Source organism: Blautia sp. aa_0143, from assembly GCF_004167315.1.
GTDB classification, from domain to species: Bacteria; Bacillota; Clostridia; order Lachnospirales; family Lachnospiraceae; genus Blautia_A; species Blautia_A fusiformis.
Genome location: NZ_RCXU01000018.1, coordinates 1 through 57,671 on the forward strand (window position 1 = coordinate 1; position 57,671 = coordinate 57,671).

At 42.4% G+C, this 57,671-nt stretch carries 43 protein-coding genes, 1 tRNA gene, 1 other RNA gene and 2 other annotated features (1 of these 47 running past the window's edge); of the genes, 5 read left to right on the plus strand and 40 right to left on the minus strand.

The features are described from left to right. Window positions 1-297: 297 nt before the first annotated feature. The 17 genes from EAI83_RS10305 to EAI83_RS10380 all read right to left on the minus strand — a co-directional run bounded on the left by EAI83_RS10305 (window position 298) and on the right by EAI83_RS10380 (window position 24,242). Window positions 298-5,307 carry a leucine-rich repeat protein gene (locus EAI83_RS10305; protein WP_129975311.1) on the minus strand — a complete coding sequence of 1,670 codons (5,010 nt, stop codon included), beginning with the start codon at window positions 5,305-5,307 and terminating at the stop codon, window positions 298-300. A gap of 41 nt (window positions 5,308-5,348) precedes the next feature. Beyond that, the gene (locus tag EAI83_RS10310; RefSeq protein WP_129975313.1) at window positions 5,349-6,422 is read right to left on the minus strand and encodes an OmpA family protein; all 1,074 of its coding nucleotides are present in this window, start codon (window positions 6,420-6,422) and stop codon (window positions 5,349-5,351) included. Window positions 6,423-6,436: 14 nt separating this feature from the next. Next, entirely contained in the window at window positions 6,437-8,098 is a 1,662-nt protein-coding gene (locus EAI83_RS10315; protein ID WP_015526755.1) for a MotA/TolQ/ExbB proton channel family protein, read from the minus strand. Between the two features lie 145 nt (window positions 8,099-8,243). Then, window positions 8,244-8,456, minus strand: a complete 213-nt coding sequence (locus EAI83_RS10320; protein WP_044962386.1) for a ferrous iron transport protein A — start codon at window positions 8,454-8,456, stop codon at window positions 8,244-8,246. A gap of 296 nt (window positions 8,457-8,752) precedes the next feature. Then, entirely contained in the window at window positions 8,753-9,361 is a 609-nt protein-coding gene (locus tag EAI83_RS10325) for a histidine phosphatase family protein (protein ID WP_022427216.1), read from the minus strand. Next, window positions 9,361-11,778 (minus strand): phenylalanine--tRNA ligase subunit beta, encoded by a 2,418-nt coding sequence (gene pheT, locus EAI83_RS10330; RefSeq protein ID WP_015526758.1) that lies wholly within the window; start codon window positions 11,776-11,778, stop codon window positions 9,361-9,363. The genes EAI83_RS10325 and pheT overlap by 1 nt, the downstream gene beginning before the upstream one ends. A 66-nt stretch (window positions 11,779-11,844) precedes the next feature. Beyond that, window positions 11,845-12,864, minus strand: coding sequence for a phenylalanine--tRNA ligase subunit alpha (gene pheS, locus EAI83_RS10335; protein WP_129975361.1), 1,020 nt, complete (start codon window positions 12,862-12,864; stop codon window positions 11,845-11,847). A 95-nt stretch (window positions 12,865-12,959) separates the two neighbouring features. Continuing rightward, window positions 12,960-13,181 (minus strand) — a binding site (T-box leader). A 47-nt stretch (window positions 13,182-13,228) separates the two neighbouring features. After that, window positions 13,229-13,705: a YihY/virulence factor BrkB family protein gene (locus tag EAI83_RS17575; protein ID WP_243113476.1), complete on the minus strand. Its 477-nt coding sequence runs from the start codon at window positions 13,703-13,705 to the stop codon at window positions 13,229-13,231. Next, a complete protein-coding gene (locus EAI83_RS17580) occupies window positions 13,648-14,121 on the minus strand; it encodes a YihY/virulence factor BrkB family protein (protein ID WP_243113477.1) in 474 nt (157 codons plus the stop codon). The genes EAI83_RS17575 and EAI83_RS17580 overlap by 58 nt, the downstream gene beginning before the upstream one ends. A gap of 25 nt (window positions 14,122-14,146) precedes the next feature. Further along, window positions 14,147-14,734 (minus strand): GNAT family N-acetyltransferase, encoded by a 588-nt coding sequence (locus EAI83_RS10345; protein WP_129975315.1) that lies wholly within the window; start codon window positions 14,732-14,734, stop codon window positions 14,147-14,149. Window positions 14,735-14,769: 35 nt separating this feature from the next. Next, window positions 14,770-15,828, minus strand: a complete 1,059-nt coding sequence (locus EAI83_RS10350; RefSeq protein ID WP_129975317.1) for an aldose epimerase family protein — start codon at window positions 15,826-15,828, stop codon at window positions 14,770-14,772. 59 nt (window positions 15,829-15,887) lie between these two features. Then, window positions 15,888-16,065: non-coding RNA, 6S RNA (ssrS, locus tag EAI83_RS10355), on the minus strand. 82 nt (window positions 16,066-16,147) lie between these two features. Next, complete coding sequence (gene thrC, locus EAI83_RS10360; protein ID WP_021652923.1) at window positions 16,148-17,638, minus strand: threonine synthase; 1,491 nt, start codon at window positions 17,636-17,638, stop codon at window positions 16,148-16,150. Window positions 17,639-17,854: 216 nt separating this feature from the next. Next, window positions 17,855-18,688, minus strand: a complete 834-nt coding sequence (locus EAI83_RS10365; RefSeq protein ID WP_021652924.1) for a cell wall hydrolase — start codon at window positions 18,686-18,688, stop codon at window positions 17,855-17,857. A gap of 475 nt (window positions 18,689-19,163) precedes the next feature. Continuing rightward, window positions 19,164-21,110 (minus strand): DUF2142 domain-containing protein, encoded by a 1,947-nt coding sequence (locus EAI83_RS10370; protein ID WP_129975319.1) that lies wholly within the window; start codon window positions 21,108-21,110, stop codon window positions 19,164-19,166. Window positions 21,111-21,233: 123 nt separating this feature from the next. Beyond that, window positions 21,234-22,889 carry a 2-isopropylmalate synthase gene (locus tag EAI83_RS10375; RefSeq protein WP_173740882.1) on the minus strand — a complete coding sequence of 552 codons (1,656 nt, stop codon included), beginning with the start codon at window positions 22,887-22,889 and terminating at the stop codon, window positions 21,234-21,236. Window positions 22,890-22,986: 97 nt separating this feature from the next. After that, window positions 22,987-23,260, minus strand: a binding site (T-box leader). A gap of 301 nt (window positions 23,261-23,561) precedes the next feature. After that, entirely contained in the window at window positions 23,562-24,242 is a 681-nt protein-coding gene (locus EAI83_RS10380) for a VanZ family protein (protein WP_237972496.1), read from the minus strand. A gap of 256 nt (window positions 24,243-24,498) precedes the next feature. Here EAI83_RS10380 and EAI83_RS10385 point away from each other — a divergent pair, with 256 nt between their 5' ends. After that, the gene (locus EAI83_RS10385; protein WP_129975321.1) at window positions 24,499-26,769 is read left to right on the plus strand and encodes a glycoside hydrolase family 3 C-terminal domain-containing protein; all 2,271 of its coding nucleotides are present in this window, start codon (window positions 24,499-24,501) and stop codon (window positions 26,767-26,769) included. Between the two features lie 207 nt (window positions 26,770-26,976). Here the strand turns inward: EAI83_RS10385 and EAI83_RS10390 are convergent, their stop codons facing one another. The 11 genes from EAI83_RS10390 to EAI83_RS10440 all read right to left on the minus strand — a co-directional run bounded on the left by EAI83_RS10390 (window position 26,977) and on the right by EAI83_RS10440 (window position 40,830). Continuing rightward, window positions 26,977-28,431: a flippase gene (locus EAI83_RS10390; RefSeq protein WP_129975323.1), complete on the minus strand. Its 1,455-nt coding sequence runs from the start codon at window positions 28,429-28,431 to the stop codon at window positions 26,977-26,979. Window positions 28,432-28,446: 15 nt separating this feature from the next. Continuing rightward, complete coding sequence (locus tag EAI83_RS10395) at window positions 28,447-29,622, minus strand: hypothetical protein (protein ID WP_129975325.1); 1,176 nt, start codon at window positions 29,620-29,622, stop codon at window positions 28,447-28,449. A 17-nt stretch (window positions 29,623-29,639) separates the two neighbouring features. Further along, window positions 29,640-30,860 carry a glycosyltransferase family 4 protein gene (locus EAI83_RS10400; RefSeq protein WP_129975327.1) on the minus strand — a complete coding sequence of 407 codons (1,221 nt, stop codon included), beginning with the start codon at window positions 30,858-30,860 and terminating at the stop codon, window positions 29,640-29,642. A gap of 169 nt (window positions 30,861-31,029) precedes the next feature. Further along, window positions 31,030-31,635, minus strand: a complete 606-nt coding sequence (locus EAI83_RS10405) for an acyltransferase (protein ID WP_129975329.1) — start codon at window positions 31,633-31,635, stop codon at window positions 31,030-31,032. Continuing rightward, entirely contained in the window at window positions 31,632-32,351 is a 720-nt protein-coding gene (locus tag EAI83_RS10410; protein ID WP_129975331.1) for a glycosyltransferase family 2 protein, read from the minus strand. The genes EAI83_RS10405 and EAI83_RS10410 overlap by 4 nt, the downstream gene beginning before the upstream one ends. A 1-nt stretch (window position 32,352) precedes the next feature. Beyond that, entirely contained in the window at window positions 32,353-33,084 is a 732-nt protein-coding gene (locus tag EAI83_RS10415; RefSeq protein ID WP_129975333.1) for a glycosyltransferase, read from the minus strand. Window positions 33,085-33,104: 20 nt separating this feature from the next. Further along, the gene (locus tag EAI83_RS10420; protein ID WP_022427088.1) at window positions 33,105-34,085 is read right to left on the minus strand and encodes a hypothetical protein; all 981 of its coding nucleotides are present in this window, start codon (window positions 34,083-34,085) and stop codon (window positions 33,105-33,107) included. Window positions 34,086-34,115: 30 nt separating this feature from the next. Next, window positions 34,116-34,973 (minus strand): glycosyltransferase family 2 protein, encoded by an 858-nt coding sequence (locus tag EAI83_RS10425; RefSeq protein ID WP_129975335.1) that lies wholly within the window; start codon window positions 34,971-34,973, stop codon window positions 34,116-34,118. Between the two features lie 18 nt (window positions 34,974-34,991). Further along, window positions 34,992-36,272: a glycosyltransferase family 4 protein gene (locus EAI83_RS10430; RefSeq protein ID WP_129975337.1), complete on the minus strand. Its 1,281-nt coding sequence runs from the start codon at window positions 36,270-36,272 to the stop codon at window positions 34,992-34,994. Between the two features lie 64 nt (window positions 36,273-36,336). Continuing rightward, entirely contained in the window at window positions 36,337-39,414 is a 3,078-nt protein-coding gene (locus EAI83_RS10435) for a fucose pyrophosphorylase domain-containing protein (RefSeq protein ID WP_243113478.1), read from the minus strand. A 210-nt stretch (window positions 39,415-39,624) separates the two neighbouring features. Then, the gene (locus tag EAI83_RS10440; protein WP_092070730.1) at window positions 39,625-40,830 is read right to left on the minus strand and encodes a zinc ribbon domain-containing protein; all 1,206 of its coding nucleotides are present in this window, start codon (window positions 40,828-40,830) and stop codon (window positions 39,625-39,627) included. 796 nt (window positions 40,831-41,626) lie between these two features. On the opposite strand from EAI83_RS10440, the gene EAI83_RS10445 reads away from it, so the two are divergent. The 3 genes from EAI83_RS10445 (at window position 41,627) to EAI83_RS10455 (ending at window position 43,300) form a co-directional block, all read left to right on the plus strand. Beyond that, on the plus strand, window positions 41,627-42,109 hold the full coding sequence (locus EAI83_RS10445; RefSeq protein WP_092070733.1) for a hypothetical protein: 483 nt from the start codon (window positions 41,627-41,629) through the stop codon (window positions 42,107-42,109). Between the two features lie 134 nt (window positions 42,110-42,243). Beyond that, window positions 42,244-42,317 (plus strand) — tRNA-Pro (locus EAI83_RS10450). 86 nt (window positions 42,318-42,403) lie between these two features. Beyond that, on the plus strand, window positions 42,404-43,300 hold the full coding sequence (locus tag EAI83_RS10455) for a LysR family transcriptional regulator (RefSeq protein ID WP_021652931.1): 897 nt from the start codon (window positions 42,404-42,406) through the stop codon (window positions 43,298-43,300). A 164-nt stretch (window positions 43,301-43,464) separates the two neighbouring features. Here the strand turns inward: EAI83_RS10455 and ilvC are convergent, their stop codons facing one another. The 3 genes from ilvC to EAI83_RS10470 all read right to left on the minus strand — a co-directional run bounded on the left by ilvC (window position 43,465) and on the right by EAI83_RS10470 (window position 46,290). Then, entirely contained in the window at window positions 43,465-44,484 is a 1,020-nt protein-coding gene (gene ilvC, locus EAI83_RS10460) for a ketol-acid reductoisomerase (protein ID WP_059086364.1), read from the minus strand. Between the two features lie 103 nt (window positions 44,485-44,587). Then, complete coding sequence (gene ilvN / locus EAI83_RS10465; RefSeq protein ID WP_021652933.1) at window positions 44,588-45,085, minus strand: acetolactate synthase small subunit; 498 nt, start codon at window positions 45,083-45,085, stop codon at window positions 44,588-44,590. 164 nt (window positions 45,086-45,249) lie between these two features. Then, the gene (locus EAI83_RS10470) at window positions 45,250-46,290 is read right to left on the minus strand and encodes a tyrosine-protein phosphatase (RefSeq protein WP_118609078.1); all 1,041 of its coding nucleotides are present in this window, start codon (window positions 46,288-46,290) and stop codon (window positions 45,250-45,252) included. Between the two features lie 153 nt (window positions 46,291-46,443). Here EAI83_RS10470 and EAI83_RS10475 point away from each other — a divergent pair, with 153 nt between their 5' ends. Further along, window positions 46,444-47,388, plus strand: a complete 945-nt coding sequence (locus EAI83_RS10475; RefSeq protein WP_022426519.1) for an AEC family transporter — start codon at window positions 46,444-46,446, stop codon at window positions 47,386-47,388. Window positions 47,389-47,570: 182 nt separating this feature from the next. On the opposite strand, the gene EAI83_RS10480 is transcribed toward EAI83_RS10475, so the two are convergent. The 9 genes from EAI83_RS10480 to EAI83_RS10520 form a co-directional block, all read right to left on the minus strand. Next, window positions 47,571-48,380 (minus strand): Cof-type HAD-IIB family hydrolase, encoded by an 810-nt coding sequence (locus tag EAI83_RS10480; protein ID WP_015526778.1) that lies wholly within the window; start codon window positions 48,378-48,380, stop codon window positions 47,571-47,573. A gap of 17 nt (window positions 48,381-48,397) precedes the next feature. Further along, window positions 48,398-49,666 (minus strand): M18 family aminopeptidase, encoded by a 1,269-nt coding sequence (locus EAI83_RS10485; RefSeq protein ID WP_129975339.1) that lies wholly within the window; start codon window positions 49,664-49,666, stop codon window positions 48,398-48,400. Between the two features lie 84 nt (window positions 49,667-49,750). Further along, complete coding sequence (locus EAI83_RS10490; RefSeq protein ID WP_129975341.1) at window positions 49,751-50,809, minus strand: FUSC family protein; 1,059 nt, start codon at window positions 50,807-50,809, stop codon at window positions 49,751-49,753. 222 nt (window positions 50,810-51,031) lie between these two features. Further along, the gene (locus tag EAI83_RS10495) at window positions 51,032-52,306 is read right to left on the minus strand and encodes a peptidoglycan-binding protein (protein ID WP_129975343.1); all 1,275 of its coding nucleotides are present in this window, start codon (window positions 52,304-52,306) and stop codon (window positions 51,032-51,034) included. Window positions 52,307-52,444: 138 nt separating this feature from the next. Further along, on the minus strand, window positions 52,445-53,356 hold the full coding sequence (locus EAI83_RS10500) for a carbohydrate kinase family protein (protein ID WP_021652941.1): 912 nt from the start codon (window positions 53,354-53,356) through the stop codon (window positions 52,445-52,447). 1 nt (window position 53,357) lies between these two features. Beyond that, on the minus strand, window positions 53,358-54,725 hold the full coding sequence (locus EAI83_RS10505) for a family 4 glycosyl hydrolase (protein ID WP_021652942.1): 1,368 nt from the start codon (window positions 54,723-54,725) through the stop codon (window positions 53,358-53,360). 26 nt (window positions 54,726-54,751) lie between these two features. After that, the gene (locus tag EAI83_RS10510) at window positions 54,752-55,624 is read right to left on the minus strand and encodes a carbohydrate ABC transporter permease (protein WP_110103627.1); all 873 of its coding nucleotides are present in this window, start codon (window positions 55,622-55,624) and stop codon (window positions 54,752-54,754) included. 90 nt (window positions 55,625-55,714) lie between these two features. Beyond that, entirely contained in the window at window positions 55,715-56,977 is a 1,263-nt protein-coding gene (locus EAI83_RS10515; protein ID WP_021652944.1) for an ABC transporter substrate-binding protein, read from the minus strand. A gap of 40 nt (window positions 56,978-57,017) precedes the next feature. Beyond that, on the minus strand, window positions 57,018-57,671 hold the 3' portion of the coding sequence (locus EAI83_RS10520) for a carbohydrate ABC transporter permease (RefSeq protein ID WP_021652945.1). The gene runs 186 nt beyond the window's last position; the window shows 654 of its 840 coding nt (coding positions 187-840); its start codon lies off the right edge, out of view; its stop codon occupies window positions 57,018-57,020.

The following is a 57,671-nucleotide window of genomic DNA, read 5'->3' on the forward strand; positions in this document are numbered from 1 at the left end:
GGCGAGTTCTGGCCCTGCCGCAATGCTTTTAGCCGTCTCACGGAGCCCTAGTAGTATCCCCCGACGGAGTCCCTGCCCGGACCGATGCCTCCTTCCTCTGGCGTCCCTCTATACCTCCAACAAAAAAGCCCCGGTGCCCAGCAAATACAACACTGCCAGACACCAGAGCAAAAAGAACAAATGTCAAGCGGATATTCACAATCCACTTCGCTACTTGCTCATAACCGAATAACTGCTCCACAGCTTATCGCTTTTCGCAGCCCCGCAAAGGACTTAATTGATCCAGTTAAACCTCAATCACTTCCCATACACTGCATTAGACTTACATCCCGAAATATAAGCTTCATAATTCAACGCACTATCATAACGAGCCAAATGCCCCTGCATAACATACGGATTCCTCACAACTGACGCCACATATCCCCCGGACTTCTTCAGGCAAGTCAGATAAGTCCTCATCAGCAGCTGATAATCCCCAATCTGTTGATTCGAAGCTCCACCATTATTCTTCGCCTGAATGATCTCATTCCGAAGCTGCATAGCAGAATTCCTCAAAGTCATCATATTTGACACCGAAACCCACGCCTGCTTATAGCCCTCGATCGTCGGCCCCGGGATCATTGTACCCGTAACTTTAAAGATCATCTCCGCAATCTCAACATAACAGCTACCAGTATATCCCTTATGAGTCCATACTGTATCCAGAATCTTCGTCAATGACTTCGTCAACATCTTCTTCACATTCTTCATACACCTGTCTGACGCATAATCCACCATCAATGTCTTAAGCGGCTGGTCATAATACTGTTTCAAAAGATCGATTCCCCTCTTCAAAGAAGAATCCGCCTGCAGCCGATAACTCAGTCTGTCAAGACAATCCCGTCCAACCGTAACCAACGTCAGAAAATTCATCAGATAATCCCCTGCACTCATAATAGCATCTGCACTGTTAAAAGTTTTATCAATGGTATCCCACCTGGAAACCCCTTTATCGTTTTTCTTGTAAAACCAATCAAGCATATCATTAAGCTCAGTTCTGCTATACTGCGTCACACCCTCCAGCTTCATAGCCAGCTGATATTTCGTGTCACCATTTTCAAAGAAGTGATCCGAAAGATCTTTTGTATTATGAATGATATCATAAGCCTCTGCCAGAGTATCGTTACCATATGTCAGCATAGAACTCTCCGCAGTTTCCACAATAAGCTCCATAGCCAGACTCTGTTTCAGTTTATCATCTGAAAAATCCGTCCCATACGCCTTATTAAACAGATTACACATCGAATCCGCAAATCCGTTCAGCATATTGGATTTAACCGTAGCCCAATATGTTGAAGTGCCAAAGCCCGAAGTAGCACTGGTATCCGCACTTAACGCATCAAACATCTCACCCTGAAGATCACCTGTAACCTTATCAAAACCGGCATTGTTCAGAAACTCCGGATACTTTCTGAAAAGATCATCCGTTGAAAGCTTCGTATCCACGCTGGAATCAACACCACCACCTGCATTAAAGACCACATTCGCTGTCAGCTTCTCGTTGCCACCTGCGATTTTAATCTGAGTCCATTTATATTTCGGCCCCGCATAATAAACCTTATTAATATTATTGCAGCCTCTGAATGCATTTGCCTCAACACTGGTCACATTGGAATACACCATTACCGTACGGATCTTAGCACAGCCATCAAATGCACTGCTACCGATCTTCTTGGCATTTTTCGAAATATAGACAGAACCTGAAAGCGAGCTACACCCCTTCATCAGACTTGCGGAAATCTCTTTCAGACCATCCGGCAGATCAATAGAAGTCAACGATTTACAGCCGGAAAAAGCCTCCGCACCAATAGATACGGTCTTACGGTTAAGAGAAACCGATTTCAGTGCAGTACAATTCTTAAACGCCTTTTTACCAATAGTAAGAACACCCTCTTCTGCGATTACAACCTTCTGTATCTTCTGTCCTTCAAAAACACTGTCCCCAAGTCCTTTTACCCGAACCATTTTCATTCCGATCGTGATCGTCGTAGGAACTGTAACATTCACAGCCTTTCCGGTATATTTCATCAGGATCACTTTTCCATCACTATCCTGTTTAAATACCCAATCACTATTCTGGACTTTTCCCGTCAGATTGATCGTAAATACTCTCTTGGAAGCCAGGTATACCTGATCTGCACTTGTCTTCGTAGTAACCGTCACAACAACTTTGCCCTGGCCTCTCACCATCAGACCTTTGCCGCTTTCATACCATGCCGCTGTTTTTCCGGAATTTGATACTGCGCAGGAATATTTTGCTCCTCCAAGGACAGAAATCCTGATCGGCTGATTAAAATTATCACTGGATATCGTATAGCGGTTCAGGCCACTACTCTTCAAGGCTTTGGAAACCAGTCTGATATTCTGCCGCCCCTGGAAAATAACCTTCATTTTTCCGGATGCAGCTTTATAATGCTTTGTCTCAGCCGCATGGACCGTGATCGTGGCAGCTCCCGGTTTTTTCAGTGTAACCTGCTTTTTCCCCTTCACCACAGCAATACCGGAAAAATTACTGGACAGGCTGATCCTGGCATTCTCTTTCGCTGAAACACTTAAATTCTTTGTTTTTCCATTCTCTGTTGCTGCATAGATCTCATTCACTGCCTTGATCGTCTGCTTTGCCTTCGCAATGGTAAAGCTTCCGTTTTTGCTCTTAGATTTCGCAAAAACCCCTTTACCTTTAATCGTGACAGTAACTTTACCCGGCTCAATATTTTTCCCGGAAGGATAAGAAACCGTATAGTGTGTTTTTTCTTTTAAGGTCTGTCCGTAAAACTTCACGGTAACCTTTGGTTTCTGTGGCTTTCCATTCCAAGTACAGTTTTTCACTGTGATCTTTGCCTTCCTCAGATCTGTTTTTGCCCAGTGGGCATACAGCTTCTGATTCCGTTTCAGATTAAATTTTGTTTTTGCGGTAACCTTCTTACCCCCATCCTTAGGAGTCGTATACCAGCCAAGAAAATAGTAATTCTTCCTGGTCGGAGTCGGAAGTTTACCATAGACACTTCCATTTTTTACAGTTTTTGTTTTATCTTTTGACGCAAGCTTCGCATCCTTCGCATTTTTATCAAATGTGATCTTAAAGGTTGTTTTCTCTGTGACTCCCACTGAAACGAACGGTATGGAGAATTTTTTTGCGTAAGCTTCCGCAAAAGAACCTGTAGAACCTTTTATTGCAAAGTCGGATGAAACATTAACAAAAATCGTATCTTCATTCAAATATGTAATATCATTATACCACGCCATTGTTTTTACACTTGGCGGAATCATAACCCATTTCAGTGATTTACAATCCTCAAAAACATACTCATTGATTTTCTCCACAGAGGAAGGTAATGCAAGGTTTTCCAGCTTCTCACACTTGTAAAACGCCTGTTTCCACAAAACTTTAAGTCCGCTGTTGATCACAACTTTCTGCAGATTTATACATCTTCCGAATGCAATATAATCAACATCTGTAACCGTTGAAGGAATCTCTATGGATTCGATTCCCGTACATCGGTAAAACAGTCCCTGTGCAATTTTCTTGATTCCTTTTCCAAAGGTTACCTTTTTCAGATTCACGCAATCTGCAAAAGGGCCGCCCATATCATAGTAATTTCCTGTAGCTCCATTTGTCTCCACACCAGCCGGAATATTTACTTCTGTCAGACTCTGGCAGTTATAGAACACACTTATCCCAAGATACTCCAGGGAATCTGGAAGTACAACATTTTCCAGGCTTGTACAGTTAGCAAAAACATTATCACGGATCGTTTTCAGCGTTTTCGGAAGGTCGCGTTCTGATAATTTCATATTTTTGCAGTTCTGAAAAGCTTCTGAATCAATACCCTCCAGCTTTTTGGAAAGAGTCACCTTTTTGAGATTTTTACAGCCAAAAAACGCACTGTACCCGATCCATTTCACACTATCCGGAATCACAATTTCCTCCAGCCCTATATCACCGGAGGGTGCATAAAAAATCCCTCTTGGAACTTCCTCCATTCCGTTGTCCAAAGTCACATTTTTCAGATTTTTACAGCCATAAAAGGGACCTGGCCACTGCCGGTTCGCCGCTGTGGTATCATGGGTCTTCATTTTTGGTGGGATGTTGATCGTCGTAAGACCTGTACAATCTCCGAAAGCTCCTACATCCAGAAATTTCAGCGTAGATGGAAGCTTCACGGAAGTCAACCTCTCACTGTAGGAAAACGCTCCATTATAAATATTTTCCAGGCCTTCCGGAAGAATCACTTCCGTAAGTGCAGAACAACTCCGAAACGCATATGCCTCGATATTTTTTACAGTATCCGGAACAACGATCTTTCTCACACCAGGACACTGCAAAAATAATCCCTTGGCGATCTTTGTGATCCCTTTCCCAAAAGTGACCGTCGTCAGACCTGCATCTCCCGCAAAAATTCCCGGATACGCCGGACTCTCACCCACATAACCATGTGTGACCATCGATGCAGGGATATGGATACGGGTAAGACTTGTACATCGCTCGAATGCACCTGCTTCTACCACCACCCCATTATCAGGAATGCGGATGGAAGAAAGGGATGTACAACCGGAAAAAGCTCCTCGTCCGATCTCTTTTACAGAATCCGGAATATTCAGACTTGTCATATTAATACAGTCTGAAAATGCCCCGGTATCGATCCGTACAACCGGCTTGCCATTGATCGAAGATGGAATGTTTCCATTCACATAAGCGCATCTGTCACTTTTTATCTTATTGTTATTCTTATCATAATGGTCATCGTTAATGACCGCTTTGATCGTAACCTCACCTTTTTCATTGGAAGCACAGCGCAGTCCGTTCCATTCAAATCCTGCATTATCCGCACCTCCAGATAATGCATCTTCACTGCCATCCTCAAGCTGAGCTTCTTCCACTTCCGCAGATCCAGGATCTTCTGCCAGACTTTCCGGCTCCTCTTCCAGCTCCGGTTCCTCTTCCAATTCCGGATCTGTTTCCGGTTCTGTTTCCAGTTCCGTAGAAATATCCGCTTCATTCACACCGGACTCTGTCATTTCTGATCCGTCTTCTCCGGGATCATCAACCAGTTCTGCCTCAGAAACATTTGTCTCATCGGATGGCAACTCCTCCTCTGCATCCGTCAATTCCTCAGCACCGTTTTCCTCAGTTGGCTGCAGTTCCTCTTCCACTGCCTGTTCCACACTCTCTTCTGCTGAAAAATCAGCTGCACTGACCAGCATTCCCGAATCCAGGCTGCCAGCCAGAAGCGTCATTGTCAGCATCAATGCCAGTTTTCTTTTCATACCCAATCCTCCCTAATAAAATATAAAACAGCCATATTTTATTACTGCTTATTATCCTGATTTTCTTTCTGATTCTTTTCTTTTTTCTGAGCAGTACTGTCGGACTCTGCAGAATCTCCCTGCATGATCTTATTCAGTTCCTGGATCATCTCTTCATCCTTCAAACGGAATTTTACCTCTACACGTCTGGACGCATCCTTATCTACATTTCCATCTGCATCCAGAACCGGATCTGACATGGAATGCCCATTCACTGTCAGACAATCCTTCAGTTCCTGAACCTGTGAATCCTTCAGAAAATCACTCTTAATATCCAAAAGATACTGCGCTACCGCCAGAGACCTCTTCTGTGACAGCTCCAGGTTATAACTGTAATCTCCGTCTGTATCCGTATAACCATCAATAATGATCTCGCCAAGATATTTCTTATAGGAATCATCCAGCAATACCTTACAATATGTCGGCAGCACCATAGACAATGTCATCTTACCGGAATCGGTAAGCTCTGCCTGATCATAATCAAACATAACATTGGCATTCAGCGTCAGCGCACCTGTCTGTGGATCAATATCCACATTGAGGTTCTTTTTTTCAAATTCCTTCTGCAAAGCTTCCACAACCTCAGCTTTCACGCCGATGATCTTGTCAATCTTCTCCTGTTGCTCTTCCAGAAGCTCTGTTTTTTCATCCAGCGCAGACTGCTGCTCTTTCAATGTATCCTGTTGGCTGGAAAGCTTCTTTTTCTGAGAGGCCAGCTTTTTCTGCTGCGCCTCAAGCGTTTCCTGCTGTTTGGCAAGCTTCTCCGCCAGAGAAGACAATTCTTCATCCTGAGATTTGATCTGCTTGTCCTTGGACTTGATCTGCTCATCCTGGCTCTTTAATGTCCCCGCCTGCTCATCCAGCGCATTCTGTTTTTCCAGAAGCTCTTCTGTATATTTTTCCTGAAGAGTGATTTTTTCATCCCGTTCCTTCAGACTGTCCTGATAGCTCTTCTGTGCCTGAAAAAGTGTCACACACATGATCAGAACAAAAAGCAGCAAAACTCCTGCCATCATATCCGAATAAGAACGCCAGACATTAAACCCATGCTCCTCCGGCTTTCTTTTTTTGCGCATTGACAATTCCTCTCTTATTTAAATAAACCAAAACGGCTTTTCTGTGCTGCCTTCGTTGCCTCACGGATACTGCGCTCGATCTCATCCAGCAGCGCTTCCTGTCTTGCACCCTGTCCTTCCAGAAGATCCTCCAGACCCGTCAGCTTATCCTTAAGTTCCTGGATACCGGCATTGCTTCCATAACCCCAGGGCTGTCCGGCGATCAGATGGATATCACGGTTATTTTTTGCCGTCTTGATCTCAGAAAGAAGCCTGCGTACCTCATCCAGAACACTATTGACCATCTTCTGGCTCTCAGTAAATTCTTTCACTCTGGCTTCAAAATCTTCGATCATCTTCTTATCTTCACGAAGAAGCTCCTCGCTGATCCTATTGGAATCCGCAACTGCTTTCATCCCTTCTGCAGCACTGTCCACATACTGGCGCATAGATGCATTGCAGGTTTTCCAGAGATCTGCGGATTCTTTTTCATTTTCATGCATATGCCGGGCAAACTTTTCGTAATCCTGTTTCTGTAGCTGCTGGATCATCTGATTATCCCGGATAATACGATCTGCAGTCTTCATATAACTGCTCTGCATCTCATCGATTTCCTTAATGGCATCCTTCATGGCACGTTCCTGCTTCGTAAAGGTTTCACTCAGCTGACTGCTCATGGTCTTGTACAATTCTGATGTATATTCTGTATTCTCCTTCTGCACCTTCTTAAGTTCTGCCAGAGCATCATTAAAATCTTCAAACTGCATCTGAAAGGAACCATGCATCTCGCTTAAAAACGTATCCAGGATCTCCCGGATCGCATCCTGCTGCCCTTTTGTCACAGATGCGGTAAGAACATCCAGAGAATCATTCATCTTCTGAAAAGTAGGTGTGATCACTTTCTCAAAGCTATCTGCCATCTGCACAGAAAACTGTTCCGCCATCTGTTTCATGGCTTCTGTCTGTGTCTTCTGGCTGGAAACAAGGAGATTCCAGGACTCATTCTCCGCAGTAGGAAGCACCAGTGCGTGAAAACGATCCAGAAAATCCTGCATCGCCTGGGACATCGCAGAATATCCGCTTTTCATCCCAAATGTGTACACAACAGAAAGTGCAACTCCATAAATGGAAGTCAGAAACGCAACTTTGATACCATCTACAAGAGCGGATACAGAGCTTGTCATCACTTCATAATCTGTGGGCTGGAAGTTCTTAAGTCCCCACACAAGACCGATAAATGTTCCAAGGATACCAAGGCTTGTAAAAATGTCCGGAGCCATCTCAAGGAGTCTCTTGTGGATATGTACATCTACATCCTCAATATTCACAAAATCCTCTACTTCAGCGATCCCTTCTTCCGTTCTGCTGATACTGTCAACAAAATCATCCATCTTTTTGTCGAGATAGCGGTCACCGAAAATCCCTCGCAGCTGCCCAATCTCTTCTTTTCTGGCTCTTCCCGGAAGCTGAAACACTTCTGTGATCTCACCAGCGCCATGCTTCAGTGCTCTTGACAGGTTATCCATCCGATATAAACCTGCAAAAAGCCCCACTGCGTATATGATCAGCATAAGTCCCAGAAATGTAAAATTATAAAGCAACACATTCCCGGAGCCTTTTCCAACATAAGCAGTCAGGGTTGCCGCGGCCACTGTTACTGCCAGAAACAGCACTGTATTCATAAACTTTTTTCCCATAATATGCCTCCCCTGTCTTTATTTTTGAAAAAAGTTACTCTTTTGTTCCCATACTATCATAACATCTTCCCTAAAACAACCAGAAAGGACAATTCCTTCGCCAAAAGAATTGTCCTTTCGTCTTTTTTCTATTTTATACTTTTATTTATACTTTTATACGGCAGGCTGCATCATCGCTGATCAGGATCCTGCGTCCGCAAACACCTACGATCACTCCGCCAAGTATCCTGCTTATGATCTGTACGGTCTTTCCTTCACTGACATCATATTGTCTGATCTGTTCCATAGTCTCCGGCATTCCGGTCATCCACTTGATCGTGTAGCTTTCCCCTGCTTTTGTCTCATTTAATGACTGCATATACTCACCCCATTCCATATATCACATCACTATCAGTAATTATCCTCTATCCGTAGGCGGATATTCGCAATCTGCACTTGGTTAAATGATTTCATATAATTCCAACACAATTCTGCATCTTTATATAATTAGTAAAGTTTAACTTTTATTTTTCTGAATTATTCATCGCTTTTATATATTTTATCTCATTTTATCTCAATTAGTCAATCATAACCTGTGAAATTCCACCAATAAAAACAAGCAAAAAAAGAAACGCAGAACAGCCATTACAGTTATTCTGCGTTTCTCATTATTTTCTATGCATAAACTCTATCTTCTTCCAGAAGCGTTGTCTTTCCATTCTTTACTTCCACAAGATTAACACAGCAGTTTGGCGGCACGGAGCCTCTCCAGAAATTCTCCGGATCAGGATCTACATTCTGAAGAAGAGCACGGACTGCACATCCATGAGAGGCAACAAGAATTGTTTTATCCGCAAGAGTCGGATCTGATGTTATTTCATCCCAGAAATCCTTTGTCCTGGCGATCACATCAAAAATATCCTCGCCCTTTTCCGGTCGTTTAAAATTTACCGGAGCACGGAAAAAAGTCTCGATCTGCGGATCGATATAATTGCCATCTGCATCTCTTACTTGATCACCCTCCAACACACCAAAATCGATCTCCTGGATCCGTTTATCCGGTATAATCGGAACATCACGTTTCCCCAGAACATATTCTGCTGTCTGTTTTGCCCTTGAGAGCGGACTTGTAAAACAGATATCAAACTTCACATTACGGAGAGCTTCTCCGGTTTTTTCTGCAAGAAGGATCCCTTCCTTCGCAAGAGGTACATCCGCTGCACCCTGAAGCTTTTTTAATTTATTCCACTCAGTCAGGCCATGTCTTACAATGTAGATCAGCATCAGCTTCTCAGCTCGATTCCAAGTCCGTTAAGACCATTCATGATCTTTTTCATTGCTGCGGAGATCTCGTTTTCACCAAGAGTCTTGTCATGGGCACGGAATACCAGAGAATAAGCCATGGATTTGAAACCTTTCTCAATCTGTGCGCCCTCGTAGATATCGAACAGCTGATAACTCTCAAGAATATTTCCGCCTCTCTGATCAAAAATCTCCTCGATCTGTCCTGCAAGAACTGCATGGGGAACTACAAGGCTCAGGTCACGAGTTACAGCCGGATATTTGGCAATTCCTGTATATTTGTGGTTGAAACCAGCAAATTCCAGAACATCCAGAATGTCGATCACTGCGATATATGCTTTTTCTCCGATAGAGTAATTATCTGCAACAGCCGGATGAACTTCACCTAAATATCCAACTACCTTACCCTCATAGATCATGTTAGCCTGTCTTCCCGGATGAAGGAATGGTTTTCCGCTGTTTGGATCGTAGGTAACCTTTTTCTTCATTCCGATCTTCTCGAAGAACTCCTCGCATACACCCTTCATATCAAAGAAATCGCCTTTTCCGTACATTCCAAGTGTAAACATGGTACGCTCATCCGGAAGCTCTGTAACCGGAAGGGACTTCGGAAGATAGATATTTCCAAGCTCGTAAAGACGAACATCTTTATTACGTCTGTTATAGTTTGTGGAAAGGGATGCCAGCATACCGTTCAGTGTGCTTGTACGCATGATACTGTAGTCCTCTCCAAGAGGATTGCTGATGGTGATGACTTTACGAAGATCACTGTCCTCAGGAATACAAAGCTTGTCAAATACCTTCGGGCTTTCGAAAGAATAGGACATTCCCTCTGAGAATCCGCAGTATTCTGCGATATCTCTTGCAACCTCCTGGATACGAAGCTTAAATGGCAGCTTACCTGTAGTAGCCTCTCCTGTAGGAAGTGTCATCGGGATCTTATCATAGCCATAGAATCTTGCAACCTCCTCTGCAACATCTGCATTACAGTGGATATCCTGACGGAATGTCGGTGCAACGATCTCGTCTGTTTTTTCATCATAAGCCAGTTCTACACGTCCAAGATAATCGATCATCTCTTCTTTTGTAAGGCTGGTTCCAAGAAGCTTGTTGATCTTCTCAGGCTCAAATTTTACTCTGGATGGCTCTCTTGTCTCGCTGCAGACATCAACCATTCCGCCTACAACCTCACCTGCACCAAGCTCTTCCATCAGCTGGCATGCACGGTCAATTGCAGCCTGTGCATTGTTCGGATCAAGACCCTTCTCAAATTTACCGGATGCATCTGTACGAAGTCCGATCCTCTTGGAAGAAAGACGGATGCTGGTTCCATCGAAGCACGCCGCCTCAAAAAGAACCGTTTTTACATCGTCTGTGATCATGGAATTCTCTCCACCCATGATACCCGCGATGCCGACAGCCTTCTCACCGTCACAGATCATCAGAACGTTCTCATCCATGATACGCTCCTGGCCATCCAGTGTGACGAATTTCTCATCTTTTCCTGCACGGCGTACAACGATCTCCTGATTTGCGATAGTATCCAGATCATATGCATGCATTGGCTGTCCAAACTCTTCCATTACATAGTTTGTGATATCAACCAGGTTGTTGATCGGGCGGATTCCATTGGAAGCCAGACATCTCTGCATCCACTTCGGGGACGGACCAATCTTGACATTTTTTACAACTCTTGCACAGTAACGCGGGCAAAGCTCCGGATCCTCTACAGTAACCTTTACATAATCGGAAGCTTTCTCATCATTTTCCTTAACCTCTACAATCGGCGGGCAGAATTTCTTCTGGAAGGTTGCTGCTGCCTCTCTTGCGATTCCAAGAACACCGTAGCAGTCTACACGGTTGGAAGTGATCTCATACTCAAATACCACATCGTCAAGGCCAAGTGCCTTAACAGCGCTCTCACCCACAACTGCGTCCTCAGGAAAAATATAGATTCCGTATTCCGGTGCTTCCGGATACATTTCTCTGGTGCTTCCAAGTTCCTCGATAGAGCACATCATACCAAAGGACTCAACGCCACGGAGTTTGCCTTTTTTGATCTTGATCCCTCCGGGAGTCATTTTTCCATCATGGCCGCCTGCAACACGTCCGCCATCAAGAACAACCGGAACCTTATCTCCTTCTTTTACATTTGGAGCGCCTGTTACGATCTGCACACTCTCAGTTCCGATATTTACCTGGCAGATGATCAGCTTATCTGCATCCGGATGTTTCTCGATCTTATCGATCTGGCCGATCACGATCTTATCGAGATCTGCATCCAGCTCTGTAAAGCCCTCTACCTTTGTGCCTGTTAAGGTCATGGCATCTGTATATTCCTGTGCCGTTACATCCAGATCCGGCACATATGTTTTAATCCAAGATAATGAAGTATTCATTTTGGTTGTCCCTTCTTTTTTCTATATTTACTGTCAGACGGATACTCATGATCCGTGTTCACTGTTTTAGAACTGTTTCAGGAATCTGCTGTCGTTCTCATAGAGAAGACGCATATCATCGATCTCATATTTCAGAAGTGCGATACGCTCCAGACCTACACCAAAGGCAAATCCTGTATACTCATCCGGATCGATCCCGCACATACGGAGAACATTCGGATGAACCATACCACAGCCAAGGATTTCGATCCAGCCGGAACCTTTACAGAAACGGCAGCCTTTTCCGCCGCATTTGAAGCAGGAAACATCAACTTCAGCGCTCGGCTCTGTGAACGGGAAATGATGCGGACGGAATTTGGTCTTTGTCTCCGGTCCGAACAGCTCTTTTGCAAACTCCTGAAGGGTTCCCTTAAGATCTGCAAACGTAACATTCTTATCAATAACAAGGCCCTCGATCTGATGGAAGGAAGGTGAATGTGTTGCATCTACCTCGTCAGAACGGAATACACGGCCAGGTGCGATCATACGGATCGGAAGCTTGCCTTTTTCCATCTCACGTGCCTGCACCGGTGATGTCTGGGAACGGAGCAGAATGGAATCATTGATAAAGAATGTATCCTGCTCATCTCTTGCCGGATGATCCTCCGGAATATTCAGCTTTGTAAAGTTGTAGTCCGCATACTCAACCTCCGGACCTTCCACAACCTCATAGCCCATTCCGATGAAAATACGCTCAACTTCTTCCAGTGCGATAGTATTCGGATGGCGATGACCGATCTTCGCTTTCTTTGCAGGAAGTGTTACATCGATCACTTCTGCCTTCATTTTTTCCTCACGGACCTTCTCCTCGAAATCCTTTTTGGAGGCTTCCAGAAGTTCTTCGATCTTAGCTCTTGTCTCATTGACAAGCTGTCCAACCTTCGGACGTTCTTCCGGAGCAACATCCTTCATACCTTTTAAGATTGCAGTAAGCTCACCTTTTTTTCCAAGATATACAACACGCACATCATTCAGCTTATCCAGGCCCTCGGATTCCTCGATCCGTTTTCTGGCATTTTCAGCCAGTTCCTGAAGTCTTTCTTTCATATCCATGGTCTATTTCTCCTTTAATTAAAATGATCAAATGATCCGCCGCCCACCCCGAAGATCCAGATATGGGCAATAAAAAAACCGTCCCTTATAAAAGGGACGGAATATCCGCGGTACCACCCAGTTTCCCATGAAAAGATCACGGGCACCTCTTGTCTGCTTAACGCGCAGCTTACGTCATCTCCTACTGTTACTTCAGAGAGGAAGCTCCGGTGGGAAATTCAAGAACCATCTGAACCCGGGGAAGCTTACAGCCGGTGACTTCCCTTCTCTGTGAGAAAATGATCCTCTATAAACACCTTCACAGCTTTTCTGTCTTTTAATACTATGCCACAAGGTCTGCCTTCTGTCAAGCGCAAAGTCAGGATTCTTTGGAACTGTTTTTTTCATTTTCTTTCTTGGAAAGAAGTGTTTTTACAGATCTCTGGGCCTTTCGGAATTCATTTTCGAAGTAGGCATTGATCTCCGCCCCATAAAGAAGCAGGTTCATACACACATACAGCCACAGCATTACCATGATCAGCGCAGTCAGACTTCCGTACATATTTCCAAAACTCGGAAAAAATTCAAAATACAGGGAAAATCCATAGGAAAATATCATCCATGCCACTGCGATCATAAATGCACCCGGAAGCTGGCTTTTAAAGGTTGCCTTTCGGTTTGGAAGCACTTTATAAAGGACCAGAAACACTGCAAACAGCACGGCAAATACAAGCAATGTCCTGGCCCCTATAACCTTGGCCAGCAGCCTCCCGAGAATCGGAATGGTTCTCTGTGCAGCTACTTGGATTCGATTACCAAGAACCAGGACCAGAAGAGTGACAATGATCGCCAGCACAAACAAAGCATATAAAAAACCGAATAGATTCGGGTCATCAGCCAGTTTCGGGTTTCCTTTACATGATAAATGGTATTTAAGCCATTGGTGATCGCCTGCATTCCCTTTCCGGACGCCCAGAGCGCCATCAGCGCAGACAACGGCACGATGGCTGTACTTCTTTTGTATACTTCTACCACAATGCTCAGCACAAAGGTCTGCAGATTTCCGGGCACAAACCCGATGATGGCATCCCTGACAACATTATAGCTTAAGGGTGTATAACGGATCAGCGTTGTAAGAAACAGTATAAACGGGATAAAAGACATGATCAGAAAATACGCTGCCTGGGCCGCATATGCACTGACATGATCTCCGTTTGCCCTGCGCACAAATCCCAGCATGAGCTGGATTATATTTTTCTTTTCCTCGTCCATGCTGACCTCCCTCAGGTTTCTTTTTTTACCAGGAAAAACGTTCAAATCCGATCTTATCCTGGATTTCCGGGAAAAGCTTTACTTCCGGCTGCAGGCTCTTATGTTCGCCTATCATCTTTTCCATCCATACCATATTATACCAACGGTTAAACTTATAGCCGCATCTGTGGAACTCTCCCACACGCTTATAGCCGAAATGCTTATGAAAATCCACACTGGCACTGGTCAGGTATTCATCTTCTTTTGGTGCAACTGCAATGCAGGCGTTCAGGTTCAGAATTCCCATCTCTGCAAGAAGACTCTCCAAGGCTCGATAGAGTCTGCCTCCTGCACCGCTGCCCCGCCGGTCATGCCTCACATAAATGGACATTTCCGCACACCAGCCATAAGCAGCCCTCGGATGAAACGCAGAACCATAGGCATATCCCAGGATCTCTCCGTTCTCTTCTGCCACAATATACGGATATTTCGCCTTTATATCATGGATCCGATGCGTAAACTCTTCTATGGAAGGTGTTTCATATTCAAATGTGATCGCAGTTTTTTCTACGTAGTAGGAATAAATTTCCAAAAGTGTTGCTGCATCCTTCTCTTCTGCCACACGTATCTGCATTGCCTTCTCGCACCTCTTTTATTTCTGTTTGTCTGTTATTTCACAAAGAAACGGTAAACCGTTTCAGAGCTGTACTCTTCACCGGGAAGCAGGATCGGAGAATGGAAATCCTCTACATTGACTGCATTTGGCTCCACCTGTGTCTCCAGGCAGAATCCATAACGTTCATGATAAACATGACCGTTCTTTCCCTTCTCATCCTTAACAAAATTGCCTGCATAGAACTGCACACATGGGCAGTCGGAGGAAACCTCCATACCGATACCGGATTCCTTACAGTATGCAGTAGCGATCGAACGGACATTGCCCTTTGCATAATTATCGGTTACATAGTTATGGTCATAACCACCTGTGAACTTCAGCTGTTCAAAATCCGCCTCAATGTCTCTGCCGATCGGTTTGGAAACATTAAAATCCATCGGCGTTCCCGCCACCGGTGCATATTCACCGGTAGGAATGGACTGGCTGTCTTTTACCGGAGTAAAATACTTCGCATGAATACATACTTCCTGGTCAAGCACATCTCCGCTGCCTTCTCCGTTCAGATTAAAATAAGAATGGTTGGTCATATTGGCAACGGTAGCTGCATCAGAGCGTCCTCTGTAAAAAATCTTCAGTTCGTTTTCCTCTGTGAATTCATATTTCACAACAATGGAAAATTCTCCCGGAAATCCGTTCTCTCCATCCGGACTGATGCGGAAGAAATCCACGCTATTCTTCTCCTGGGAAATTTCTTTTACTTCCCACAGCTTTTTCTCAAAGCCATCCGGACCGCTGTGAAGATTGTTATGATTCTCATTCTCTGCAAGAACCACTTCTTTATTATCAATAAAAAATCTGGAATTCTCGATACGGTTTCCACTTCTTCCAATGATCGCACCGAAAAAGCATCCATTAATCTCATATCCTCGGATATCGTCATATCCAAGGACCACATCCTTCAGATCTCCGTTCTTATCCGGAACACATATCTTCACCAGGATCGCACCATACTGAAGCACTTCCGCATAGGCACCTTTTTTATTCTCAAGATGATAGATTTTTACTTCTTCTCCTGTAGGAAGTACCCCAAATTTCCTTTCAGAAACACTCATGTTTTAATTCCTCCCATATATGAAAAAAGAGCCACTAACCGGCTCTATGTCTTTAACCGATTAATCCCGGGATGCCGTTCCCTTATTTTTGACGCCTAGCAGATGCTAGGTGGGTATCCTCAACAGTGTCTTCTGCCTACCACGACGTGAGGTCTGACATCCAACCTGCGATTTTGGATTCCCAAAATGTCAATGTAGGTTCAAAAAGAAAAGGGGGATCGAACATTCCAGGATTCGGTTTTCGTTGTTTTTATTATAAACCAGTATTTGTGCTTTTTCAACAGAAAATACATTTTCTTACTGATTTTATTATCAATTATTATTTGATCTTAAGGATATCCTTTACTGCTGCCGGCATATCCACTGCATCTACCACCCTGTCATGAAGAACCGGGGCAGTACGGATTTCTTCAACTGCACGTGGAACAGGTACTCCGGAAAGCGCACTTAATGCGTCTACAAGGCCAAAATCATCCAGATCTTTATGCTCCTCACCAAGTGCTTCCATAACACTTCTTGTGAATTTATACGGACTTGCAGTAGAGGCGATCACTGTCGGAAGATGATCCGCTGTCTCACTTACATACTTCTTATATACGCCGGCTGCAACTGCAGTATGCGTATCAATCACATAATTGCTGTTTTTGTAGATATCACTGATGGCCTGTGCAGTCTCATCTTCACTGCAGAAATTACCATAAAAATCAACAAGCTGTGCTTTCATCTCGTCAGTAATGGTATATTCGCCGCCCTCACTTAAGGATTTCATAAGCTCTGCACATTTTTCAGCATTTTCTCCGGTAAGACGATAGATCAGTCTTTCCAGATTGCTGGAGATCAGGATATCCATGGAAGGAGATGTCGTAAGGATGAAATCTCTCTTTCTGTCATAGGTTCCTGTGCGGAAGAAATCATAAAGAACACGGTTCTCATTCGATGCACAGATCAGCTTGTGGATCGGAAGTCCCATCTGTTTCGCATAGTATGCAGCAAGGATATTTCCGAAGTTTCCGGTAGGAACTACCACATTGATCTCCTGTCCGTCTTTGATCCTGCCATCGCGTACCAGTGATGCGTAGGCATATACATAATATACGATCTGAGGAACAAGACGACCGATGTTGATAGAGTTTGCAGAAGAAAACTGGAAGCCTGCCTGATCCAGCTCTGCTGCCAGCTCATGATCATTGAACATCTTCTTAACTGCAGTCTGGGCATCATCAAAGTTACCGGTAATACCTACCACATAAGTGTTGGCACCCTTCTGAGTTACCATCTGTTTCTCCTGGATCGGGCTGACACCATGCTTCGGATAAAATACAATGATCTTCGTTCCCGGCACATCTGCAAAGCCTGCCATGGCAGCTTTACCGGTATCTCCTGATGTTGCGGTAAGGATCACGATCTCATTCTTAACATTATTCTTCTTCGCTGCAGTTGTCATCAGATGCGGAAGAATGGAAAGTGCCATATCCTTAAATGCAATGGTCGCGCCATGGAACAGTTCCAGGAAATATGCCCCATCCGCTTCATGAAGAGGCGCGATCTTTTCTGTATCAAATTTGCTGTCGTATGCTTTGTTGATACAGTTCTTAAGCTCATCCTCGGTAAAATCTGTAAGGAAACGGCTCATTACCTCATATGCTGTCTCCTGGTAGGTCATCTGTGCCAGCTTGTCCATTGGTACATCCAGCTGTGGAATGCTTTCAGGCACGAACAGTCCGCCGTCCTCAGAAAGGCCCTTAAGTATGGCCATAGACGCTGTAACTGCCTGCTCTTTTCCTCTGGTGCTCTTGTACAATACCTGCATTGGTGTTCCGCCTTTCTATTGTAAGATATTCGTTTTCTTTTCAACGTTATCACATTATAGCATGGAATTATGGAAAATGCCACCACTTTTAAAAAAGAATCTGTCTTGCCCAATCCCACCCTGTGATCAGACAGATATTCACAGCTTTCGGATAAAAAGAAACCGCCGGTCTGTTTCTGCCGGCGGTTGGTTCCTTCTGTACTGCATCAGTTCTTCCTATTTATATGTATAAAATTCATGGACCCCGTATTTAAAGAGCCTCTTCAGGTCCTTTTCAAACCATTTCACATTATGTTCCTCTGCTGCAGATTTCTGGATAAAGAACAGTGCACCTTCAGAATAATCAGTACCCTTCAGCGCCTGCTTGACCGCTTCCCTTGTTTCATCGGAAACTGCAACTTCATTGATCCTGCCATCATAGGTCGGTGAAAACTGCGGAACGCCGTCACTGTTATCCCAGACAACCTCTGTCACCGTATTCGGAAAATCTTCGCTTTTTACACGGTTCATGATGACGTTGGCCACCAGAACACGGCCCTTGATATCTTCACTTCCTGCTTCTGCCTCCACGATCCTCAGAAGTGTATCATAGTCTTCATCTGACATCAGTGTGGGATTTTCTGCCAGTGTGATCGACCTTGCATCAAGTTCATTTACTTTGTTTTCCATAGAGGAGCTTACATTAAGATCTGCAGCAGTATTGGTTACTTTCTGTACTCTCTGGCCTACGATCACCTGCTCACAGGAGCTTCCGATCCTTGTAACCGTGCTTCCGGATAATGGTGTATCCGTAACTCCTGAAACCACACCTGCGATCCCGGTAGGAACAGCAACCTCTTCATAGGGAGAGCCCTCTCCTCCATCTGAAGCTGCATAAACCCTGCCTCCCTCACTTTCTGCAAATGTCCTTGTCCCCAGAGAAATAACCATCGCCAAAACTGCACATAATGTCAGCACTGCAAAACTGCGCGCGGAATTTCCTCCGGTTTTTCCATTTCTACGTTCATCCTGCACTCCGTCAGTCTCACGTAAATCTTTCTCAACTTTCATAATCTCATTCCTTGCGTTTCATTTTCTGTAACAGCCCATAATCCTCCGATGCGATATCACAGCCCCCATTATCATCGCTTCCCGGATAAATACGGATCATTACGATTTCCTTTACATGTTTGTAACATTTTTGTAATGTATGGGAAAATTATATTTAATAATATTGAATATGTCAAGCTTTTTCCCGTATTTAACGCTTCAACGGCGGTATTTGTGTTTTATCCACACCTTATCCACATGTATTCCACATAAAATTGCAGAGTTATCCACACTCATGTCATATTTCATTTCAGAAAAAAAGGCAGATAGCGTCTCTATCTCCGTCCAATGTTGTACACCCACTTTCCGGAAATCGTACTTCTATCTGCCTGTTTATCCTTTTTCAGAACAGTTTTTTCCTCTGTTATTTACAGATTTGATTATAATATTTTGTTTTCAGTCAGTCAAGGATTTTTGCTCGACCAAATCCGACGCCTTATGCAAAACGGCACAGGGCCTGCACGAAAAGTGTCGCATAAACACACAGATCGATACTCCAGGCTCCCAGAAACAGTCCCCATGGTGTTTCCCCGGCTCCTTCGGCAAACCGTTTGGGCTTCAGCGCAAGAATCAGTGGAAAAAGAAGCGGCAGAAAATACCGTCCCTGCACGCCCAAGATCTTATCGTAGCCATAGGCTGTCCACTGTCCGTATAACGTTACAAAGATCAGCGCAAATACCAGGAGACTGACTCCTCCCAGAATGCCCTTTGCCGGAAGCTCCAGACGGATTCCCGATATATCATCATTCCCGGAAACCTGAAGGACCAAGATCAAAAGATATCCCATTGCCAGCAGGGCACAGACAGGAATGTTCAGCCATCCAAGATTACTTCCTATCATTTCTGTAAGATAGGTCACACCAAAATTATCCAGGCTCCGCACAAAAGTCAGGACAAAGGCAGCCGGATCCTTCAGGATCCCCACAAGCTGTGCAGCTGTATCCACACCTGGCTGTGACTCACAGAGATATCGGGATGCAATGACCAGCCAGCCGAAACTTAAGATCAAGATCACAGTTCCTGCACAGACCACATGAAACCAGTAATTTTTTCTGCTTTTAAACCGTTCTTTCGGGATCAGGAACAGGAGCAGGCAAAACGGCATGTAAACCACTTTGCAAAGACACAGGAATCCGGTCAGCACGTACATCCATATCAGCTGTCTTCTACTCATCACTTCTTTTTGTTTATATCGCATAGCCAGTACAAAGGCAGCCAGAGCAACCGTCAGAGCCAGGGCCAGGGCATCTGCTGACATGGAATTTGCTGACTGGATATTCACAGGTACCAGCCCCAGAAGTACGAGGAAATTTTTCCCAACAGGCGTCAGACGAATGGCAAAGAAAAAGAACAGTCCAAACATAAGCATATTGGCGATCCTTCCCGCATAGGCAAGAACCATCGGCCGGTCCGTAAACAGATCTGCAATGCGGATCCCTACTGCCTGGGGAAGATACGAAGTAGGTGCATACAAGGCTGTATTTCCAAATCCGTAAAACTGTGTTTTTTCCCGGTCGATACGCTGATCTGCATTCTCTCCGATATCCCATAATGATACATGATCCTTGGCGGAAAATTCCGGAACCAGACCACTGTTAAACGTCCTTCCATATGAGAATAAGTCGTTTCCTCCGTTGCCTTCCGACGTCAGATATCCTCTGGAAACCTCATAGCTTCTCAGATAATGGCTGTACTCATCCGGCGAATTAAAGGCCGGAACCGCCGCCAGCGTACAGATACTCATAAAAATATAAACAACGGCAAACACCACTTCTGCCCGGAGCTGTCTGCGTTTCAGAAATGCAAAGATCACCAGCATCACAGCTGCCGCCGCTCCAATCACCAGAAACACCAGTGATTTTGGAAATGGCCTGGAAATGATCCGATAGGCAAGTGTCTGTGTATCATCCTTCTGGCTCACCAACCCTGCAGCCACTCCGGTATCCCCTTTTGCGCCATCTAAAACGATCCGGAATTTCTGCCCCTTACATTCCGTAAGCTTCTGGTCAAGCCGGAAATACGTGGTATCCCCCGACGATATGGTCAGTCTGCTGGCCTGCCAGCTCTGGATCTCCCTTTCATTCTGGTACAGCGTTATCTGAAACGTTCCAGCAACCGATGCACTCTCTGTAGAAAGAAAAAGCTCCACACCGGACAGACGGTTCGTTTTGCAGGTAAACTCCTCTTCAAAGCTTCCTCCCGCACCGATCATAGACCAGGTATCCGGTCTTGCCTGCTGCCTTACATTTCCGAGGATCTCCGAATCACTAAGCAAATATGCGGAAAAGATCAAGATCATTCCCCATATCAGCAGATATTTCAGAGTATTTTTCAGCTCTGCAGACAGGCTGTATGAGCTTCTGTTTTTTTTCTTATTTTTCATAATATCCCTCTTACTCACTGTTATTTTCACATTCCGCACTATTATAGCATCTGCACGGCAAAAAAAGAAGCTGCGTTTTATGGCAGCTTCTCATTTTTTGTAAACCTATCCGGAACCGGATGCTTATCGATTGTTGATCGCAGTTACCAGTGCATCAATAGAGGCACGGATGATATCCTGATCAACACCCGCTCCCCAGGCAAGCGTTCCATCCGGTTTGCGAATTCCCACATAAGCGATAGCCTTGGAGGAAGAGCTCTGCTCCAGAGCATGCTCCTGATAAGTTTCCAGTGTGTATTTCAGTTCGTAAGCTTTCTTCAGCGCATTGCTTACCGCATCCAGACGACCATTTCCGGAAGCCTCTGTAACGATGGTTTTTCCACGGAATGTAGAAGTAACCCGTGTTACGATGCCGTCTTCCTTCTGCTGGAAATGAACCTCATTGATGCTGTATGGTTCAACCACATTTTCGAAGGTAGATTTGAACAGACTGAAGATCTCGTCCGGATGAAGCTCTTTGTGCTTGTGATCGGACACTGCTTTGGCTGCATAGCCCATAGCCTCGCGCATTTTCGGAGGAAGGTTCAGGCCAAACTTTGTCTCCAGTATATAGCCTACACCGCCCTTTCCGGACTGGCTGTTGATACGGATAACATCTGCGTCGTAGTTTCTTCCCACATCTGTCGGATCGATCGGCAGATACGGAACAGTCCAGTGCTCCAGATCTCCGTTCTCTCTCCAGTGCATACCCTTTGCGATGGCATCCTGATGAGATCCGGAAAATGCAGCAAATACAAGAGCTCCACTGTACGGACTTCTTTCATAGATCTGCATTCCGGTACATTTCTCATAAACCTCGCAAATATGCGGCATATCAGAAAAATCAATCTTCGGGTCCACACCCTGGGAATACATATTCATACCAAGCGTTACAATATCCACATTACCGGTACGCTCACCATTTCCGAACAAAGTTCCCTCAATTCGGTCAGCACCTGCAAGAAGACCCATCTCGGAGTCTGCAACGCCACATCCACGATCATTGTGCGGATGAAGAGAAACGATCACGTTTTCACGGTATTTCAGATTATCACACATGTATTCCACCTGACTTGCATACACATGCGGCATAGAATGCTCAACCGTAACAGGCAGGTTGATGATCGCTTTGTTATCTGCAGTGGGCTGCCATACATCCAGAACCGCATTGCACACCTCCAGTGCATACTCCGGCTCTGTTCCCGTAAAGCTCTCCGGGCTGTACTCAAACTGAAAATTGCCTTCTGTCTCATCAGCCAGTTTTTTCAGAAGTGCAGCGCCATCTACTGCGATCTTCAGGATCTCCTCTTTTGATTTTTTGAATACCTGCTCTCTCTGCGATACGGATGTGGAATTGTATACATGAACGATCGCTTTTGGGGCGCCTTTAACAGCTTCAAAAGTCTTACGGATGATATGCTCTCTTGCCTGAGTCAGCACCTGGATCGTTACATCCTTCGGGATCAGATCCTGCTCGATCAGCGTACGGAGAAACTCATACTCTGTCTCAGAAGCAGCCGGAAATCCAACCTCGATCTCTTTAAAACCAATCTTTACAAGAAGCTTGAAAAATTCCACTTTCTGCTCCAGGCTCATCGGGATCACAAGTGCCTGATTTCCGTCACGAAGGTCTACAGAGCACCAGATCGGGGCCTTATCCACATATTCTTTCTCCGCCCATTTCATACATTTCACCGGCGGCATGTAATACTGACGTTTGTACTTGGATGGTGTCATCATTTTGTTTTCCTCCACTTTCTGTTTCCATTAAAATTTCTCTTTGGTTTCTGTTTTTGATATAAAGACATAAAAAAAATCTTCCGACTCTGCAGATTCTGCAAGAGACGAAAGACAACTGCTGTCCTACGCGGTACCACTCTTATTTCATGAATAAAAATTCACACACTTGACAGATACGGAATGTATATACATCCTTATATCCTCTCCGGATAACGGCGGACACCGTCTGCGTCTACTCTCTTATATAATATATAAAGATTTCAGGCAGATGCTCCGAGGCGAGTTCCACAAATCCCTTCCGCTACTTCTCACCGGCCAGCAGCTCTCTGTGCTCCGTTCTCTTGTGTACTATTCCTCATCTATGCATTTTCTTTTTGAAACTGGTATTAGGTTAACACGTTATGGAAGATTTGTCAATGAAATTTTAACGATGCACCGTGCAAAAAGTTACTGTTCACTCCGTTCTCAGCAACACGCTTCGCGATGCACAGAATTTATGCTAATCGCATAAATTCGCGCGGTATGTCTCGGGTTTTCTGTGACCTTCGCTCACAAAAAACACCTCGCGGAATATTACCAGTGAACAGTAACTACAAAAATTTCAAAGTATCACTCTCGAACAGCAATCCGGGCTGATCCGTTTCTCTGTCTTCCTGCTATCTGCGGCAGACATTATTCGGCTCCCCGCCTGACTGAAAGCTGATGACCAATCCAGTACACAGCCCCGCCAATACCTCCTCCAAGAGTATTATATGTCAGATCAGAAACCTGGAACGTCCCAAGCCTCAGGAAAAGCTGCAGAAGTTCAATGGACAGTGAGAATACAAAGGTAATCTTAAGTCCGGTCCACACAATATTCAAGAATGTTGTTTTTTTCAATATTTTCTTTCCTGCGGTCCAGAACAGCAGGATCGTGAACGGAATGAACAGCATCAGATTCTCAATACACTCAGTTGTGAGATATCTGGTACCATCCTCTCCATATTTCCAGATCCACCAGTTCGCCATCACATCCGAAAGGGGATTCATCCACATATCCCGGTTCAGCAGCGTGCGAAACAAGATCATGGTTGTATAAAAGGTCAGAAAAAACAGCTTCCGAAAAAAAGCATTTCCTCTGAAATACTGCCACCACACGGAAAAAGCTCCCCTGATCCCCCTTCCACCTGTCTCATTATGGTAGGCAAAGAGATAAAAAAACAGTACCATCACAGACAGGATCACAGAAAACCAAAATGGCTGGTACAAAGCAGTCAGTACACTTGTAATAATACTTGATATGATGTCTTTCATTATAAGTCCTTTCACATAAACCAGACAGTCGACCATTCTTCTGTCCGGCAGCTCTGTCATTATTCCTACCTATATTACTACACTCTTCCCACAAAAGCCAGAAAAAGATATCTCTCACCGCTCTGTCAATCGACCTGCATATCGTTTTTATATTCCTGAAAATGTGAGGGTCATGCGGATATTCGCAATTCAAGCAGGGGACTTACTTGATTCGGCTAAACTGCAATATTTTTTATTTTTAACAAATTTTTGTTATATTTTACCAGCAAAACATGCTATAGTTCATAGTAAGAAAAACATTTCGGAGGTATTTTTAATGAAACGTGATCTGAAAAAAATCGTAAGCCAGATGACACTGGAAGAAAAAGCCGGCATGTGCTCAGGTCTTGATTTCTGGCATCTGAAACATGTGGAACGCTTGGGGATCCCGGAAGTAATGGTCAGCGACGGCCCTCACGGACTTCGTAAGCAGGATGACAAGGGCGATCATCTTGGAATGAATGACAGCATCAAAGCCGTCTGCTTCCCGCCGGCCGCTTTAAGCGCCTGCTCCTTTGACCGCAAGCTGGTGGAAGAAATGGGCAAAACCATCGGAAAAGAAGCTCAGGCCAACGATGTATCCATAGTTCTCGGACCGGCCGTAAACATCAAACGTTCTCCTCTCTGCGGAAGAAACTTCGAATATTATTCCGAGGATCCATATCTCGCAGGTGAGATCGCAGCCGCTTTTATAAACGGAGTACAGTCCCAGCATGTAGGAACCTCTATCAAGCACTTTGCAGCAAACAACCAGGAATATCACCGCATGAGTAATTCTTCCGAGGCTGATGAGCGCACTTTACGTGAGATCTATTTCCCTGCATTCGAAACCGCAGTAAAAAAAGCTCAGCCATACACCTTCATGTGCTCCTACAACCAGATCAACGGCACTTTCGCATCTGAGAATAAATGGCTTCTCACAGATGTTCTCCGCGGCGACTGGGGCTTCAAGGGCTATGTAATGTCCGACTGGGGTGCAGTCAATGACCGCGTCAAAGGTCTTGAGGCAGGTCTTGAGCTGGAAATGCCTTCCTCCAATGGGGTCAACGATGCCCTCATCGTACAGGCCGTAAAAGACGGTTCCCTCAAGGAAGACATTCTTGACCAGGCTGTTGAACGCATTCTACGCATAATTTTTGAATATGCAGACAACCGGGCACCGCAGGAATTCACCATGGAAAAAGACCATGAAGAAGCACGCCACATTGCCGAAGAATCTATGGTTCTTCTGAAAAACGATGAGCAGATCCTCCCTCTGAAAGCATCCGAGAAAGTTGCTTTCATCGGCGGTTTTGCAAAGAAGCCTCGTTTCCAGGGCGGCGGAAGCTCTCATATCAACTGCTTCAAGATCACAAATGCACTGGATTCCGTTCCTTCCGATGCACAGGTTACTTATGCAGAAGGTTTTCCTACAGACAAAGATCTCTACGATGATGCACTTGCAGCTGAAGCGATCAAAGCTGCTGCCGCCGCTGACAAGGTTGTGATCTTCGCCGGACTTCCGGACAGCTTTGAATCTGAAGGATACGATCGTTCCCACATGAGGCTTCCTGAATGCCAGAACCGTCTCATTGCTGAGATCCTTAAAGTACAGCCGAATACCGTGATCGTCCTCCACAACGGTTCCCCCGTGGAGCTGCCATGGCTCAATGATATAAAAGGCCTTCTGGAAGCATACCTCGGCGGTCAGGCAGGCGGTACCGCTGTCGCAAACATCCTTTACGGAAAAGTAAATCCCAGCGGCAAGCTTGCCGAGACAATGCCGCTCAAGCTCTCCGACAATCCATCCTACCTGAACTTCGGCGGTGGTGAAAAGGTTGAATACCGTGAAGGCGTATTCGTAGGCTATCGCTACTACGATACAAAAGAAATGGATGTAGCATATCCATTTGGCTATGGACTCTCCTACACTACCTTTGCCTGCAGCGACCTGAAGATCTCCAATGAAAATCCTACAGACAAAGACACCATCACCGTTTCGGTTGATGTAACAAACACAGGAAATATGGCAGGAAAAGAAGTCGTACAGCTCTATGTCAAAGACTGCACCCATTCCGCAATCCGTCCGGAAAAAGAGCTCAAAGGCTTTGAAAAGATTTTCCTGAATCCAGGCGAAACCAAAACAGTAACCATGGAGCTGGACAAGAGAAGCTTCGCATGGTACAATACAGAACTTCATGACTGGTTCGCAGCCAGCGGCGAATATAAGCTCCTTGTCGGTACCTCTTCCAGAGATATCCATCTTGAAGGCAGGATCCATCTGAACAGCAACCAGGAGCTTCCGATGCATGTTCATATGAACACCACCCTGGGCGAACTGTTCCGCAACCCGAAAACAAGCGAAACAGCAAAAGAACTGACAGCAAAATATATCTCAGCCATGAACGTTGGTGAAGAGTCCTCTTCTGAAGCCGCTTCCGAAGCTATCACTGAAGAAATGACAGAAGCCATGACCGACTCCATGCCATTACGTGCGCTGGTAAGTTTTGGCGGGTATTCCAGAGAAGAACTTACAGAAATTATTGAAAAATTAAATAAACTGGTATGATTCACAGAGCATCCTCTGCTGCACGAATTATACTTACATAAAAAAGCTGACAGAATAAACCTGCTTTTACAATGACACAGGTTCGTACTTCTGTCAGCTTTTTGATTTTTTATCAGCAGTGCATCAATTTTTTATATTGCTCGATCTGCGATGCACCCATATTTTACACACCCCTTTTTTGCCTTACTATAGTTCCAACACATTCCATTACTTTTTCAAACAATTTCTTATAAATTCAATCACTTTTAATGCAATCGTATGATGTAAAACAACTAATATAATAATATAACTGATTATTGCCAAAATCACTTTGACAAAAAATGCAACAATAAATTTCATTTGAAAAGTATCAACGCTAACACAAATCAATATAATTACACAACATGCAATGAAAATTGCCTTTAAATTACTCTTATTCAATCGAAGTTCAATACAGTGATCTGACTTTTTATAGGCACACACTTGCCAAAACATTACAACTATCTCTGCCACGACAGTTGTTATAGCCGCTCCTGTTTGCTTCCAAAGAGGAATAAAAATAAAATTTAGTAACAAATTAATAATTGCGCTTGCGAATGTTGCGTACATTATTTGCTTTTCTTTTTTTAATGGAAGCAAAACTACATTTGTCATATAAACTGCAACTATTGAAAAAAACAAACTAATACACAATATCCTTAATGATATTGTCGCATCTAAAAAAGATTTCCCTGCAAGAATCGAAATAATTTGTGGAGCCGTCATAAAAACCCCTATTACAATTGGTGGCAGAAAAGTAAGAAAACCATTTAAGATGCTAGATGCTTTTTCACTATATTCAGCATATTCTTCTATCGCCAGATAATTTGAAAGTCTAGGCAAAGATACCAAAATACATGCAGCCATTAAACTCTTCATAACCGTATAGATTTTAGTTGCTGCATTATAAAGTCCAACATAATAATTCCCTGCCATCCCCCCCAACATAGTCGTATCTGAATTAACATAAATTGTAGTTGCTACAGACATTGCAAAGATAACAACAATCGGTTTTATATGTTTCTTAATGTTTGGATTTCTAGTAAGTCTTAATCTTATATATTTTTTTGAATGACAAAAATTAAATAAATAAGCTGCTGTTGATGCAAAAACTAGAATTCCTGTATATAATATATAATCAGACTGTTTGTGTACAAACACAAACATAAGAATCATTGAAGCAATCTGAACCACAATAGATCGAATTGTAATATATTCATAATCTTCGTAAACTGAATACAACCACTCAACTCCTACAGTTGGTCCAATAATCCCAATGCTTTGGATTAAAATTAATGGAATATACGGATGTAAATCTTGAACTGCAATCAACATACACACAAAAAGAGCATACGAAACCATCGACGAAATTATATTAATAGTAAAAACCTCATTTGAAAAAATCTCAAATTTATGTTTGTCCTGTCGTAAACCTGCGCCTTCCCTAATTGCATAAGTACTTATCCCTAATCCTGCTAATAACGTAAAATAACTAACAACACTTCCTGAGAAATTTATTTTGCCAATGTTTTCTACTTGCAGTATTCTTGTCACATAAGGATATGTAACAAGGGGAAATATCATTGACATCAAAGTTTTAAACATATTTAAAGCTGCATTTTTAGCCAGTGACTTTTTTTTCACAGCAGTATCCCTTTCTTAATTTCTCTTTATTATTTTTAGTTTTCGATTTTTCTTAATTTTCGATTTTCCAAGTTGTCTTTCCACATAATATGATGCAACATCCATAACAAACAAAAATGGTACTAATTGTTCAATTGAATATGATAACGTCAGGAATAAGACAAGTTGAGACAAAAGAGTATACTGACAAATCTTAAACACTATATCATTTTTGGAATACTGATCTCCCTTATATGCAATATATACAAGCCAGACCACTAAACACAAAACTAATAATAAACCACCTACACAAGCTAAATATAGAAACTGATTGTGTGGAACAAATTTACCTCCCCATATACTCAGTCCCTCCCAGGACACTCCATATCCCCATATTGGTTTCTGAATTATTGTATATACACTCATTTTCCATAAATCTGTTCTTCCAGTTAAATTCAAACTTTTGTGTAATACATTTTGAATTATATATTCAATAACTGAGTTATTTAATAATGACTGAGTAATAACAAGTGTTACATTTATAAACAAAATCCCTATTAAGCACATTTTCATACTAATTTTCTCGAAAAATTGAGAAAAAATAGCATATAATATCAAAATACCTGCCGAAATTAAAAACGTAGCTTCTAGATCACGAGTCCCATAAATAATCTGCGACAAAAAGCAACCAAATATAACAATAATGGATGTACTCCAAAACTTTCTAGTATATTTTTTTCTTCCAGTCTGATTTCTTAATAAGAGCGTCATAGCTGTAAAGCATGGAAAAATCATATATATTTGATTATAATTTCCTAAAAAATCCATGCCCAAGATAATAGAAACAATCTCAATATATATATATATTTCAAACACTAAAAGAGCGACTTTCAAAAAGGCCTTTTCATTTTTAGAAAGTTCACCTATAGTCAAATAATACAATGCTATATATGTTATGATATTTTTAATACATACAAATGCATTTCCATCATTAAAAATAGTTGAAGTGAGTTCTAATAATGCTAATACTATCAGTAAAAACAGTGTTGGACACATATGTATTCTTTCAAATTCTAGAAAAAAAGCAACTATACAAACAACCATAGCTAATACAGTTATCTCAATTCCAAAAGGCAAACTTTTTAAAGATGCTGGCAACATCATGCACATTAATGCTATTCCTATATAAAGACTATTCATTTTTATTTTCACGTGGACACCTCATACTGCTATTTGCATTTCAATTTATTATAGATTTTTATAAGTCTTTGTAAATTATCTTCTATGCAATGATATTTTTTTGCTCTTTCATGTGCATTGTTTCCTAGCTGTATAGCTAAACTTCTCGAATTAAAAATTCTTATAACATTATCAGCCAACATATATACAGCCGTACTATGATACAGCATACCCTCTTTTTCATGTTCCATAAATGATTTAATTCCACCTACATCCGAAGCAACAATTGGAGTACCCACAAGCATTGCTTCTCCTATTGAGTTAGAAGAATTTTCAATAGATGATGAACATACAAAAACATTCGCCTTTTTATAATTTAACATCATTTCGTTTTCAGATAATTGTCCAAGCCATTCAATTGAATTTGACAAATCATTATCATGTATTAGGTTACAAATATATTTTTCATATGATGATCTCTTAAAAATCGCTTTCTTCTGTGGATTATTTCCAACAATTCTCAATACAACAGCCGGATAATATTCTTTAATTATTGGTAGTGCTCTTAACATGATGTGTAATCCCTTAATAGGATAGTGGGCCTGACTGAAGAAAATCACTTCCTTATCACATTCTTCATACTTCCATCTGTTAACATAAAACGATTCTCTTAAAATTTCTCCGCAAAAATGATATTCAATCTGTGGATTCATCTGTTTCGCACAAGCGTAATCCCAATCCGTACGCCCTATACAATTCTCTAACATTTGAAAAGTACTTATTTCAGTTTGCCCCTGTAATTCCATCATTTTTTTTTCTTGTGCAATATTTCTTCTTCCAAAAAATTCCTTTAAAGTTCTTCTATGAATGAGTTCGGGCGGCAATCCATCATAATAATGCTCAGCATAAACCGATACAAGTCCTTGAATCGAAAGCACAGTGCATTCAATTTTAGATAAGTTGCGTGCAGCTTTAGTAACATAGTACGAGTGATTATATTCTGATCCCCATATGTGAATACAATCTGGATCAATACTTTCTATTATTCTCTCAAAATCAATCTCGTCTATTTCAGGCGTAAAACCGCAATAATTTACACTATTAATTTCTATCCAATCATACTTTTCTGACACACATGCAGCAACATATAACTCAATAGAATTCTTTATATAATTCAAGGTCTGATGCATCCAACCACCAACTACAACATTGTTTCCTCTACTATTTGCAGCATCCGGTAATTCTACATTCGTTATCCATAATACTTTCATATTACCCTCATATCATTAATATTATATTTAAAATTAACAAATTTTCAAAATACTAATTTATCAGTAAATGAAATACTCACTTTTATTTTAAGGTTTAATAATATATTAATTACATCACGATCAATTATGCTTTACTTTCTCACATAAATCATCCAATATTTGATGATACTCATTCGATTTTTCTAATAAACTTTGCAGGATTTCCAGCCCAGATTTCATCCGCCGGAACAGTGCCACTTACCACTGAATTAGCACCAATAATACTTCTAGCACCAATAATGCTGCCCTTCAAAATCATACTTCCAGCACCAATAAAAGCATCATCTTCAATAATGATTGGCTTAGATTTTCTGCCTTTATCCGTATTAATATTTCGGCGTTCAATATAGTTTATTGAATGAAAATCAGTGTCATAAATTTTTACACCACCTCCTAGCAAGACACCATTGCCTATACTAATTGAAGATTGACTACATAATGCTACATTGCTCATTCCTGTATTGTCACCAATAATTATTTTACCATCACCTAAAATCCAGAAAATAGTCTTACAAGTATAGCCTATTGGTATTGCATATTCTGAAGAATTAATAACAACATTGTTTCCAATGACAATTTTCCCTTTTGTCCCACTAATTTTTATTCTTCCATTCACTTTCAAACTTTTCCCAATCATCACTTTATAGTATATAAAATGCAACTTATTATAAACTACATTTATAAACGAGCCTATGCTTCCAACAGCTTTTCTTATAGTTTTTATCAATTCTCTCAATTTATTAAAACTCCTTTAATTTTGCGCATTAGGTTATGTGCTATATACTGTAGAGGATAGTACTTTTTATGAATTTCGTATAACTCGTTTTTTCCTTTTTCTCTTCCTACTTCAGAAGCACTAATACCATACATATCATAATTCGAAATTGGCATATCAATATAATGGAATTTTTTTCCACTTTTATGCATTTTCATAATCCAATCCTGATCTGCTGCAATTTTATATTTCAAATCAAATGGATATTCTTCCAATAATTCCCTTTTTGCGAACAGTGCTTGATGCGATACTGGGTCAGCTCTAAAACTGTATGTTCCATCAATCATTCGCTTATATGTTATCTTATTTCCATTTTTATAGGAGAAAATAGTGTACCCGTAAATAATATCTGCATGTGTTTTAGCTGCACATACATCTACATGTTCTAATACTGTATCTGAAACAAATTTATCACCTGATCCCAAAAAAATGATATAATCACCTGATGCCAATTTCACACCTTTATTCATCGCATCATATATACCTTCATCCTTTTCCACAAAGTATTTAAATTTCGGATTGCTCGACCAACTATCATAGAGTTCTATGGAATTATCTATTGACATACCGTCTACGATGATATATTCGAACTCTACATTTTTTTGACTCATAACCGAAGCATAAGTTTTAGTAATACTATCTATCACATTATATGCTGGCGTAATTATCGTTATCAAATTATATTCTCCTTTTCACAAATTGTTTAAAGAAATAGTATTTCCGATATAATGAAGATATAAGTCCCGTTGTTTTCCATTGTTTCACAGTCGTGTTAATATACTTATAATCCTTTGAATACAATCGCACAATCTTCTCTAATGTCAACACATAACTTGAATCTAATGAACTCCCAGAAGATTTGTGCCATATATCACACGGAAGAACATAATTAATATATCCTTCACGTAATAATTGTAGACAAAGCTCAACAGCATACATATGCCATCCATTAATATTTGAAAACGGAAATTTTTTTATAATATCTGTTTGTACAAAAAACATACATTCATCAACTGTTTGTACTACTTCTGGTTTTTTTATCTTATCCCCTGCACTACTTTTATTTTTTCCATGTACAATATTGGATAGAATACTCCATTCTTTTCCTTCGCGGCATCCCGCAACACCTGCAACTCCCATTTTATTTAGTTTTCTTATAACAGATAGCATTTTTATTAATATTGTGTTATCTTCAAAGTAAACATCTGGATGCAAAAATAAAACATAATCCGTATCAATTTTATTTATTACACTATTAAATGCTTCTCGCGCACCCACATATTGATTTTGACTATTATCTAATGAAATAACAGTTATATCAATGTCTTTCTGTTTATTAATATTATCGAGAAAATCATCCAATTGGTTCTTTTTATACCAAACAACTACTATTGTTATTTTATCGATCATACTATTTTCTATTTCTCCATTCAATAATTTCCTAATTCAAATATGTCTATCTTAGTACTTTCATCTGCCAACATACAAGCAGCCCAAGATCCACATGTTTTTCCGCCTACAATGTACTTGCAATTGGAAAGCAGCATTATCTTGACCAAATAGTTCAGCCCTCGTATATGTGCATTTTCTCCTAATTGCGTGAGGCTATGTCCATTAGCTAAAAAATCTCTCTCTGAATAGTTTTTTATGTAATTATCAAAACTTACTATTACTATTCTTTCTCCTAAGTTCGATTTAACTTCTTTATAAATACGTTCGTCTTCTGTAACAAGAAAAACATTAGCATTTTTTTCATTTTCTATGTATGTATTCACATGTTCTATCGCTTGTGCTACTGTAGGCTGAATAGGTTCTCCTATTGGTTTTAAATTTATATAATCTGTTCCTCTTAAATATAATCCTATATTTTTTTGTGGACTGATATGTTTTAGTTCTTTATTATAAAGTTCATATGCCTTTTTAGAAAACTTAATATATTTTTTCGCCAAAAGATGTGTTTTCTGCAAATCATCTTCATTAAAAGATTTATTATAAAGATATGAATATGTATCGTATATAGCATTAATCCCAGACAAAACCACGTTCTTACTTTGATACACTTCCTCTAATGAATAATTACTTATCTGCTCAAAGAAACATTCCCATGCATTTTCATCTGCAATATTATATTGTGTTTTATAGTTTTTAAAATCCACAACAGGAATATAATTATTTTTCTCTGCATATCCAATTTGCTGTATTACATAAAATAGCAATGCCATTAAACCTTCTACTGAATTTTTACGTGGTCTAATTACATAAAATATCTTATCTTCATTTTTTTCTCCAAAACTCATTTTTCTTTCTACTAATTCTGGATAAAAGATTCGATTATAAAACAAATAAAACTTATTTATCCATTTGACTGGAAATAAATATAATATTTTTTTCATTTTCTTTTTGAGGTTCATAACTTACTCCTGGCATATCTCTCACATATTTTAACTCTTTAAACTACCCTTAGCATTATAGCTAATATTCATTTTTTTACACTCATATATTTTTGCATCTACTAAATACCGGTACCAGTATGCCTGAAGGAACGCATATATTTTTCCTTCCTTGCCATCCAAAAAGCCCAATTTTATATAATATCGATATAGATAATATAAATGCGATCTAAAACCTATCGGCAATTTATAATACACATTCATTTTAAACCAAGACTTTGCATCCACTTCACTTTTGGCTTTTGCATTTTCCAGATTTTCAAAATAATCCACTGTTTCACGAGATGAATACCAATTATGTTTATTAACAAAGTACTCAAGGTTTTTAAAATCAAAATGCAAACAATCATTTTTCATTTCGATTACTTTTCCAGAACTTAATATAATGTGCTCATCCATATTACGATCTTCTATTTCACCGAATTTTGTTTTATAACAGTTCATTTTCTTCCAAGGATAAACTCCACCGTGATACAAATCTTTTCCCAAAAAATTCTTTTTAAACCTTAAAACAATTCCAGTAACATCGTTCTTCATATTGCTATCACAAAGCTGTGTCAATTCATTTGCCGAATCCGGAGTTAACCGCTCGTCTGCGTCAATTCTTAATGTCCACACAGTTTCAGCCTTGGCAACTTCCACACCATACATATACTGTTTGGCGTAGTTTTCAAATGGATGCTGATAAACTTCTGCTCCCATCCTTTTTGCTATTTCTACTGTTTTATCAGTACTGAAGCTATCTATTACTACAATTCTTTTAACTGTCGTAATAATAGATTTAATACATTCTTCTATATTAACTTCTTCGTTTTTTGTAAGTATTATCGCTGTAATATCTGCAGCCATTCTTATTTTCTCCCTATTTTACATCTTCAGAATCTCTTCAGCATACTTTCTCACAGACACATTTCTGGTCAGATTCTTTTCCAGATTCTCACGGCTTCTGGCTCCCATTGCCTTCAGCTCACTATTTCCGGCATTCTCAATGAACCAGAGGATGTTTTCTTCAACCTTGTCATACTCCCCTGGCTCACAACAAAGACCACCTTGTGTATCTTCGATCAGGCAGCGAACCTCAGAGCCTGATTCCAGAACTCCTAATATTGGCTTAGCTGCCGCCATTATTCCGTATGCCTTTGATGGACAACTCACGCCCTTAATGCCTTTTGCATTCACACACCAATGAACATCACCGGCATTCAGGCTATAGATCAGGTCTGACTTATCCTGATAAGGAATGAAAACCACATTGTCCATGTAATGCTCTTTCACATAGTTCTTCAGCTTCTCCAGCACAGATCCGGCACCAACGAATGTAAACACAACTTCTCTGCCATCTACGGTTTTCGTGCCCGGTTTGAATCGCTCCACGACCTCAATCAATTTCTCAAGGTCATAGTACAAACCAATATTTCCGGAGTACATAATGACGAATTTTCCATCCAGACCATATTTCTTCCTGAACTCCAGAACCTTCTCATTATTTTCATCCAACGGATAAATCTCGTTCTCATCGATCCAGTTGTTGATCATGACGGTTTTGGGAACTTTCTTTCCCTTGAAACGATTTTCCACTGTTGCCACCAGATCACGACCGACTGTGATCACAAGGTCGCTCCGCTTGCAGCTGAACTTGTCAAACCACATCATAACGTCCGTAACGAACTTGCTCTTGGTATAGCCAACGGCCAGCACCTGCTCTGGATTGAAGTCCTGAATATTATAAATGTACTTGGCGTGTTTCATCCATTTGCCCCAAACGCCAAGAAGGCCGCCGAGAATAGGAGGCTGAGAAATTGAGAACACATAATCCATCTTTCCAACCTTAAAGGTTGCTCCCATTGCTCCAAAGAAATAAGAAACGATGTTCTTTACGCGGCTCTTCTTATTGATCTTGCTAAATTCCGGCACTCGGATCCGCAGCACTTTTACGCCGTTGATTTCTTCTTCATAATATTTCTTTGTTTTGTATTTATCTTCAATCGTCCCTAAATAACTGGGCACTACACAAATGACTGTGATGTTAAATTTATCCAGCATACTCTCCGCCAATTCACGGAGGATCTGCCCCGTTGACGCAGTATCTGGAATATAGTAATGAGCATAAATCAGAAGATTTTTCTTACCTGTGCTCTCTTTCTTCATCTGCTATATTCCTCCAAATTTACTTCATTCCTTATTAAGAAATGAAGTTTTTCAAAACTTATCTTCACACAAACTCCACGTTCCAGACATCCACCCCGGAATCCTGGAACACCTCTCTCAACCTCTGATGCAGCATCTCCTGTGTGACGCCTTTCTTCAGTATTACCTGCAGGAAACCGCCGCCTCCGGCTCCTGAGATGAATTTTCCGTCGATCATGTCTTCACATACACTGAAGATCTGGTCTATGCAGGTGTTGGTTGAGCCGGCATCCAGCTTTTTGGAGATTTCCCAGTGCTGGTTGAGAAGGCTCGCGAATTCGTCGATGTCTTCTTTTTCCAGGGCAAATTTCATGAGTGCTGCTACTTTCTGCATCTCATCCAGTGCCTCCAGAGATTCTTTTCGGCCGCCGATGTAATTTCCTACGACTTCTCTGAGAAGGTTTCGGGCAAGGCGCCGCTGGCCTGTATAGATCAGAGCGAATCGTTCCTGAAGCTCCTGTTTCGTTTTTTCCGAGATCTCTACCTTTTCTACCTTCAGCTGCTGCCGGATTCCGGGTCTTGATGTGATAAATTTGATTCCGGGTGTCAGGCCGCCAACCTGATCCTGCCAGCCGCCGCCTGTGCTCATGATCTGCTCCAGGTTGAGGACTGTATCATAGATCTGGCTGTCATCCCAGCTCTCTCCAAGAAACTCTGCAAAAGCTTTGACGCAGGCTCCTGCAAGGATACTGCTTGTTCCAAGGCCGGAGCCTTTGGGAACGCCTTTGACGCAGGTGGAAAGGTAGAATCCGCCGCCCATTTTTTCCAGGACCTTTTTCAGGTCGGCCTTTTCCTCCAGCGGAAGGATCCCGCAGGCGATAATGGCTGCCTTGTGCAAGGCAAAAGGATCGTATGGATTATGGCAGTCCTGGATCTCTTCTGCACTTTCTGCTGTTCCGTAAGCACCTGTGTCTGTACTTGCCAGCTCAATATGTAATTCCGGTATCTTCCGGATCTCTACCTCGATGGGTTCACAGCCTCTCAGCAGGATTGCTGCGTTAAGAACAGTTCCTCCATGTTCGTTGCAGTATGGCGGTGTGTCTGACCAGCCGCCGCCCCAGTTCACACGTACCGGCAGATTTACCTTTACCTGTTCTTTTGCGATCGTATAGCCGCTGTTTCCTGTCAGCTGTGTCTGAGATGCGATCTCTTTCTGGATCTGGGAAAAACACTCCTGCTCCAACACATCGTATGTTTTTCCGTCAAAGCATTTTTTAGTAAATTTCATGGAACGTGATACTGCATACAGAATCCGTATTTTCTGTGAAAAATCTGCTTTTTCAGCTTCTTTCATCAGCAGATGGTAATGTCGTTCCTGGATTTCTTTTTCACCAAAGATCTTAAGTGCAGGAATATAATGTCCGCCTTTTTTCAACTCTCCCAGAAATACTGCCACCAGGATCCTTGCTTCCAGATCTTTTTTCCAGGAAAGGATATTTTCTGTATTTCCATACCGGAAGGATTCTTCCAGACTCAGTCTCGGCTGTTTTTTCCAGCCCTCGATCTGCCGGGGTTCAGCAAGTCCTTCGCTCATTTTTACAAGAAGGTTTCCTGCCTGTGCTGCTTCCTGGAATGTTTTGCAGACCGGATACAGTTTTGCATTCCAGAGTGCGTGGGTTTCGCCGGTCCAGATATCTTCCAGCTCCAGTCCATTGGCTGAAAGAAAATCTGCCAGGTTTCCCCTCAGAAAGCTTCCTCGTTCTTCCAGCGTTTTCTTCGGATTATCCATGACTCCATATGTACGGATCACGCATCGTCCTGTCTGACCGCCGTAAAGTTCTGTGATCTCGTCCTTCAGCTTCACACCGTGAAATACTGTGTTCGCCGGTATATGTACATCCTTCAGGGAAAGTCCGGATACTACAGCGCCCCTTCCGACATAGGTTCTTCCCTCAAGGCAGGTGTCTTCAATATAGGTTCCTTCCTCGATGTCTGCTTCCGGCCCGATCAGTGCTGTATGCAAAGCTCCCTGGCAATTCAAGTCATTGGTGAATACGTGTTTTTTCCAGTCAAGGAACTCATAATCGGTTACTTCTTCTGTCATCAGAGCACGCAGCTCTCTCGTTGTCCCAAAGTGGATAAATTCTGCAGGAGAAAGACAGATCAGCTTCATCTGAAAAGGACTTAATGCCTTCCATATTTTTTCTCTGCAGATAAAAAGTTCTGTGCAGAATTCGCCTTCCGGTTTTTCTTTCTGATATTGTTCAAAGGTGGAATCTGCCGCCAGCGGATACAGAAAATCTCCGTAAAAGCTGACCCTTGCTTTTTCATTTACAAAGCTTTCGTATTTATCCGGATCTGCTTTTTTTCCTGATGCATCAGCGATCAGACTAAAAAGTGTTTCCAGTATTTCGGCGTCCAAAAGTACGGCGCCTGTGTCAAGATCCACGCAGTCCTGTCCATTCACGGCTCCCAGCCTGCGAAGTGTTTCTGCCGGCTGTTTGTGAAGGAACATTTTTACATGGTCGCTTCCATCATTCAAAAACACTCCATGATCGACTCCCACTTCTACTGGAGATTTCATGGAGATCGCCGCAGCTCCGCGGAACTGGGCATCTATCTGTAAAGGATTAAAAAGGAGGAGCACATCCCCGGAAAGTACCAGCATTCCTTCTTTGAACCTGGCCGGAACACCTGCCATGCTGATGAGAAATTCATCAAACAGTGTAGAACCTCTTCCATCCGGAAGTTCTCTTGGTACAGGTGAAAAAAGCTTTCCGCACACAGAATACTGTGGGACTCTTTTGCTGTCTCCGCCGGAATGGATCACAAGGATTCTTTTGTTATGGAAATCTCCCCGGAGTCCTTCTTCCTCCGAAAGAAATCGGAGTACATTCAGAGTTGCTCCGCCGGAGCCTACTCTCTTGCCTTCCGGATCCGGGAGCACGAAATATTTTGTCCATCCCGGCAGTACGCCCTGTTCCAATCTGTCTGCGATCTGGCTGCGGAAGGATCTGGCCTGTTCTTCATTTGATGAGGTCAGGATCACATAGTCCCATCTGGGAAAATTTACTTTGCGGATGCTTCGTGCATAGTCTTCCCATGCATCCTGGCAGCTTTGCCGCAGAAAAAGATTTTTCAGTTTCCTGTATTCTGTGTTCATTGCTATCCTTATCCTTTGCTTTTTCATACTTTCTTTTTTTTACATAACTTCGAATACTCTTATCCGCTGTCACGGCTGTGCCGGAGCTTCTGGCGGAAATTCTTGGCCGACTCTTCCTTATGATAAGGGAGACACGACAGGCGGTATTCAACCTGTCAGCATCTGCCTGTAGCAGAAGCTGAGTTGTGCTCTCGCTCTATAAAACAGTGGTCATACCACTTGTTTTCCAAACTGAAGAATACATTTATGGCTCAGGTTTCTGGCACTGTTCAGGCTTCGGCTTCCTCTGTGCCCGTTCTCACAGGTATATTCATCTGTTTTGCGGTTTGCTGTCTTAACTGGCGCACCGCAGACAGAGCAGGTTTCGGATATCCCTTTTGCATAGGTTTCAATGACCAGAATGCCGTTTTTCCATGCTTTATAGGACAGATTGCTCCTGATCCTGAAGCTTAGATGCATAGTGCTCCAGTTTCCTGATCCGATCATCACATAATCTGTGTATTCTTTTTTGTATTTTGGAAGGACAATCAGCGAAACCTGCTTTTCCAGGCAGAAGCCTATGATCTGTGAACTAATCTCATGGGCATAATGCTCCGACAGGTGTTTCAGATGCATCCAGTATTTCCTGTTTTCTCCGGGCTGTTTTTCCCCGCCGAGAGATTTCCGGGCTTTCTCGATTTTCTTCCTGATCTGATCGCAGCGATGCGTATATTCTTTTCCGCCGCCCCAGAATTTCACATCTGTTTCCTTCCCTGTGCCGTCACATACTGTCCCCACAGCAAAAACATCTCCGTTTGTAAACTGGATGGCACAGATCTTCCGCCCTTCCTGGATACGCTGCTTTACTGTTGCAGTGTCTGCTGTAAATTCCTTCACGGGAACATGCAACATGAGATATTTCTTCTCAAAGGTTACTGAGGGTGACATTAGCTCTGCTTCTGCGGGAAATTCTCTGCCATACAGTCTGCATCTCATCCATTTCCATTGTTCTCCTGTCCATACCTTCAGTGTAATCTCCTTATGAGAAAAATCTCTGTACATTCCTTTATAATAGGTAACTGCTGAATGAAGCTTTTCTGCTTTCCTCCCCGGAATGGACTTTTGCCTGGATATGTGACTCTTTGCTGCGGCTATAGCACTGTTTATCGCAGCCCGCCTGAAATACAATGGGACTTTTTCCCAGGGAAGGGGATTCTGAGGAACCTGCTTGTCTCTTCCCATAATAGTCAGAACCTCCAGGGCCCGAAGAGTTTTCTGGCTCCCCAGTTCTCCCAGTTCCTCATGAGCCAGCAGAAGATCATAATAAAAGCTTTCAATTTCATTATAGAAATCCTGGGTTTTCCTGAGCCATTCCGGATGTCCGCAGCAAAGTCGGAGTCTTCTGGTTGTTATGCTGTAGCCTGTATTGGACGGCATGTTCTCTTCCTTCCGTTTATTTATATAACTTATCCAATATTATTATCTTGTCGCTTAATGTTAGATTAAGCGACAGTAATTTTTTCGGATTATTCTGTTGTTTGATCCAAGATTTTGAACCATATGTAATGATAACATCCGCTTTAATGCTTGTCAAGCGATCTGAAACTGCCATAGCTGTCCAATTATGTCGCTTTTTGTGCCGTTTTATGCAGCTTTTTATATATCAGAGAAAGAAAAATACATATCAATATATAAAAGTGGTCATGATAAGTGGTCAGATGTATAGTCCCAGGGACCTGTATTTTGCGGGAAAAATCAGGCTTCTTGTTATAAGATTCATGGTCATAAGTGGTCAGCTTTTGTGGTCAGAAAAATGGCGAATTTCCTTATATACAGGTTTTTTCAGGTCCTGTCGCTTAATCTAACATTAAGCGGCAGTTTTCACATTCTCTTCATTTTCCTTTCACACAATGCACACATTTTTTTACTATATTATTAACTGTAGATAGCAAATGCTAAACAATCTTTTTCTTTTTCATACTTTTTTTCCGGGAGTCAGCACAACTCCCGGCCTCCTTTTTTTATTCTTCAGGTAGTTCGCCTGCATTTTCTATTATTATTAAAGATATAAAAATATGTCTTGTTTTTTCTTATTATATATATTATACTAGTTAAGAACTTATTGTTCCCGTCCATTCTGTTCTTTGATAATTTCATAGACTTCACACTCGAAACATGATACAATATCCGCACAGAGAAATATGCGGTACAATTTTTGTGGGAGGATGCGCATATGCTAGATCAGAAAGATTTGGAATTATTAGCCGGTATGATAAACCCGATCAATGTCCAGCTGGGCAATATAAATAACCGATTAGATGGTATCGACGCCAGACTGGATGCAGTGGATACTCGTCTCGACGGTATTGACGCTCGTCTCGATGCTATGGATGTTCGTCTCGACGGTATCGACGCTCGTCTCGATGCTATGGATGTTCGTTTTGACGGTATCGACGCTCGTCTTGATGCTATGGATGTTCGTTTTGATGAAATAGATGCCCGCTTCAACCGGGTAGAAAACAGACTTGAAATGATCGATCTGAAATGTGATACCAACAGAAAACGCCTGGACGACCTTTCACTGGATGTTAAGCTTGCAGAACGGGATATCCGAAAAGATATCAAAAATTTACAGGACACAACAGAAACTCTTGTCGTTGTACTTCAGGGAAGAGGTATTTTACCTGACCCAGGTAACACAATACAGACAGCCTGATCATATCATGTAAAGAGTGTGAAGCCTATGAAAGTATCAAGAGATCACACTCTTTATTATCATCCATACAACCATCTTTCTCCTCAAAAAATGGTTGCATTTACAATTCGTTTATGTTATAGTTATATGCGTTGCGGGGTATGGCGTAGCTTGGTAGCGCGCACGGCTGGGGGCCGTGAGGTCGCAGGTTCAAATCCTGTTGCCCCGATATTTCTAACAAATTCAAGGATTTCCGAGGTCTGATGACTTCGGATTTTTTTATTACCTTACTATTTTTCGAAAGGAAGGTTTTGCATGCAGGATAATCTGTCTCTTTATCATATTTTTTATACGGTAGCACGTACCGGCAGTATCTCCCACAGTTCCCGGGACCTTTATATCAGTCAGCCTGCTATCAGCAAGGCGATCCAGAAGCTGGAGCAGAATCTGGATACCGTTCTTTTTAAACGCAGTTCCCGGGGTGTCACTCTGACCCCGGACGGTGAGCTTCTTTTTGAAAAAGTAAAAGAAGCTCTTTCACTTCTGGATGAAGGAGAAAATTCCATTCGCCATAACCGTTCCCGGGACATTCCAAAGCTGCGTCTGGGCGCCAGTTCTACTCTTACCAGATATGTACTGCTCTCCCACCTGGAAAACTATATTGCACGTTTTCCTCATGTACGTATCACAATTTCCTGCCAGTCTACTTATCAGACGCTACAGCTTCTGGATGAGGAAAAAATCGATCTGGGACTCATCGGACGGCCGCAGAAGCTTCGGGGATATTATTTTCAGCCTCTTTTGAAAATCCAGGATACCTTTGTCTGTACACAGCAGTATCTGGAAAATCAGAAAAAGCTCTATCCGGATGAACCTCTGATCCAGGCAGCAACTTTCATGATGTTAGATGAGGACAATATTACACGTCAGACCGTAAACACTCAGCTGAAAGAACATCATGTGGAATTAAGTCATATTCTGGAAGTAACAACTATGGATCTTCTGATCCAGTTTGCGGAAATTGGTCTTGGGATTGCATGTGTGATCCGTGATTTTGTAAAAAAAGAGCTTGAAGAAGGAACTCTGGTGGAAGTACCGGTAGGATTTTCTTTTCCGCTGCGTGAGATCGGGTTTGTATGCAGACAGAAAGATGCTGATTCGGCTTTGATCGCGCCATTTTTTGATGATGAAACAGAGCATCCGGATAAATAAAGGAATGTAAAAAAAATTCCCATCTGATCATTGCGACCAGATGGGAATTTTAAATTTCAAAAAAGTTTCCTACCACTGTATTACGTGTGTGACTTTTTTGACTCAAACTTCGCTGCGCTTCGTTCGAGTAGCGCAAAATTTATTGCACCTGCAATAAATTTTGCTTAGTTATTAATAAGCTTATCCTCGCCGTTCCAGCTGTAGAGTTTACGGATCTCTTCGCCGACTTTCTCAGACTGATGCTCAGAAGCTAATTTTCTCATAGCCTTGAAGTGTACCTGTGCACCTGCATCGGACATGTCGAGTAAGAACTCTTTTGCGAATGTACCATCCTGGATATCGGAAAGAACTTTCTTCATTGCTTTCTTTGTATCCTCTGTGATGATCTTCGGTCCTGTGATGTAATCGCCATACTCAGCTGTATTGGAGATAGAATATCTCATTCCGGCGAATCCTGACTGGTAGATCAGGTCAACGATCAGTTTCATCTCATGGATACACTCGAAGTATGCGTTTCTTGGGTCATAACCAGCTTCAACAAGTGTCTCGAAACCGGCCTGCATAAGTGCGCAAACACCACCGCAAAGTACAGCCTGCTCACCGAAGAGGTCTGTCTCTGTCTCTGTACGGAATGTTGTCTCAAGAACACCAGCTCTTGCTCCGCCGATTCCAAGTGCATATGCAAGTGCGATATCCTGAGCTTTACCTGTAGCATCCTGCTCTACAGCGATCAGACAAGGAACACCTTTACCAGCCTGATACTCGCTTCTTACTGTATGTCCAGGTCCTTTCGGCGCGATCATTGTAACATCAACATATGCTGGTGGTTTGATGCATCCGAAATGAATGTTGAAGCCATGAGCGAACATAAGCATGTTGCCTTCCTCAAGGTTCGGCTCGATATCCTTCTTGTAAAGTGCAGCCTGTTTCTCATCGTTGATCAGGATCATGATGATATCTGCTTTTTTAGCTGCTTCAGCAGATGTATATACCTCGAAGCCCTGCTCCTCAGCTTTTTTCCATGATTTGCTTCCTTTGTAAAGACCGATGATTACATTACATCCGGACTCTTTAAGGTTCAGTGCATGTGCATGTCCCTGGCTTCCGTATCCAATAATCGCAATTGTCTTACCATCTAATAATCCGAGATTACAGTCTTCCTGGTAAAAAATCTTATTTGCCATTTTACTTTCCTCCTCTGATGTTTACAACATCTTCTTCATAAAAATTATTTATCGTTAAGAGAGTAGCTACTCTCCTAGCAAACATATGTAAAAATTTTTATTTTTACAGGTACCGGACATCGTCACTGCCTCGTGACAGACCTGTGATTCCCGTTCTTGCAAGCTCAAGGATCTCATAGTCAGCCATCAGCTCCACAAACGCCTGCAGCTTGTTCTGGCTTCCGGTCATCTCCATAATAAGAGAATCCTTACTTACATCCACCACCTTGGCACGGAAGATATCTGCAACAGAAAGAGCTCCCTGTCTCTGTTCCGGCTTCACAGCAACCTTGACGAGCATCAGCTCACGAGCAACGCTGTCGTCCTGTTCAAGGACCTTAACATCCCGTACATCTTCCTGCTTCGCCAGCTGCTTAGTGATCTGCTGGAGCATCTGATCATCTCCCTCACAGACAACTGTCATACGGGAATATCTCTGATCTGCAGTCACTCCTGCGGTAATGCTGTCAATATTATATCCACGGCGGCTGAAAAGACCAGCCACACGGCTAAGGACTCCGGAGGTATTATCCACAAGGATGGATAGTATTCTCTTTTCCATAATACACCTGCTTTCAACACTTTTATGTATAGAAAACCGACTTCGTCAGTTAACGCTTTAATCTAATAAACCCTTGCTTTCTTACCATTATAACAACTTCGAAAATTTTGTCAATCAAAATTTCCTGCAAAATCCCTTCAGGCTGATAAGAAATGCTTTTATCCTCAGATCAGATATTTTTTCTTAAGCTCCTCGGATGCCTTTGGTGTCAGATAGAGTTTTTTCCGAAGGAATCTTTCAATTCCTCCGTTTTCTTTTTCGATGACATCAAAAACTGTATTGATATAAGACTCCTTCACCTGATAGAAGGCTTTCAGATCTGCAAGCTTCCGGCTGTTTTCCGGCCAGTCTGCCCGGTAAAGCCTGCGCATATATTTCAGTTCATCTTCCAGACATGGATTCGACCGCATATAATCCCTTCGTATCGTTTCCTTAGGTACACCCAAAGCAAAGAGCAAAAGTGCTGTTCCGACTCCTGTCCGGTCTTCTCCTGTGGCACTGTGAAAAACAACAGCTCCATTCTTTACATGAAGCAGGACATCCAGAAAACGTGCATACTGCTTCAGAGAATACTCATCCGTAACGAAATTCCGGTACCAGTCCTGCATATACCGGTCTACATCACCATAGCAGGACATCACATGTTCAAAAAAGCTGTTTCCACTGCTGTCCTCATCCCGGATTGGAATGTGATAATACTCCACTCCTGCCATGATATCATCCGGTTTTTTCTTTACTTCTGCAGCTGACCTGAAATCGATCACTGTTTTTACATTATATTCTTCTGAAAGGATCCGGTTGTCTGCAGCAGAAGCATGATAGATTTCTCCGCTGCGCAAAAGCTTTCTGGGAAGAATATGCGAACCGTCTACTGTCATCAATGCACCCAGATCTCTTGTATTCGGAAGATTCTGAAGCGGAAGCCTGCTTCCTTTTGGAAAACCAACCGCAAGATCCGGATTCAGTACTTTAAGAAGCTGAAGGCAATCCTGTACCTCCTGCTCTGTCATATCAAATTTATAACGCTTCTGACGTCTGGTTATGATCACCAGATAATTGATGATCAGCTGCTTTTCACCGGTTTTATCGGTTCCCTCACGGCGCATGTACGCCCAGAGAATATCTTTACACGGAAGACTGTTGAGCATCATATGTCTGGTAAACACAAAAAAGCCATCTTCGATCCGTATTTTTCCGTATCTCATTTTCTTTCCTTTCTCCTTCTCAACCCCTGTGCTGCTTTCTTCGCAACACTTTTTATCATACCAGAAATCTCCAGTCCCGTATACCTCGTTTGACAATTTTCGTAGTTTGGATATAATAAACAGAGAAATTTTACCACAGGGAGGCTTTCTTTTATGGACAATCTTATTTTCTGTCTGAATGTTACCGTGCCCATCTTTCTTACACTGCTCCTGGGATATTTTTTCCGGAGGATCGGACTGTTTGATGAAACATTTGTCAATCGTATGAACAAATTTGTGTTTGTCATCCCCCTGCCTGTGCTTCTGTTTCAGGACATCGCTAAAATCGATATCTATGAGGCCTGGGATCCCAAGATGATTCTTTTCTGTTTTGCGATCACATCGCTCAGTATTATGATCTCCGTGCTCCTGTCCCGTTTTCTCCACCCTTCCGATATCCGGGGCGAGTTTATCCAGGCATCCTACCGCAGCAGCGCAGCGATCCTTGGTATCGCCATTATCCAGAACCTTTACGGAAATGCAGGTATGGCACCACTGATGATCATTGCCAGCGTCCCTCTTTACAATGTAATGGCTGTTGTAGTTCTCTCTGTCTTTAAACCAGGTCAGGGAAAAATAGATGGTACCGTTCTGAAGCGCACTTTAAAGGGAATTGTCACCAATCCCATCATTCTCGGCATTGCAGCCGGTACACTCTGGTCCCTTCTTCGTCTTCCATTTCCGAAGATCCTGGACTCTACGGCAGGCAATCTTGCAAAAACCGCCACTCCTCTTGGCCTCATGGCTATGGGCGGATCTCTGCACTTCGGAAAAGCCTTTTCCCGGCTGAAAGCATCTGTTGCCTGTACATTTATGAAACTTGTCGGTTATGAAGCACTTTTTCTTCCTCTTGCCATCCGTTGCGGTTTTACAAAGGACAAGCTGGTTTCCATCATTATCATGCTGGGTTCTGCCAGCACCGTTACCTGCTTTGTCATGGCAAAAAACATGGGACATGAGGGCTCTTTTTCTTCGGGAGTCGTGCTTCTTACCACATTATTCAGTGCCTTTACCCTGACACTCTGGCTGTTTATCTGCAAAGGTCTGGGACTGATCTGATATTGCAGCTTCTGCATATTATCTACCCGGAAAAATCTGTAACATAAAAAGCTGTAAGAACTATGATTTCTGGTTCTTACAGCATTTTTTTATAAAAGCATATTCACATAAAGCTATCATTTCTGATGTGGATGTTTCTGTTCTTACAATCTCATAGCCTACAAAACAAACGAAGCATTTTCTCAGATCAGCTTCAGATATTTCAAGCCATCCCGAATGCCGTAGTGGAACATATCAGACGTAACATAATCTGCCAGTTCTTTGATCTTCGGAGAAGCATTTCCCATGGCAACCTTTGTTGCAGCGTATTCAAACATGGCAAGATCATTGTTGCTGTCTCCAAAAACAACGGTATTCTCCCACGGAATATCAAACAGGCGGATCACAGCTGCGATCCCAACAGCCTTGTTAAAGCCCTTTGGCACCAGTTCAATGGTATTTCCCACAAACGAACTGCTGCCTTCATGGCGGATGATATCATAGTATTCTGATAAAATGGATAACGCTGCCTCCGCATCACATCCCTCAGTCATTTTTGCACTGATCTTATTGATCCGCATACAATCCTCATTTCCACGGATAGGCCTCCATTTATCGCCCAGGGATTCTGTGATCAGACTGGCATACCAGTTCACTTCATCGGTATACTCCTCTTTGTCATAATACATAAAATCCGCGCCTTCCATTACCGGGATCAGTCCGTATTTTCTGAGAACCTCCACAGAAAGCTTTGCAACCTCCGGCGTCATCTCTTTATTAAAAAGTCTCTTCCCGTCCTTCTCAATGGTGGATCCGCAGGCACTGATCATTCCCGTAAAAGGGATCTGCTCCAGATACCAGGATACAAACGCACGACTTCTTCCTGTGCAGAGCCACGCTTCATGTCCGTTATCTACCAGCGCACGGATGGCTTCTATGGCACTGTCCGGCACTCCTTTTTTCATATCACAGACTGTTCCGTCCGCATCAAAAAATACTGCTTTTCTGCTCATTTTCCTGTCCTCCGATATCACCTGTAAAATACCTTTGCCGCACGGATCAGGCTTTCCGTATCTTTCACTCCAGCTGTTTCATAAGCGGAATGCATCGCCAGCTGCGGCAAACCGATATCGACCGTATTTATGGCTGCCTGGGTATTGGAAATATTTCCCAGAGTGGAACCACCGGCAATATCAGAACGGTTCACAAATGTCTGATATGGCACATCTGCCTCTCTGCAGAGTTCCTTAAAGATTGCTGTGGAAATCCCATCGGTACAATATTTCTGATTGGCATTATATTTGATCACGATTCCACCATTCATCACCGGACGGTTTACAGGATCTGCCTTGTCTGTATAATTCGGATGTAATGCATGTGCATTGTCCGCAGAGATCATAAAGCTCTCTGCAAGGGCCATCAGATAACTTTCCTGATCTCCGCCAAGGGCCAGATTGATACGAAACAGTACATCTTTAAGAAATGTGGATGCAGCTCCCTGCCTGGTAGTGCTTCCCACTTCTTCATTATCCAGTACACAGTGGACTGCAATGACCTTCTTCTTATCTGCCTGAAGAAAGCCTTCCATTGAAGCGAAAGCACACTGCAGATCATCTAATCTTGGACTGGAAACAAATTCATTCCTGGATCCCCAGATCGTTCCGGGCATCCGGTTATAGAGAAACAGATCATGGCCCAGGATATCCTCCGGACGGATCTCTGCCTCTTCTGCCAGCATCCGCAAGAAGTTTCCTTTTTCGCCACTGCCACTGTACAATGGAAGCATATCCTTCTGGACATTATAATGATAGCCTCCGTTAATATCTCGGTTCATATGGATCGCAAGGCTCGGGATCATGACCAGATCTCTGTCAATATCTACAAGCTTTTCCAGAATTTTTCCGTTTTTGTGGACGATCATGCGGCCTGCCACAGAAAGGGGACGGTCAAACCAGGTAGAAAGGATCATTCCTCCGTACCGCTCCACATTCAGCTTCACATAAGCTCCGTTTACAGACATCTCCGGATTTTCTTTTATTTTAAAAGACGGGGAGTCACTGTGACTTGCAATGATATGATATCTCCTGCAGTCATTGACAGGAATGGAAAATCCGATGATCGCGGAATGATTTCTCATGACAAAATATTTTCCGCCCTTTTCCAGCTCCCAGCGCTCCTCTTCCTTCAATTCTGTAAAGCCTTCCTCCAAAAAACGTCTTCTTGTTTCCTCTGCCGCCTGAAAGGCTGTAGGACTTTTACTGATAAATTCCAGCAGTTTTTCTGTTGTTTCTTCGTACATAATCTTCTCCTCTGTCGGCCCGGTAATATCCAGGCTGTTATGCTATTACCCATTATACGGCAAAACTTTTTTCAGGGCAATATCTCAGATTTCTGCACTCTTTCGTACCCACATATGCTGCACAAGCTTATCCCCAAGCTTATTTGCGAGCATAGTATAAATTGAACTAAATACATTGGCTCCAATACGGAGCAGCACTGCTGCCGGCATTCCAAACAGTCCTGATGCAATGGACAGTGCTCCAAATGTATTAAATGCAGTCTGCCACGCATAACCTGCGGAATATCCCACACCGATTCCTCCGATCATTCCAATATAGGGATACATAGATTCCGGAAGTATCAGATAAAGCACTGCAAACAAAATACATCCAACGATATTGAACATCCCCCTTTTTCCGGCTCTTCCCTTGCAGTCCTCGGTAAACGGCAAGCACACGGACATGCAGGCAATTCCGGCCCACATTGCTCTTGGAAGTCTCAAAAGAGACATGATCAGCATAGCGCTGGAAACGATCAGCGTCAGTCTTAAATACCACCTGCCTCTTGCAGAATGCAGGTCAAATTCCCGGAACAGGTCCAGAAATGTCCTGCGATACGGGCGGTTTTTCTGATTCTTATAAAAAACTACCATGCAGAGAACCATTCCGGCCAAAAGCCCCTCTACACGAAGCAGATACGCCTTTCCGGTTACGTCATATCCCATCAGAAGCAGATATCCGAGAACAAATGTGGAATGGTTATACATAATTACATTATGGCATCCCAGGATCATCAGTAACAGGATGCTTATCGCATTAACAAAAAATGCCGGTACCGGTGAAACCATATTGGATAATCTCGGTCCTGCGATCAGAATACAGAAAATCCCGGCAATGGACAACAATCCGTGGGACGTCCGGATCCCGAAATCCGCCTGTCTTAAAACCAGCACTGCCAGCAGTACGGTTACACCTACAACACTGTTGTCATTGCCGGTTATCTTACTGTACAATGTCACAACCGCCACACAAAATGCCATGACAAGATACACTTTAAAATTATAGATCAGAATATGCCTTCTTTTCTCCTTTTTGTCTGTGGTATTTCTGATCAGCTGTTTTGATCCGGTTGAGCTTAACTGCAGTTCCTGATAAAATGTCATTTTCATCACTCCTTTTGTAAAGCAGACATTCTCATTTCGCTTTTTTCACATGCTCATAAACGCAATCTCTTTACAATTTACGTTCAAAGATACAAACAGCCATTATACTTGGTTTATTCTAAAACGTCAAATATTTTTTCTGAAATCATGTTCACGCATTACACCTCAGCCCCGATCAGATCACTCCGAAAATGGCCAAGAACATTTTTATTATTTTTATATTTACTGCAGCTCCGCTATCCTGGTCACTGCTACATAAATGTCCTGTATCTTATACCAGGTTGGATAATCCACCACTCCGGATGCAGGAAGCCCGAATATATTCTGGAATTTTTTTACAGATGCAGCGGTAGCCGGACCATAAATACCATCCACAGTCACTGACGGGATGGCAGGATAGGCTTTTGCTATGGCATTAAGCTGTTCCTGGATCTGCTGTACCTTTTCTCCGGTAACACCGATAGTCAGGTCATATCCCGGCCAGGATGCGGGAATCCCGGAAACTGCTTCCGCCACATTGATATACATATCGTTTCCATAGAAGCTCCGCAGGATCTCAATGGCGGAATATCCCTGATCTCCCAGAGCTTTGCTTCCCCACTGGGTCATCCATCCCCGATTCCTGCACTGCACCTGGCGTCCGTCACAGTACTGGGTCAGGATCGGCTGACGTACATCCGGTCTGGAAAGGTAGTTTTCAAAAAGTTCATCCACGATCCGGTCGATACTCTCAAAAATATTCCTGCCATGGATCCATTTGTGGTCGTATGCTGTGGAGGATGTAATGGTGAAATCATAACCCTTATTTCGGTACCACTCTGTATAAACTCTGTTCAGAGTAAACGACATGATTGCCAGAACATTGGCACGTATCGTGTCCTCCGGCCAAGTTGCGTAGATCTCACTGCTGGCCACGTTTTTGATATAATCCTTATATCTTACATAATAATCCTGTGCAGAGGTATCCCCTATTGGCCCGTCGTGGACTACGATATACTCCGGGACCACCACTTTGTTTAATACGATCTCTCCGGTTTCATTTATCGGCTTGATCTCTGCTTCCGGATTTTTGGGAGGATATTCCCCAAAAAGCGTATGGGGTCCGATGACGATCCGCTGATAGTCCTCTCCACTACCCTGCTGTCTGCTAAGGGATGCTCCCTGCCTGGCAATGGAATGGGGAAGAACTTCTGTCCCGGCAACTTCTTTTGGTGTAAAACCCTCTGCACTGATCCGAACTGTATATTCTGCATAAGGCTGCTGCTCCACCGGTTTCATGCTGTATTCCAGTGGAGGAGCTGCCAGCTCCAGCATGGGCGTTTTTCCGGAGGAATCCGTACGGATTTCTTCGATCACATTATCCGGGACTCCTGTGTACGAGATCCGCACTGTAGCATTTTCCACAGGACGGTTACTGGCACTGTCCAGCACCGTCACCTGCAGCTGTCCCTGATCCGGCATATCCTGCTGCATGGAAATATAAGAATGATTTTTCATAAACAGAGGCTCCTTTTTGTGCCTGAAAGCACACTGGTTCTCTGCTAGTATATGTTTGCATAAAAAAAATGTCTCTTACCTGATATACAAATAAGAGACACCTTTTTCAGTTACAGATTATAAATTTTTTCCACCTCTTCAAAGTTCTCTGACTTCTAGCGTTCCCGCAATTTCCAAGAGCTGTTCTTCATTGACAAAATTGCTGATACAGCCCATTCCCTGAACACACGCACTTCCTGTTACATTTCCAAACTTAATGCACTGTTCAATTGGATAATGATGATAAAGTCCATAAATAAAGCCACTCATAAATGCATCTCCTGCTCCTGTTGCATCAATAGCTTTTACATTTTGTACAGAAGATATGATTTTTATTCCATCCTTATTTTTAAGCAGGCACCCTTCCTTGTCCATTTTGATCGTCACGTCAGAAAAAAATTCCGACAGAATGTCAGCAGCCTCTTCCACACTGGACGTTCCTGTAATCTTCATGGCCTCTTTCTGGTTGGGAATATAATAATCTGCAATTTCCAGATAATCCTTGTATTTTTCCAATGTCAGATCATCTTCCCATCCCGTATCAAAAATCTGGATACAACCATCTTTTTTCAGTCTTTTATACACATCTAAAAATCCAACATGCATATCTACCACATATGCACCTTTCAGATTTTCATAAACTTCATCCATAACAGCATCATTAAGATCCATTCCGTCTGTATATGAAATAAAACTTCTGTCACCACAATATAGCAAGGTGGAAGACAGCACCACCGGCATCTTGTTTCCTTTATAAAGATTCACAGTTTTTACCGGATAGCTATTCAGTGTTTTTTTCACAAATTCCGAAAAAAGATCATGCCCTGCAAAAGTAATAATTCTGGACTCAACTCCAAGCCTTGAAAGATTGATCATGGTAGCCGGAATCCCACCACCAAACTGCATGGAAAATCCTCTGGCGAAAATCTCCTCTCCCTTATCAGGCAGTCTATCAAGACCAGAATAGATCAGATCAATATTGGAATAGCCTACGCCACCTACAAAACTCATATCAGTTCCATTCCTCCATATAGTCTTTATTTGTGGCTAAATATGTTTCCACCAGTTTCTTGGCCAGTGAGTAGGAATTGACAAGAGGATGCACCATAAGGCAGTCAATTGCTTTACTAATGCTTCTTGTACGGATTGCTTCAGAAGCCAGCCTTTCGTAAATCTTCACCCTGCGAATAAGTTCCATCTGCAATTCCCCGGGATTTGGGACTTTATGCGGAATCATCTCACCATCTTTAAGATCACATGTAACTTCCACAATGTCTGTATTAAGGAGTCCCGGAATTGCTCCGTTATTCGGTACACAAAGGATCATCTCACTGTCTTTTCCACTTAATTTGGAACGGATATATTTCAGGGCAACACCTGCATAGCCTCCATCATCCTTTGCATAAACATCAAAATGATAGGGTTCTTTTGCTCTGGATACGCCGGTCTCATTTGCCATATAAGCATCTTCACGTTTGCCATACCACTTATCATAAACCTTCAGGCAGTTTTCAAAATCATTTTCGACATCCATGTGTGACAGTTCCTCCGTCATATGGATATTCACATCACGGATCACTTCTCCCCTGGTGATACCCGCATCCAAAATATGCTGAACTGCTTCTTCTCTGTAATAAAAATAATACAAATATTCATTAAGAATACATCCCATATGCTCTACCAGATCTTTTTTAAAGAAACGCATATCTGTATCCGTATACAATCTTTCATCTTTTAAAAGCTCCGGCAAAATCTCTTTTCCATCCAGCTTAATACTGTCAAAAAAAGAAAGATGATTCAATCCATAGCAGTCTCCCGTCACAGAATTTTGCGGAACCTTATACATTTTTGCAAAGGAATGGAGAAGACTACTTGGAGCATCGCAGATACCATAGGTAAAATCATATCCCATATCACGCAGAGTCTGAGATACTACTCCCGCTGGGTTGGTAAAGTTAAAGATCTTTACATCCGGAGAAGCGTATTTTTTTGCAAGCTCACAATATTTTACCAGAGCCGGCACAGAACGCATAGCAAAAGAAAACCCTGCCGCACCGGTAGTTTCCTGCCCCAGAACCCCCAGATTCAGAGCTACTCGTTCATCCTGGATACGCATATCATCCTCTCCAACACGAATCGTTGTTATGATATAATCTGCATCTTTAATGGCTTCTACAGGGTCGCCGGTAAGTTCCAGCTGCAAGTCTGGCTGCAGACGTTTTGCAACCTGCTGTGCCATTTTACCATAGATATTAAGCTTCTTTGGATCATTATCCATAAAAATCACTTGGTTGATCCCCAATTCCAAACTACTCTGAGCAAGGCTTTTTGCCAAAAACATGGAACGTACTCCACCACCGCCGATTACTGCTATTTTCATCTGTAATTCCTCCTCTTTCTGTCTTTTTAGTAGTCTGCCTCATTCATCTTAAACAACCGATTAATGGCACTTACTACAATTACCCCTGCAATAATAAGAATTACTCCCATCATGTTGGCATAACCATAATTATTATCTGTCATAGATGTTTTGTACAGGTATAGTGGAAGATTCAGTGTTGTATCTCCCGGCCCTCCGTTGGTTGTCAGATAAATGAGTTCAAATTCTCTCAGCATACTGGTTGCCGCCAGAATCTCACAGGTTCCAATAATAGTACGGATCAGTGGGAGACGAATCTTCATATTGATCTGCATGTCTGTAGCACCATCGATCTTGGCCGCTTCCACAACATCCTCGGGAATGGACAGAACACCTGCAAGCACAAGAATGATGATCATTCCTGTATACAGAAGCCAGCTCCATGTAACTGTGATAAAGGCACTGTTCTGATCAAAGAACCAGTTTTTCATAAATGGTTTCCCGGTTACTGTTTTTACAAAAGAATTGATAATACCATACTGCGCATTAAATACATTCAGGAAAATAACAGCCAGTGCCGCTGCAGATACCACATTCGGGATCATATAGATAGTTCTGAGGACTTTCCAACCTTTTTTTCTTTTTGAAAGCATAAACGCGATCACAGTTCCTAGCATCACATGCACAACAGACTGAAGCACAACCCAGATTCCCGTATTCTTCAGTGCTGTAAGCATTCGTGCGTCGTTCCGGAAAGCATTGATATAATTATCCAGTCCAATAAATTTAAATACACCGCCTGCTTTCCATTCAAAAAATGAACTTCCAAACACCATACACATCGGAGCCAGGTAAATCAATGCAAAAAGGAGCAGACACGGCAAAAGAAAGCTTGCCAGTTTCCATTTTTTAACTTTCATTTCTCATCTCTCCTGTTTCAGTCTGTTCTTAGCCTCCGGCGACTTCAGAAGAAGGTATGTCCTGCCGAAGCCGCGGAAATCATATAATTATCAGTTTTTCTGTGCAGCGTCTGTAAGAGCCTGTGCGAACTCTTCCGGAGTAATTTCACCCTGCGCAAGAAGCGGATACTGAATACTGATCTCATCCACTACATTTGCATACCAAAGGCTCTGGAAATCATTAATACTGTGCGCTGCTTTATCGCCGTTTGCGATGACTTCATTTACAAGTGGCTTTACATTATCAGATGTAAGACCCTCCATAGCCGGAATATCGCCTGTAATTTCAAGCATTTTAAGCTGGCTCTCCTCATTTGTGAGGAATTTTACAAATGTAAGAGTTGCATCCAGTGTTTTCTCATCCTTGGAAGCAACATTAAAGCCAATTTTTCCACTGTTATACATAACATCACCAGGATACATTGCAGTACCGACTTTATCTGCAAATCCATCTTCAACCATAGAAGTATCATAGAAATCGCTAATCATCCAAGGACCATTTGCAATGATAGCTGTCTGTCCCATAAAGAAGTTGCTTGCAGCATTCTCATATTTTCCACCAACTGCATCCGGAGTTGTATATTTCTGAAACATGGTCTGAATCCTGGTTGCTGCATCGATAAATTCTTTTGTATTATAATCTGTCGGGAGCATGGTATTCATAAACTGTTCTCCCTCATCGCTCTCACCAATCATAGCACCAAGCATCAGTGAAGTTACCCAACCGGAATCTGCAGTATCCATGGAAAGCGGTGTAATGCCTGCATCCAGAAGCTTGTCACACTGCTCAAAGAACTCGTCCCATGTCTTTGCCGGTTTCTCAATTCCTGCCTGAGCAAAGAGATCTTTGTTGTAGAAGTATCCTATTACCTGTCTGGTATAAGGAATTCCATAAATCTTACCATCGCGGGAGTTTACATCCCAGCATGCATCAGTTGCAAGTTTTTTCCAGTCATCATCTACATAATCAGTAAGGTCGACAAGTTGATCCTTCATTGAATCAATCAGATTATATCCACCTGTACTGAATGTATCCGGAAGAGAATTGGAAGAATACAGAACTTTCAGCTTATCCACATAGTTCTGATCACCTGCGATTTCTTCCACATTGACCTTGATACTGTCACCGTACTCCTCATTAAAAGCTTCCAGACGATCCTGGAACCATTCTGTATTAACACTGACACCAACCCAGGATGTAGGAAATGTGATTTCTGTCACATCATCCGCTTTTACTGTTGTGGCCATGCCTCCTGCCATGGATAATGCTGTCACTGCTGACAATACTGTGGCCATCACCTTTTTTGTTTTCATATTAATTGCCTCCTTTTATATAATTTATAAATTTTCATCTTCAACCTTTGACAGATCCTGCTACCATACTGGTAGTAACCTGTTCCTGCAGCAATACATAGATTACGATACTTGGTAGAATTACCATAGTCAATGCCGCAAACATCGCTGTATAGTTAAACGAAAACTGAGATGTAAAATAATTCAGAGCAAGAGGAAGGGTCCTTACTTCTGTGCTTTTGGTAAGAACGAGTCCGAACATGAACTCATTCCATGACGTCAGGAACTGTAAAATTGCCCCTGTTGCAAGTCCTGATTTAGCCAATGGAAATACAATTACAAAGAATGTCCGATAAAACCCGGCTCCGTCAATATAGGCAGCTTCTTCCAGTTCCTTGGGGATACCCTGAAAATAGCTTTTGAATACGAAAAGTGAAGTAGGAAGTCCCAGTGCCGCATACACAAGTACAAGCCCTGACCTTGTATCAAACATTCCGATTCCCATCATGATCTTATAGATTGGCATCAGAAGTGCTGAAGTAGGTACAAGAAGAGACGCAGATAAAAGCAATGTGATAAAGGTACTTCCCTTAAACGTATATCTGGCCAACACATAGGCAGCCATGGAAACAATCAGGATATTTAGCAGGGTACTTGTGAAAGAAATCACAACACTGTTTCCATAAAACTTAAAAATTGGAGCCAAATCCAATGC

Excerpts from the sequence above, each read along its gene's own strand:
- EAI83_RS10305 (WP_129975311.1), bottom strand. The coding sequence starts at position 5,307 with ATGAAAAGAAAACTGGCATTGATGCTGACAATGACGCTTCTGGCTGGC.
- EAI83_RS10310 (WP_129975313.1), bottom strand. The coding sequence starts at position 6,422 with ATGCGCAAAAAAAGAAAGCCGGAGGAGCATGGGTTTAATGTCTGGCGT.
- EAI83_RS10315 (WP_015526755.1), bottom strand. The coding sequence starts at position 8,098 with ATGGGAAAAAAGTTTATGAATACAGTGCTGTTTCTGGCAGTAACAGTG.
- EAI83_RS10320 (WP_044962386.1), bottom strand. The coding sequence starts at position 8,456 with ATGCAGTCATTAAATGAGACAAAAGCAGGGGAAAGCTACACGATCAAG.
- EAI83_RS10325 (WP_022427216.1), bottom strand. The coding sequence starts at position 9,361 with ATGCTGATCTACATTGTAAGACATGGCCTGACTGAGTGGAATAAATTA.
- pheT (WP_015526758.1), bottom strand. The coding sequence starts at position 11,778 with ATGAATACTTCATTATCTTGGATTAAAACATATGTGCCGGATCTGGAT.
- pheS (WP_129975361.1), bottom strand. The coding sequence starts at position 12,864 with ATGAAAGAAAGACTTCAGGAACTGGCTGAAAATGCCAGAAAACGGATC.
- EAI83_RS17580 (WP_243113477.1), bottom strand. The coding sequence starts at position 14,121 with ATGGACGAGGAAAAGAAAAATATAATCCAGCTCATGCTGGGATTTGTG.
- EAI83_RS10345 (WP_129975315.1), bottom strand. The coding sequence starts at position 14,734 with ATGCAGATACGTGTGGCAGAAGAGAAGGATGCAGCAACACTTTTGGAA.
- EAI83_RS10350 (WP_129975317.1), bottom strand. The coding sequence starts at position 15,828 with ATGAGTGTTTCTGAAAGGAAATTTGGGGTACTTCCTACAGGAGAAGAA.
- thrC (WP_021652923.1), bottom strand. The coding sequence starts at position 17,638 with ATGCAGGTATTGTACAAGAGCACCAGAGGAAAAGAGCAGGCAGTTACA.
- EAI83_RS10365 (WP_021652924.1), bottom strand. The coding sequence starts at position 18,688 with ATGAAAGTTGAGAAAGATTTACGTGAGACTGACGGAGTGCAGGATGAA.
- EAI83_RS10370 (WP_129975319.1), bottom strand. The coding sequence starts at position 21,110 with ATGAAAAATAAGAAAAAAAACAGAAGCTCATACAGCCTGTCTGCAGAG.
- EAI83_RS10375 (WP_173740882.1), bottom strand. The coding sequence starts at position 22,889 with ATGATGACACCATCCAAGTACAAACGTCAGTATTACATGCCGCCGGTG.
- EAI83_RS10380 (WP_237972496.1), bottom strand. The coding sequence starts at position 24,242 with ATGACAGAGCTGCCGGACAGAAGAATGGTCGACTGTCTGGTTTATGTG.
- EAI83_RS10385 (WP_129975321.1), top strand. The coding sequence starts at position 24,499 with ATGAAACGTGATCTGAAAAAAATCGTAAGCCAGATGACACTGGAAGAA.
- EAI83_RS10400 (WP_129975327.1), bottom strand. The coding sequence starts at position 30,860 with ATGAAAGTATTATGGATAACGAATGTAGAATTACCGGATGCTGCAAAT.
- EAI83_RS10415 (WP_129975333.1), bottom strand. The coding sequence starts at position 33,084 with ATGATCGATAAAATAACAATAGTAGTTGTTTGGTATAAAAAGAACCAA.
- EAI83_RS10420 (WP_022427088.1), bottom strand. The coding sequence starts at position 34,085 with ATGAACCTCAAAAAGAAAATGAAAAAAATATTATATTTATTTCCAGTC.
- EAI83_RS10425 (WP_129975335.1), bottom strand. The coding sequence starts at position 34,973 with ATGGCTGCAGATATTACAGCGATAATACTTACAAAAAACGAAGAAGTT.
- EAI83_RS10430 (WP_129975337.1), bottom strand. The coding sequence starts at position 36,272 with ATGAAGAAAGAGAGCACAGGTAAGAAAAATCTTCTGATTTATGCTCAT.
- EAI83_RS10435 (WP_243113478.1), bottom strand. The coding sequence starts at position 39,414 with ATGAACACAGAATACAGGAAACTGAAAAATCTTTTTCTGCGGCAAAGC.
- EAI83_RS10440 (WP_092070730.1), bottom strand. The coding sequence starts at position 40,830 with ATGCCGTCCAATACAGGCTACAGCATAACAACCAGAAGACTCCGACTT.
- EAI83_RS10445 (WP_092070733.1), top strand. The coding sequence starts at position 41,627 with ATGCTAGATCAGAAAGATTTGGAATTATTAGCCGGTATGATAAACCCG.
- EAI83_RS10455 (WP_021652931.1), top strand. The coding sequence starts at position 42,404 with ATGCAGGATAATCTGTCTCTTTATCATATTTTTTATACGGTAGCACGT.
- ilvC (WP_059086364.1), bottom strand. The coding sequence starts at position 44,484 with ATGGCAAATAAGATTTTTTACCAGGAAGACTGTAATCTCGGATTATTA.
- ilvN (WP_021652933.1), bottom strand. The coding sequence starts at position 45,085 with ATGGAAAAGAGAATACTATCCATCCTTGTGGATAATACCTCCGGAGTC.
- EAI83_RS10470 (WP_118609078.1), bottom strand. The coding sequence starts at position 46,290 with ATGAGATACGGAAAAATACGGATCGAAGATGGCTTTTTTGTGTTTACC.
- EAI83_RS10475 (WP_022426519.1), top strand. The coding sequence starts at position 46,444 with ATGGACAATCTTATTTTCTGTCTGAATGTTACCGTGCCCATCTTTCTT.
- EAI83_RS10480 (WP_015526778.1), bottom strand. The coding sequence starts at position 48,380 with ATGAGCAGAAAAGCAGTATTTTTTGATGCGGACGGAACAGTCTGTGAT.
- EAI83_RS10485 (WP_129975339.1), bottom strand. The coding sequence starts at position 49,666 with ATGTACGAAGAAACAACAGAAAAACTGCTGGAATTTATCAGTAAAAGT.
- EAI83_RS10490 (WP_129975341.1), bottom strand. The coding sequence starts at position 50,809 with ATGACATTTTATCAGGAACTGCAGTTAAGCTCAACCGGATCAAAACAG.
- EAI83_RS10495 (WP_129975343.1), bottom strand. The coding sequence starts at position 52,306 with ATGAAAAATCATTCTTATATTTCCATGCAGCAGGATATGCCGGATCAG.
- EAI83_RS10500 (WP_021652941.1), bottom strand. The coding sequence starts at position 53,356 with ATGAGTTTTGTAGGTGGCGTAGGCTATTCCAATATTGATCTGATCTAT.
- EAI83_RS10505 (WP_021652942.1), bottom strand. The coding sequence starts at position 54,725 with ATGAAAATAGCAGTAATCGGCGGTGGTGGAGTACGTTCCATGTTTTTG.
- EAI83_RS10510 (WP_110103627.1), bottom strand. The coding sequence starts at position 55,624 with ATGAAAGTTAAAAAATGGAAACTGGCAAGCTTTCTTTTGCCGTGTCTG.
- EAI83_RS10515 (WP_021652944.1), bottom strand. The coding sequence starts at position 56,977 with ATGAAAACAAAAAAGGTGATGGCCACAGTATTGTCAGCAGTGACAGCA.